Source organism: Streptomyces sp. NPDC045998, assembly GCF_056430285.1.
Map to the genome: position 1 here is coordinate 170,396 of NZ_JBWKLJ010000006.1, position 54,833 is coordinate 225,228.

Genomic DNA, 54,833 nt, shown 5'->3' on the forward strand with positions numbered 1-54,833 from the left:
GCAACCGGCCCTCGTCCTCGTCGACCATGGCGCGCAGCAGCCGGTGCGCGAGGTGCACCGTCCCGCTGATGTTGACGTCGATCACCCGGGCGTGGTCCGCCAGGTCGGTGTCGGTGAACGCCCCGCCCGCGCCGACGCCCGCGTTCAGCGCCGCGGCGGCGACCGGGCGGCGGGTGGCGAGCACCGCGGCGTGCAGTTGCTCGACGCCGTCGTAGGTGGCGAGGTCCGCCCGTACCGCCGTGACGTCGGCGCCGCGGCCCCGCAGCTCGTCGGCGACGGCGCCCACCGCCGCGTCCTCGGCGCAGAGCACCAGGTCGAAGCCGTGTGCGGCGAACGTACGGGCCAGCTCGCGGCCGATGCCGCTGGAGGCGCCGGTCACCACGGCCAGAGGTCTCACGGTGTCCATGACCGCCGGGGTACCCGCTCGCCCGGCGTGCAGGCCCGTTTCGCTGGATTGATCATGGGGTACACGCGTCGCGCCACGACACCCCGGAGGTGACCCATGAGCGAGCTCGGTCAGTCGACGAACGGGACCGTCACCACGCAGGTCCCCGCCAGATTGGACCGGCTGCCGTGGTCCCGGTGGCACTGGATGATCGTGATCGGCCTGGGCACCGTCTGGATCCTCGACGGCCTCGAGGTCACCATCGTGGGCAGCATGGCCAGCCGCCTCTCGGAGGAGGGCAGTGGCCTCGCCATCAGCAGCGCCCAGGTCACCGGTGTCGCCGCCGCCCTGTACGTCGCCGGCGCCTGCTCCGGCGCGCTGTTCTTCGGCTGGCTGACCGACCGCTTCGGCCGCAAGAAGCTGTTCCTGATCACCCTCGCCGTCTACCTGGCCGCGACGGCGCTGACCGCGCTGTCGTACTCGTCCTGGTGGTTCTTCCTCTTCCGCTTCCTCACGGGCTTCGGCATCGGCGGGGAGTACGCGGCCATCAACTCCGCCATCGACGAGCTGATTCCCAGCAAGTACCGCGGCCGGGTGGACCTGATCATCAACGGCAGCTTCTGGCTCGGCGCCATGGGCGGCGCCCTGCTGTCCGTCGTGTTCCTGGACACCGCGATCTTCCCGAAGGACCTCGGCTGGCGGATCTCCTTCGGCCTCGGCGTCGTGCTCGGCCTGGTCATCCTGCTGGTACGCCGGCACGTGCCGGAATCGCCCCGCTGGATGTTCATCCACGGCCGCGCCGAGGGCGCCGAACAGCTCGTCTCCGACGTCGAGCGCGAGATCGAGCGCGAGAGGGGCGCGCCGCTGCCCGAGCCCGCCGGCGCGATCACCATCAAGCAGCGGCACAGCGTCGGATTCGTGCAGATCGCCCGCACCCTGCTCCGGGCCTACCCCCGGCGGGCGGTGCTGGGTCTGGCGCTCTTCATCGGGCAGGCGTTCCTCTACAACGCCATCACCTTCGGCTTCGGCGCCATCCTGGTGACCTTCTACGACGTGCCGAGCGGCTCCACCGGCTACTTCTTCGCGGTCATCGCCGCCGGGAACTTCCTCGGGCCGCTGCTGCTCGGGCACCTCTTCGACACCTGGGGGCGCCGCCCCATGATCGCCGGTACGTACCTGCTCTCGGGCGTCCTGCTCTTCGCCACCGCCTGGCTCTTCGGCGACGGCAGGCTCACGGCGACGACCCTGACGGCCTGCTGGTGCGTGGTCCTCTTCTTCGCCTCGGCGGGCGCGAGCTCGGCGTACCTCACCGTGAGCGAGATCTTCCCGATGGAGACGCGCGCCATGGCCATCGCCTTCTTCTACGCCATCGGCACCGCCGCCGGCGGGATCTCGGGGCCGCTGATCTTCGCGGGCCTCACGGAGAGCGGCGTTCCGGCCGACACCGTGCTGGCCTTCTGCATCGGCGCCACCGTGATGGTCCTGGGTGGTCTGGTGGCCCTCTTCCTGGCCGTCCCGGCGGAGCGCAGGTCGCTGGAGGACATCGCCACGCCGCTCTCGGCGCAGGCGGCGGCCACCGCGACGGCCGCCCCGGGCCGTACGGCTCCGCAGTCGGCGCTGTGAGGACCGGGACGGCGGAAGTCCTGCCGGAGGCCGATTGGCATCCTTCCGCAGGAATGGTTTATCGTTCATGCAGTCGGTTGTGAAGACGCCTTCACAACCGCCCCCCTTGACTGCCCCGGCTGGTTCCCCCGTCCAGCCGGGGCTCTCTTTTGCCCGCTTCGGCCCCGCCCCGCTTCAGCCGCCGCCCGCCGGGAACCCGTCCTGGGAACGACCGACCCCGAGCCGAGGACGGTATACAGCGATGACCGAGTACGAACGCTCCCGCACCATGCCCGCGCTGCCCGAGCACGTCTTCGACCAGGCGGCCAACATCGACCAGATGGACACCTGGCTCCCGGCGGAGCTGCACGTGCACGCCCAGGACCTGCCCGCCGTCACCGTCCACGAGGACCGCACCGACGAGGACACGGCCGCCCTGCTGCGCGCCGAGCGGGACCAGATGCGGCTCGAATGGGGCACCCGGGAACAAGGCAGTTACACCGGCTGGCTCCAGGTCGCCGGCATCGACACCGGCACCAGCGAGGTGACCGTGCACCTGTCCTTCTTCGACGAGAGCCACGACCCGGGCGACAAGGCCGTCTCCGACGCCCTCGACCGCAGCCTGGAGCGGCTGGAGCAGCAGGTCCGGCTGCGCGTCGACAACGCCGCCGGCTGACCGCCCATGGCCCCGCGCGCCAAGCGGTACGCGGTCGCCGCCTCGGGTCAGTGGACCGACGAGGACGGCGGCCGCCGCCGGCTGCCCGCGGGCGAGGTCCACGCCTGGGAACCGGGCCTCAACCAGACGGTCTGCGGCCTCTCCCTCAGCCGCTCCGAACTGGCCCGCTTCCCCCACGTCACCTGGACCGACACCTTCCCGGAGTCGGGTGGCGCCGCCGACCGCGTCCAGCGGCTCTGCCCGCGCTGCGCCTCCGTCGCCGGCCGCCGCGGCCCCGACGCCCGCCCGCGCTGGCAGCGCACCAACCCGCGGCCCTGAGCACGGGCGCGTGCCCCGGACGGTCCCGTTTCCTGGCCGGGCGCGGGGGCACCCGCGACTACATGGATCACTCGAAGGCACCCGTACTCGACGCCCTGCGGGCGTACCACGCCGAGAACCAGACCCCCTTCACCCCACCCGGGCACAAACAAGGGCGCGGGGCCGATCCGCGCGTGCGCGCGGTGCTCGGCGACGCCGTGTTCCTCTCCGACGTCCTGGCCACCAGCGGCCTCGACGACCGGATGTCGTCGAAGGGCATCGTCGAGCACGCCCAGGAGCTGATGGCCGACGCGGTGGGCGCGGAGCACACCTTCTTCTCCACCTGCGGCAGCTCCCTGTCCGTGAAGGCGGCGATGCTGTCGGTCGCGGGCCCGCACGAGAAGCTGCTCGTGGGGCGCGACGCGCACAAAGCGGTGGTCTCCGGCCTGGTCCTGGCCGGCATCGTGCCCATCTGGGTCGACCCCCAGTGGGACGCCGAACGCCACCTCGCCCACCCGCCGTCCGCCGACGCCTTCCGCGCCGCGTTCGCCGAACACCCCGACGCGCGGGGCGCGCTGGTGACGACGCCGACGCCGTACGGCACCTGTTCCGACCTGCCCGGCATCGCGCGCGTCTGCCACGAGCACGGCGTGCCCCTCATCGTCGACGAGGCGTGGGGCGCCCATCTGCCCTTCCACCCCGACCTGCCGACCTGGGCCATGGACGCCGGGGCGGACGTGTGCGTCACCTCCGTCCACAAGATGGGCTCCGGACTGGAACAGAGCTCGGTCTTCCACCTCCAGGGCGACCTCATCAAGCCCGAGGTCCTCAAGAGCCGCGAAGACCTCCTCGGCACCACCAGCCCCTCGGTACTCGTCTACGCGGCCCTCGACGGCTGGCGCCGCCAGATGGTCGAACACGGCCACGCCCTCTACGACGACGCGCTCGCCCTCGCCAAGTCCGTACGGGCGCGGATCGCCGACATCGACGGCCTGCACGTGCACGGCCGCGACGACTTCTGCGGGCCCGGCCGCGCCTTCGACATGGACCCGCTCCAGGTCATCGTCGACATCACCGCCCTCGGTACGACCGGCTACCGCGTCGCCGACCGGCTGCGCGAGAAGCACCACATCAACCTGCACCTCTCCGACCACCGCCGCAGCAGCGCCCAGCTCACCCACGCGGACGACGAGGCGAGCGCGGACGCCCTCGTCACCGCCCTGGCGGAAGCGGCCGCCCACGCCGACGAGATGCGCCCCGCCCCCGAGGTCGAGGTGCCCGACCCGGCCGAGCTGCGGCTGGAGCAGGTGATGCTGCCGCGGGACGCGTTCTTCGGCCGGACCGAGCAGGTTCCGTGGGAGAAGGCCGTCGGCCGGGTCACCGCCGAGATGCTCACCCCGTACCCGCCCGGCATCCCGGCGGCCCTGCCCGGCGAACGCCTCAACGCCGAGGTCCTGCGCTACCTGCGCAGCGGCGTCGACGCGGGCATGGTCGTGCCCGACGCGGCGGACACGGAGGTCAAGAGCATCCGGGTGTCCATCGAGGACTGAGGACGCCGACGACGCCGACGACCCCCGCGAAGCCTGCGACCCCCGCGAAGCCCACGGCGCCCGGACCGGGCCACCGGCGGCGGACGGGACCACCGGTGCCGGCCCCGCGTCACAGCCCGGCCGCGGCCTTGTCCCGCAGGCAGGCCCACGCCCGCTCCCGCACCTCCGCACGCAGCAGGACGTCCGCCGCCGTACAGGCGAGAGCCTCGGCCGCCGCGAGCATGGCCCGCCGCGCACGCGGGGAGGCGGCCGCGGCCGCGAACCGCGGGGTGTGGTCCGCGCCGTCCTCCGGGTCCATGATCGAGACCCAGGGGTGGATCGCGGGCACCCGGTTGCTGACGTTGCCGATGTCGGACGAGCCGAGGTAGATGCCCGGCACCGGCTCCGAGAGCCGCAGCCCCGCCCGCTCGATGTGGTCCGCGAACCGGCCGGACAGCACGTCGTTGTCGCGGAAGTGCTCGTATCCCTCGCCCACCCGCTCCACGTCCACCGTCGTACGGGTGGCGAGGGCGATGCCCTGGGCGCAGGAGCGCAGCTCCGCCTCCAGCTCCTCCCGGGCCGCCGTGGTGCCGCCGCGCAGCCCGAAGAGGCCCTCGGCGTAGTCCGGGACGATGTTCGTGGCACGGCCGCCGTCCGAGATGATGCCCTGGACGTGGGAGCCGGGCGGCAGCCTCCTGCTCAGCACGGGCAGCGTGTTGAACAGCTGGATGAGGGCGCCGAGCGCGTCGATGCCCTCCCTCGGGTTGCCCGTGGGGTGCGCGGCGCGGCCGTGGAAGCCGACCCGCAGCTGCGCGCTCGCCGTCAGCGGGGCCCACGTCCAGTCGTACACGCCCGGATGCACCATCAGCGCGGCGTCCACCTCGTCGAAGAGCCCGGCCTCCACCTCGACGACCTTGCCGCCGCCGTGCTCCTCGGCCGGGGTGCCGACGGCCAGCAGCGAGCCCTCGACCCGGCCGAGCGCCGCCCCCGCGGCGAGCGCCGCGCCCAGACCGGCCGCCGCGATCACGTTGTGGCCGCAGGCGTGGCCGAGGCCGGGCAGCGCGTCGTACTCCAGCAGCAGCGCCACGCGGGGCCGCCCGCCGCCACCGGTCCGGCCGGCGAACGCCGTCGGCAGGCCGGCGACGCCCCGCTCCACCTCGAACCCGGCGGCCTCCAGCTCACCGGAGAGCAGCCGCGCCGCCCGGTGCTCCTCGAAGGCGGTCTCCGGGTCGCGGTGCAGCGCGAGGGCGACCTCCCACAACCGGTCGGCGCGCGCGGCGACCTCCTGGCGGACGCGGGCGTACACGGGCTCGAGGGCGTCGGACACGTCGGGGCCTCCTCGGGACGGCGGTCGGGCCGGCCGGCGCTCTCGCACGGCCTGGCGGACGTGTTCCACGCCTCCGCCGCACGATGCCCCCGGAGCCGTACGCGTCGGGTCAGAACGCGTACCGCACGCGCAGCCAGGGCGCGTGGGTGCCGATCAGCGCCGTGAGGCGCGCGACCGACTCACGCTTGACCTCGTTGCGGTAGCGGACGTTGCGGGCGCCGTTCTGCGAGCGCTTGGCCTGCTGCAGGGCGGGCTGCCACAGGACGTCCTCGGCGCGCGGGTGCCAGGTCCGGTTCACCTCGTGCAGCTCGCGGTTGTGGGTGAGCATGATGACCTCGGCCGCCGCCTGCGCCTTGACGGCGGGAGGCAGGACGTCGTCCATGTGGCGCAGCAGGTCGGCCCAGTCGGCTTCCCAGCCGGGCCGGACCACGACGGGGGAGAGGTTGAAGTGCACCTCGTACCCGGCGGCGAGGAAGTCGCCCGCCGCCGCGATCCGGTCCGCCACCGGGCTCGTACGGATGTCCAGGAGCCGCGAGTCGGCCGGTGGCATGACGGAGAAGCGGATACGGGTGGCGCCGCGCGGGTCGAGGCCGAGGAGCTCGCGGTTGACGTACTTGGTGGCGAAGGACGCCTTGGCGGTGGGCCGGCGCCGGAAGGCGTGGACGAGTGCGGCGGTGCCGTCGCCGATCAGCGCGTCCACCGAGCAGTCGCCGTTCTCACCGATGTCGTACACCCACCGGTCGGGGTCGCACTGGTTGGGCTCCGGCTTGGGCCCCAGCCCGTCGATGTGGCGGTCCAGGGCCCCGATGATCTCCTCCACGTTCGTGAAGAGGGTGATCGGGTTGGCGTAGCCCTTCCGCCGGGGCACATAGCAGTACGCGCACGCCATGGCGCACCCGTTGGAGGCGCCGGGGGCGATCCAGTCGGCGGAGCGGCCGTTCGGGCGGACGTCGAACGACTTGCGGACGCCCAGCACGAGCGTCTGCCGCTTCACGCGCACCCAGCGGTCCGCGTTGCCCTCGTTGCCGTGCAGGTGCGGGATGTTCCAGTGGGAGCCCACCTCGATGAGGCGCGCGCCGGGGAACCGGCCGATGATGGCGCGTCCGCGCGGGGACAGCGCGGCGGCCGGCTCGGCGTGGATCTCGGTCACGTCGAGGAGGTCGTGACCTCCCGGTTCCGGCCGGGGCTCCGGCTCCTCGGTGGCGCCCAGCAGCTCCTGGAGGCCGAAGAGGGCGTCCGGGCCATCGGGCGGCGGGGGTGGGGGCGGGGGCGGGCGGTGCATCGGTTCTCCACGGGGCGGCGGCACTCCCTCCAGCGTGCCACCCCCCTCTGACAGCGGCCGCGCCGAAGGCCCTCCGCCGCGGTCCCCGGGGCCTCCGCCGCCCCGCCGGCCCGCCGGCCCCAGGCCCTACGCCTCCACCCGGGGGCGGCGCTCCGCGCGGCGGCTGCGCAGCCGGCGGCCCAGGGCGAGGAACCGCGGGTGCCGTTCGCCCAGCTCGGCCGAGCGGCGGTCCAGCTCCTCCATGAGGCGCTCGCTGCGCTTGTCGAGGTCCAGCTCGTCGAGGATGCGGTCGATCTCGGCGAGCAGCGCCCCGTGCAGCTGCCACTGCCGGGGGTGTTCCTGTACGTCCTCCAGGAGCATGTCGGCGACCCGGTCGCGGGTGGCCCGGCTCGCGGCGAGCGCCTCGGTCAGCTGCTCCTCGGCGCGCTCGGCGTTGGCCGCCACCTGGGTGGTGATCAGCCGGGCGAAGCTCTCGATGGCGTCGGCCATCTGCCCGAACAGCTCCTTGAGCCCGTCGGCCACGTCCGGTGGGAACAGCGACTCCTCGGTGCGGAACTTCGCCAGGTCGGTCAGGCTGCGGGTCAGCACCCGCAGCACCACGGCGCAGATCTCCAGCGTGTCCAGGCCGGTGCGCAGCACGATCCGCGACAGCAGCCCCTCCCGTACCCGCGGGTTGAACATGAGGCTCTCCTCCGCCTGCCGCAGCGAGGCGTCGACCTCCACGATGTCGTGGTCCAGCCGCCGCGCCTCGTGCAGCCGGGCCGCCGCGTGCGCGAACGGGATGTGCCCCGCGCCGATCTCGTCGCCCATGGTCCGGAACATCCGGCCCATCCCGCGCGCCAGGCCGTCGATGGATGCCCCGGCGCTCTGCACCCACACGGGCGGCGCGAACAGCAGGTTGAACAGCAGGCCGACCCCGGCGCCGATCAGCGTCTCCAGCACCCGGTGCCAGGCCATGGAGGCGATCTGCGACACGCCGAGGACCAGCATGGCGCTGATCGCCACCTCCGGTACGAACTCGTCCACCCGTACCAGCCGTCCGATGATCAGCGAGGTGAAGATCGTCAGGCCGAGGCTCCACCAGGTCAGTCCGACCAGCGCCGAGAAGCCGATGGCGATGAGGACGCCGACCACGACCGAGTTCACCCGGCGGATGCCGGTGGTCAGGGTCGAGTAGAGCGTGACCTGCACGACCAGCAGCGCCGTGAGCGGCGCCGTCAGGGGAGAGGGCTGGTCGGGCAGGACGGCCAGGGCGACGACGAACGAGATGACGGCCGCGGCGGTCGAGCGAATGGTCTGAGCTGCGACAGGTTCGGTCGTCCGCCGCACCAGTTTGATCACAGGAGCTGATACTTCTGGCATTTCATTCCCCTGCCCGATCATGAGTCACTCAGTACACACGCGTCCCGGTAACCGCCCGGACGCCCGTGTTTGCCGCCCGGGTGACGTGGTACCGCCAAAGCCCTGACCACCGTCACGTGGCCACCGTCACGTGGCCACGGTCGAGTGACCACCGTCGAGGAGGAGCGATGCACTCACCCGCCCGCGACCGCGCCCACACCCCCGTCGCCGTCGTCACCGGGTCCGACTCGGGCATCGGCCGCGCCACCGCCGTGCGGCTCGCCGCCGAGGGCATGGACATCGGCATCACCTGGCACACCGACGAGGAGGGCGCCCGGCGGACCGCCGAGGAGGTACGGGCACACGGGCGCCGGGCCGCCGTCACCCACATGGACCTGACCAAACTGCCGGACGCCGCGGGCGCGGTGGACCGGCTCGCCGAGGAACTCGGCCGCATCGACGTCCTGGTCAACAACGCCGGCACCGGCACGGCCACGCCCTTCCTGGACATGGCGTACGAGACCGTACGCGGCGTCCTCGACGTCGACCTGATCGGGCCGTTCCTCTGCGGCCAGATCGCCGCACGCCGCATGATCGGCCAGGGCGGCGGCGGCCGGATCGTCAACGTCACCTCGGTGCACGAGCACCAGCCGCGGGTCGGCGCCGCGCCCTACTGCGCGGCCAAGGGCGGCCTCGGGCTGCTCACCCAGGTGATGGCGTTGGAGCTGGCCGAGCACGGCATCACCGTGAACGCGGTCGCGCCCGGCGAGATCGCCACGCCCATGACGGGCCAGGAGGACGAGGACGTGACACGGAAGTCCCGGCCGGGCGTACCGCTGGGCCGGCCGGGCGACGCGCGCGAGGTCGCCTCGGTCATCGCGTTCCTCGCGGGGGAGGAGTCCTCGTACGTCACCGGCGCGTCCTGGGTCGTGGACGGCGGGATGCTCCGGATGGGCCCGCAGGCCGGGTCCCACCTGGAGAGCGACGCCTGGCGCCGCCCCTGAGCCCGCGCCCCGTGAACCCGAAACCCCGCGCCGCCCCTGAGCCCTGAGCGCGGCACACGACGAGGGCCCGCCCGGCTGTTCCGGGCGGGCCCTGCGCCGTGCGCCGTCAGCGGGTCAGCGCGTCACCACATGCCGCTCGTCCGGCACGCAGTGCGTCATCGTCAGGCCCTCGACGTCCCGGGGCGGGTTCTCCCCGAGGTTCGCCAGCCGCTTGCGGTCCTCCTCGGTGAGGTCCTGGCTCGCGAGCGGTTCGAGGTGGGCGACGTCCTGCGGGCTGATGCCCAGGCCCTCGCCGACCCGGAGCCCGAGGTCGTTCTCGACCAGCAGGAAGTGCCAGACCATCCGCTCCTGCACGGGGCGGTCGCACTGCTTCAGCGCGTTGACGAAGTTGTGCACCAGGTCGTCGCGCTCCCACTGCTCCATCAGCAGGTACCGCTGCCCGGCCTGCAGGTAGTCGTTGGTGCGCGGGATCCGCTTGCGGGTGAGCCGGCCCCGGATCTCCGGGCCCTGCTCGTCGTGCGTGGGGTACTGGCCCTCGCGCAGCCCGCCCCTGATCGACGGCTCGTAGTTGACGTCGGGGTTCTCGCCGTGGCCGTCCTGGCGGTACGTCATGAAGCCGTCGCGCTGGTTGGTGCGCACGTCGGCGTTCTTGGCCTGGTTGACCGGCAGCTGGAGGTAGTTCGGGCCGACCCGGTAGCGCTGGGTGTCGCTGTACGAGAAGGTCCGGCCGACCAGCATCTTGTCGTCGGAGAAGTCCAGCCCGTCCACGAGGACGCCGGTGCCGAAGGAGATCTGCTCGTTCTCGGCGAAGAAGTTCTCCGGCATCCGGTTGAGCACCATCTTGCCCACCGGCTTCGGCGGGAAGTCCTGCTCCGGCCAGGTCTTGGTGTCGTCCAGCGGGTCGAAGTCCAGCTCCGGGTGGTCGTGGTCCTCCATCATCTGGACCAGCAGTTCCCACTCGGGGTAGTCGCCGCGCCCGACCGCGTCGTACAGGTCCTTGGTGGCGTGCCCGAGGTTCTCGGCCTGGACGTTGGCCGCGTCCTCCTCGGTCATGCTGCGCACGCCCTGCTTGGGCATCCAGTGGTACTTGACCAGGACCGTGTTGCCCTGTTCGTTGACCCACTTGTACGTGTTGACACCGAAGCCCTGCATGTGGCGGTAGTCGGCGGGGATGCCCCGGGGGCTGAAGAGGTTCACCAGCATGTGCATGGACTCCGGGGTCTGCGACATGAAGTCGAAGATCCGGCGCGGCTGCTGCTGGAAGGTGACCGGGTCGGGCTTGAGCGAGTGGATCACGTCCGGGAACTTGATCGCGTCCCGGATGAAGAACACGCCCAGGTTGTTGCCGACCAGGTCCCAGTTGCCGTCCTCGGTGTAGAACTTCACCGCGAACCCGCGCGGGTCGCGGGCGGCCTCCGAGGAGTCGCGGCCGCCGATCACCGTCGAGAAGCGGACGGCCAGGTCGGTGCGCTTGCCGCGCTCCTGGAAGATCTTGGCGCGGGTGTAGCGGCTGATCGGTTCGTCGCCCCAGGCGCCGTACGCCTCGAAGTAGCCGTACGCGGTGACGCCGCGGGCGTGCACGACACGCTCGGGGATGCGTTCCCGGTCGAAGTGGCTGATCTTCTCCAGGAACTGGTAGTTCTCCAGCGTCGCCGGGCCGCGGGCGCCGACGGTGCGCTGGTTCTGGTTGTCGTAGACCGGGTGCCCCTGGCGGTTGGTGAGCACCTTCCGGTCGTCGCCGGGCGCGGGACCCCGGCTCGATACGTCCGTCACGATCCTCGGCTCCTTTTGATGCCATCTCTACGGTTTGGTCCGATGTGTCGCAGTATCCTCCGTTACCCCCGCTTCGTGGAGGACTAACGCGAGCGCTGCGCCACTGCCGCGACTACCGCACCGCCCCCGCCCGCTCCCGCGTCCGCGTGCCCTCCCCGTCCCCGGACGCCGTGTGCACCGGCAGGTGGTAGATGGCGAAGGCCCGGCCGATCACCGGCTGGGCGACGTTGCGCACCCGGATCCCCTCGCTGGTCATGCCGTGTTCGACGCCCATGTGCGCGTGACCGTGTACGGCCAGGTCCGCGCCCGCCTCGTCCACCGCCTCGGCGAGCAGGTAGCTGCCCAGGAACGGGTAGATCTCCAGCGGCTCGCCCGCCAGCGTGTCCGCCACGGGGGAGTAGTGCGTCAGGGCGATCCGCACCGCGCAGCCCGCCTCGTCCAGGGTCTCCAGCGACCCTCGCAGGGCGTCCGCGCAGCGCCGGGTGTAGCGGATGAACGACTTCATCTCCGGCTCGCCGAACTCACCGCCGCTGCGCCCGGCGAAACCGCCGCAGAACCCCTTGGTCCCGGCGACGCCGACCCGTACCCCGTCGATGGAGAGCACGGTGCCCTGGCCCTCCAGCACCGTCACACCGACGGCGTCCAGCGCCGCCGTCACCTCCGTCTCCTGATCGCTCTGGTAGTCGTGGTTGCCCAGGACCGCCACGACCGGCACACCGAGACCGGCCACCTCCCCGGCGACCACCTCCGCCTCCCGGGCCGTGCCGTGCCGCGTCAGGTCGCCCGCCAGGAGCAGCACGTCCGCGCACTCGCGGAGGGTCTCGAAGGCGGGCCGCAGCGTTCCGGCGCTGTCCGGTCCCAGATGGATGTCGCCGACGGCTGCTACTCGGATCACGACAGCTCCTCGGAGTGGTCGGGCGGGTTCGCGGAGGCCACGACCAGGTCTTCGCGCAGCGGGAGCCCGGCCAGTTCCTCCTCGGCGATCCGCAGGATCTCGGTGCGGCAGGCGGTGCTGGAGACGGTGCCGTACAGCATCACGCTCGTTCCCCGCTGCTCGATGCGTACGCCCAGCTCGGCGATGTCCTCGCTGGCCAGCCGGTCCCGCAAGTGGGCGATGCGGTACTCGGCGGTGTCGGCCGCGCTCATGACGGTCCCTCCCGTCGTTCGGTGACCGGTTCGATCACGTTCAGGCGCTCCAGCAGGAACAGGAACGCCTCGGGCATCGCGGACCCCCGGCTCTCGCGCCGCAGCAGCTCCCAGTCGATCTTCTCCCGCAGCGTCCGGGCGATCGGCAGGACGGCCCCGAAGTCGCAGTGGTGCTCGGAGAAGGCCGCCAGCAGGCTGCCCACGAGGTCCGTCGGCGCGAGCACCGGCATCCGCACCGAGTCGACCGGCAGGACGTCCGCGCGCTCCAGCAGGTCGGGCGTCACCGGGTGCCGGGCCAGCTCGAAGATCAGGTCGATGTTCTCGCCGTGGGCCGTCGCCTTGATCAGCCAGTCCTCCGGCGGCTTGCGCACCGGGATCCCGGCGCCCTCCAGCACCCGGGCCACCTCCTCCGCGTCCTCGCGCAGGATCGCGAAGTCGGTGTCGTGCTGGAGGTTGCCCGGCACGCCGTGCGCGTACGCCGCGACGCTGCCCGCCAGGGCGAACCGGAGCCCGGCACCCTTGAGCAGCCCCGCCACCTGCTTGGTGGCCTCCAGGATGGCCTGCATCCTGTCCCGTGGCAGCCAGGCTTCCCCGGCCGCCCCTCCGCCGCCCATGGCGACGTCCAACGGCACGGCGGTGGGGTCGCCCTCCACCGCTCTGCCCCCGGCCAGCCGCAGCCCGGCCGGTTCCTCCGGCCCCTCGGGCCGGATGGCGTCGTGCGAATGATGTGTCACGGTGCTCCGTCCTCCCCTCCTCGGCTGCAGGAGGGGGTTCGGGTACCCGCAATGCGCGAAACGACCCCCCATCCGAGGGGATCATTGGAAGGACACACCCGGATGGTCCATGCGGGCCGTCTCGAACGACGGCACCAGCCCCCGTGCGCGCGCCGGCGCGACGGCGGCCGGGTTCGTCTCGTGGCGAGGAAGGCGTACCGGTCGTCGTACCGGACGACCGAGACGGCCGACACCGGGGCCGGGTCCCGTCGAGCCGGCCCACGAAGAACCCGTCGGGGTCCTGTACGAAGAAGCACGGCCCGTAGGACAGGCCGGGGTTCCACCCCTCCGCCACGGCCCACGCGTGCACGGTCGACCAGTCCGCCGGTGTCGCGCGCGACACCTGAAGCCCCGCCTTGGGTTCTCCTCCGGGCCGTTGATCGGTTGCCCCCGTACGCTACCCACCATGTGCTGGAGCGCCACGGCCGATCTGGCGGCGGGCACGGTCGTCGCCGCGATCGGCGTGGCCTGTACGGCGCGGGTGCGCCGGGCCCGGGAACTGCCGCTCGCCGCACTGCCGTTGCTCCTCGGCGCGCACCAGATCGTGGAGGCCGCCGTGTGGCGGGCGGGCGGCGGCAGCGGCCCGGCCACCCTCGCCTGGGCGGTGATCGCGCTGCCGCTGCTGCCGGTGTGGGTGCCGCTCGGAGTGCTGGCCGCCGCGCCGCCGGGCGGCCGGCGGCGCCTCGCCGCCCCCGCCGCCACCGGAGCCGTGACGGCCGCCGCCCTGGCGTACTGCCTCGCGACCCGGCCTGTCACCGCCGAGATCCGCGGCCGCACCGTCGGGTACGTCCTCGACCTGCCGTACGCGCCGCTGCTGATCGCCGGCTACCTCGTGGCGACGGTCGGCGCGCTGCTGCTGGCGCGGGACGGGCTCCTGCGGCTGCTCGGCGCGGTCGTCGCGGCGGGCGCGGTGGTGTGCCTCCTGCTGTGGCGGCTGGAGTTCGTCTCCACCTGGTGCGCCTTCGCCGCCGTCGCGTCGGCCCTCCTGCTGGTCCGGGCCGCCCGAACCGACGCCGTCCGCACCCCCTAGGACCTCTCCTCGGGGCCGGGGGCCGCGGCCGGGTCCAGGATGCGGGTGAGGAAGTGGCGGGTGCGCTCATGGCGCGGATCGCCGACCACCTGCGCGGCCGGGCCCTCCTCGACGATCACGCCGCCGTCCATGAACACCACCCGGTCGGCGACCTCCCGGGCGAAGCTCATCTCGTGCGTGACGACCATCATCGTCATGCCCTCCGCCGCCAGCATCCGCATGACCGACAGCACGTCGCCCACCAGCTCCGGGTCGAGCGCCGACGTCGGCTCGTCGAAGAGCATCACCTCCGGGCCCATCGCCAGCGCCCGGGCGATCGCCACCCGCTGCTGCTGCCCGCCGGACAGCTGCGCCGGATAGGCGTCCGCCTTGTCGGCGAGGCCGACGCGCGCCAGGTTCTCGCGGGCGACCTTCGCCGCGTGCTCCTTGCCGCGTCCCAGCACCCGCCGCTGCGGCAGCGTCAGGTTCTCGGTCACCGTGACGTGCGGGAAGAGGTTGAACTGCTGGAACACCATGCCGATCCGGCGGCGTACGGCGTCGATGTCCACGTCCAGGTCCGTGACCTCCGTACCGCCGACGAACACCGTGCCCCTGGTCGGCTCCTCCAGCAGGTTCACGCAGCGCAGCAGCGTCGACTTGCCGGAGCCGGACGGCCCGATGACGCACACCACCTCACCGGCGGCCACGTCCAGGTCGATGCCGCGCAGCACCTCGTTGGCACCGAAGGACTTGTACAGCCCCCGGATCTCGATCTCGTTCTCTGGCATCGGCGTCGTCCCTCACTTCGCCCTGGCGGCACGGGCCTCGAGGCGCCGGGCCAGGAAGCTCAGCGGAATCGTCACCAGCAGGTAGCACAGCCCGGCGACGAGGATGGGCGTGGAGTTGGCGGTCTGGCTGGCCAGGTCCCGCCCGAACTTGGTCAGCTCCCGCTCCTGCAGCGTCACCCCGAGGAACAGCACCAGCGAGGAGTCCTTGAACAGCAGCACCAGCTGGTTGGTCAGCGGGGGGATGATGATCCGGTACGCCTGCGGGAGGATCACCGACACCATGGCGCGGGCGTGCGAGAAGCCCAGCGAGCGCGCCGCCTCCATCTGGCCCTTCGGCACGGCCTGGATGCCCGCCCGGATCGTTTCCGCCATGTACGCCGCGGCCACCAGCCCGAGACCGAGGGCGACGTTGCCGTACGTACCGCCGGGGATCTCCGTACCGGGGAACGCCAGCGGTACGGCGACCCCCACGAAGATGAAGATCAGCAGGGCGGGCAGACCCCGGAAGATCTCGATGTAGACGCCCGCGGCCCACCGGTACGGCGCCACCGACGACAGCCGCATCAGGGCGATGAGCAGGCCCAGGACGAGACCGAAGACGAACCCGGAGACGGTGTACACCACCGTGTTGCGCAGCGCCGTGGTGATGATGTCGGGGAAGAGCCGGGTGGCCAGGTCCGCCTGCGCGAACTGGTTCTGCAGGCGGTCCCAGTCCGCCAGGACGCCGAGCAGGACGAGGGCGGCGACGAAGACCGCGTACTGCACCCCCTGCGAGATCCGCCGCCGCTGGCGCCGCGTCAGGCGTGAGGTCACGACACGCCCTTGGGCATCGGGCCGATCCACTCCTCGTACACCTTCTTGTACGTGCCGTCGGCCTTGGCGTCGGTGATCGCCTTGTCGATCGCGGCGCGGAGCTTGTCGTTGCCCTTCTTCACCGAGAAGCCGTACTGCTCACCGGTCTCGATGTTCTGCCCGAGCGCGAACGCGTCGGCGGTGGCCTTCTCCTTCAGCCAGCCCTGCACGACCGGGTAGTCGATGACGACCGCGTCGACCTGACCGGTGCGCAGCCCGTTGAGGACGGCGTCGGAGCTCTCGAACGCCACCGGGTCGAAGCCCTGGCTCGTGGCGTAGCTCTCGCCGGTGGTCTCCGCCTGCGCGCCCAGCTTCAGCTTCTTCGCCTTGACGTCCGCGAGGGTGGTGGCGCCGCTCTTCTTGCTCGCCAGGAGGGCCTGGGTGGCGTCGAAGTAGGGGACGGAGAAGTCGACGTTCTTCTTGCGCTCGTCGGTGATCGTCATGCCGGCGGCGGCGAGGTCGCACTTGCCGGAGTTGAGGAACGCGCCCGTCTTGAAGTTCTCGAACGGCGTGTCGAGGATCTTCTGTTCGACCTTGAGGTTCTTCGCCACGAGGTCGACCAGCGCCACGTCGAAGCCGACGATCTCGCCGTTCCGCTCGAACTGGAAGGGCGGGTACGGCAGATGGGTGCAGACGGTGAGCTTGCCCTTCTCGACGACGGGCACTCCGCCCGCGGCCTCACCGGGTCCCTCGTCGCCGTTGCCGCACCCGGCGACCAGCACCAGGCCGGCCACGGTGGCGCAGGCGGTGAGGACGGTACGGGGACGAGGGGCGCGCTTGCCGACGGTTGTCCTGAGCACGGTTGACCTCCATGACCGGGGGAGCGGCGGACGGTACCGGGTGAGGCGACCGCCGACCATGATCGTATGCCACCCCGGCCGGGACGTCGCGGCGTTTGCGTACGCCTGTGCGGACGCCGGTCCGGTCGCGGGTCCGGCCGCTGGTACGGACGCCGGTGGGTACGGCAGCGCGGGGCCCGCGCCCCAGGGCGTCACGGGCGGCCTGTCCCGGGACCCCCGGGTCGGGACAGGGGCCGCATGGGGGCCGGCGCCTCATGCCGCCGGGACGCCGGGCGGCGGAGCTTGAAGGGGCGACATTCCGAACCCCACGTGATGAGTGAGCCCCCCATGATGCGCACCACTTCCGCAGCGTCCATCGACCGCGCCATGCTCGCCGGCAACGTCCACTACCCCGTCCTCGTACGGAGCGGTGACACCGGCCGCGACGAGCTCACCCGGCGCGCCGCCGGACTCGCACCGGACGCGTTCTGGCTCGTCTCGCGTGCGGGTCTGCCCGAGGCGCACACCGCCTGGGCGGAGCGCCTGCTCGGCCCGGTCGCCCCCGTGCGGCGGCTGACGGCGCCGGACACCCCCGACACCCCCGGCAGCCCCGACGCGTCCTGGGCCGTGCGCCCCGCGCCCGGCTCCGTGGTCGTCGCGCTCGGCGGCACCGGCGTCCTCGACGCCGCGGCCCGCCTGGCCGTCCGCGCCGCCGACACCGCCCGGGGCGACCCCACCGGGCGCGGACCGCGGCTGATCCTCCTGCCCACCACCCCCCGGGCCATGACCGACACGGCCTTCACCCTGGAGCGCTCCGGCGCCCCGGGCACGGCGCCCGCGCTGGTCTGGGCCCAGCTGGACCTGCTGAGCACCCTTCCGCCCAGCGCGCTGCGCTCCGGCCTGGCCGCCCTCGTCCGGAACGTCCTGGCGGTCAGCCCGGCGTTCTACGACTCGGTCGGCGCCCTGCTCAGGCCGGACCTCACGGGTTACGACGCGCTGCCGCTGGCACGCGCCGTCGCCCTGAGCGCCGAGATCCGCGCCACGCTCATGTGCTACGACCCGCGCGAACAGGGCCCGGCCACGGCGTTCCGCTACGGCCACACCGTCGCCGACGCCCTGCTGTCCCTGCGGACCGGGCTGAGCCACGGTGACGCCCTCGCGCTGGGCATGCTCGTCGCCGCCCGGATCGCCGTCCTCGCCGAACTGCTCGGCCCGGCCGCCGAGCGGGCCCACCACGAGCTGCTGGACCGCTGGGGAGCCCCCCGCGAGCTGCCCGCCCCGCTCACCGCCGCCGACGTGGCGACCGCGCTGCGACGCGGCCCCACGGCGGGCCCCGTGCCCGCCCCGTACTCCGGACCGGCCCGCATGGTGCTGCTCGACGCGCTCGGACAGCCCCACGTGGCGCGCGGCCGGCTGCTCACCGAGGTCGACGACGACCTGGTGACCCAGGCACTCGGCGCGATCGCGCCGACCGCCACCCCCACCCCCACGCCCACTCCCACACCCGCCCCTCGCGCACGCGAACTGACCTTCCACTGACACCGAGGAGAACCCCGTGCCCCTCCCGCACACCCACACCCACACCCACGGCCTGTTCACCACCGACGGCCCCGCCCCCGGCTGGACCGTCGCCACCGCCAAGCCGGTCACCTACCGCGTGGGCTTCGCGCCGGACGTGTTCGCGCCGGACAACCCGGCGCTCGCGGCCGCCGGAGCCGCCGACGGCGCGCCGGCCCCCTCCCGGCGGCTGCTGGTCGTCGAGGAGCGCGTCGACATGCTCTACGGCGACGCGATCCGCGCCTACTGCGACGCCCGGGGCCACGACGCGTACGAGATCCACGTCCTGCCGGCCCACGAGCGGCTGAAGACCATGGAGTCGGTGTACTCCGTGGTGGAGGCCATGGACCGGTTCGGCGTGGACCGCCGCCGGGAGCCGGTCGTCGCCATCGGCGGCGGCGTCCTGCTCGACGTCGTCGGCCTCGCCTGCAGCCTGTACCGCCGCTCCACGCCGTACGTCCGCGTGCCCACCACCCTCATCGGCCTGGTGGACGCCGGCGTCGGCGCCAAGACCGGCGTCAACTTCAACACCGGCAAGAACCGGCTCGGCACCTACCACCCGGCCACCGAGACCCTGCTGGATCCGGCGCTCCTCGCCACCCTCGACCGGCGCCACCTCGGCAACGGCATGGCCGAGATCCTCAAGATCGCGCTCATCAAGGACGCCGAGCTGTTCGAACTTCTCGACCGCCACGGGGCGAGCCTGGTCGCCGAGCGCTTCCAGGGCGCCGGCCCGCTGCGGGCGGCCGGCGACGAGGTCCTCGCCCGGGCGGTCCACGGCATGCTCGAAGAACTCCACGACAACCTCTGGGAGCACCGGCTGGAGCGCGTCGTCGACTACGGGCACTCCTTCAGCCCCACGATCGAGATGCGCGCCCTGCCCGCGCTGCTGCACGGCGAGGCCGTCAACCTCGACATGGCGCTGACCACCGTCATCGCCTGGCGCCGCGGCCTGGTCACCGCCGTCCAACGGGACCGCGTCCTCGGCGTGATGCGCGCCCTCGGCCTCCCGGTGCACCACCCCCTGATGGAGCCCGGCGTGCTCAAGGACGCGCTCGCCGACACCGTCCGCCACCGCGACGGCAAGCAGCGCCTGCCGCTGCCCGTCGGCATCGGCGGCTCCGTCTTCGTCAACAACCTCACCGCCCGCGAACTGGACCGCGCCGCCGACGACCTGGCCGCGGTGGCGGGCGACCTCAAGGAGGTGGGCTCGCATGCGTGAAGCCGTCGTCATCGCCGACGTCCACGCCCCCGCCGACGTCCACGGCGTCCACGACGCCGACGGGCACTCCCGCTGGTCCTGCCTGGCCCGCCGCACCGGGCTGCACGGCGGCTGGGAGGCCGTCGAGTGGGCCTGGCTGCCGCCGGGCGGCGTCAGCGGCGAGCACCTGCACTCCCGCACCGAGGAGCTGTACTTCCTGCTCTCCGGGCGCGGCGAGATCAGCCTCGACGGCCGGCCCCACCCGGTCAGGGCGGGCGACACCGTCCTGACCGGGCTCGGCGCCCGCCACGCCCTGCGCAACACCGGACGCCGGCCCCTGGCCTGGCTCGTCGTCGAAGTCCCCGCCCCCGTACACGCACAGAAGGAGCACCCCATGGGCGACACCCCCCGCAGCGCCGTCGTCCGCGACCTGCGCGGTCACGGCCCGCTGGACGCGTCCACCGTCCTCACCGGGCCCCTGCGCACCGTGCGGCTGAACCGGCTGCCGGCCGGCGGCAGCGCCGCCCTCGACGCCCACGGCGAGGAGCACACCGTGTTCATCACCGGCGGCACCGGAACCGCCCGCACCACCGGCCGGCACGTGTCGGTGGCCCGGGGCACCGCGCTGACGCTGCCGCTCGGCACCTCCGCCTGGCTGACGGCGGACGCCGACGGCCTGGAGTACTTCCACGCCGTGCTCGCGGTGGACGGAGCGGGGGAGGGCAAGCCGTGATCGTCCACTCCGGTCACCGGGCCACCCTCCTCCTCGGCCCCGGCACCGAACGCACCACCATCCGCTGCCTCGCCCGGCGCGGCATGCTGCACAGCGAGTGCGAGGCGTTCGACCACGTCCACCTCGACCCCGGCACCCACCTGGACCTCGCCGGCCGGGACGGCACCGAAGCCGCCTGGTACGTCCTGGCCGGCTCGGTCCTCGCCGACGACCGGCTCCCGCTCGGCGAGCGCGCCCTCGTCCTGGCCCGCCACGGGGAGGGCGTACGCCTCACCGCCGGCCCGTACGGCGCCGACCTGCTGTGCCTGACCCTCACCCCGCCGGCCGTCACCCGCACCCTGCCGCCCCGCACCCCCAGCACCACACGTGAGGAGACCTCCGCATGACACCCCCCGCCCTCTCCGTGCCCGGCGCCACCGCCGTCCACCACATCGCCTACACCGTGCCCGACCTCGACGAGGCGGTCGGCTTCTTCACCGGTGTCCTCGGCGCCGAACTCGCCTACCGCACCGGCCCGATTGCCGACCCCGACGGCTCCTGGATGTCACGCCAGCTCGGCGTCCACCCCGACGCCGTCGCGCACATCGCCATGCTGCGCCTCGGGCCGGTCACCAACGTCGAGCTGTTCCAGTACGAAGCGCCCGGCCAGCGCCGCGCGTACCCCCACAACAGCGACTGGGGCGGGCACCACCTCGCCCTGTGGACCGACGACCTCGACGCGTCGCTGCGCCACCTCACGTCCCACGTCGGCGTCGAGGCGCTCGGCGAGCCGCAGACCGTCGGCGAGGGACCCATCGCGGGCACGCGCTTCGTCTATCTGCGCACGCCCTTCGGCCTGCACCTGGAGCTCGTCCACGCGCCCGGCCGCCCGCCCTTCCACGACACGACCGCAGTCCGCCTCTTCCAGCCGGAAGGAACCCCGTCATGACCGACCCGACCGACCTCTTCGGCCCCGGCACCCCACCGGTCGTACGCCGCGAACAGGACGTCTACGAGGCCGATGTGGCGATCATCGGCTCGGGCGCCGGCGGCTCCACCACGGCCTGGGCGCTGGCCTCCACCGGCGCCCGCGTCCTGGTCGTCGAGCGCGGCGGCTTCCTGCCGCGCGAGGACGCCAACTGGTCACCCGAGGCCGTCTTCGAGGAGGGCCGCTACCACAACGCCGGCACCTGGCGCACCGCCGACGGGCGGTCCTTCTCCCCGGCCGTCCGCTACTACGTCGGCGGGACGACCAAGGTCTACGGCGCCGCCCTGCCCCGCCTGCGCGAGAGCGACTTCACGGCCACCGAGCACCTGGACGGCACCTCACCCGCCTGGCCGTTCGGCTACGCCGACCTGGAGCCGTACTACGCCGAGGCCGAGCGCCTCTACCGGGTGCACGGCCAGGACGGCACCGATCCGACCGGGCCGCCGCGCTCGGAGCCGTACCCCTACCCGGCCGTCGCGCACGAACCGTTCATCGGCGAGCTGGCGGGCAGGCTGCGGGAGCAGGGCCTCAACCCGTACCCCGTCGAACTCGGCGTCGACCTGCGGCCGGACGGTGCCTGCCTGCGCTGCGGCACCTGCGACGCCTTCCCCTGCCGCGTGGAGGCCAAGAGCGACGCCGAAACCCGCGCGCTGCGCCCCGCCCTGCGGACCGGGTCGGTGCGGCTGCTCACCCACACGCGGGCGCTGCGGCTGCACACCCACCCCTCGGGCCGCGTGGTCACGGCCGTGGACGCGGAGCGCGGCGGCCGTACCGTACGCATCCGGGCCGGGACGGTCGTGGTCTCCTGCGGAGCGGTGAACTCCGCGGCGCTGCTGCTGCGTTCCGGGGGTGCCGCGCACCCGCGCGGGCTGGCCAACGGCAGCGGGCTCGTCGGCCGCAACCTGATGATGCACAACAACAGCATGCTCGTGGCCGTCGACCCGCGCCGCCGCAACCCGGTGACGTTCCAGAAGACCCTCGCCGTCCACGACTTCTACCTGCCGGGACCGCACACCGAGCACCCGCTCGGCGCGATCCAGCTCATGGGCAAGGTGCACACGGCGGCGCTCGCCGCGGCCCACCCGCGCCTGCCGCGCCGGCTCCTCGGCGCGCTGGCGTCCCGCAGCGTCGACTGGTGGCTGATGTCGGAGGACCTGCCCGACCCGGCCAACCGCGTCCTGCCCGCCCCCGACGGCGGTGTGACCGTGCGCTGGGAGCCCACCAACACCCGCGCCCACCGCCGCCTGGTGCGCGGCGCGGCCCGCATGATGCGCCGCGCCGGCCATCCCCTGGTCTTCAGCCGCTCGATGGGCGCGGAGGCCGGGCACCACTGCGGCACCACGGTCGCCGGGACGGACGCGGCGCGCTCGGTCCTCGACCCGTACTGCCGCAGCCACGAGGTGCGCAACCTCTTCGTCGTCGACGGCGGCTTCTTCCCGTCCTCCGCCGCCGTCAACCCCACCCTGACCATCGCCGCCCAGGCCCTGCGCACCGCCCGCGAGGGCGGCGTCCTGCCCTGAGCGGTGGAACCCCTTCGCAAGGAGACCCCATGCCCCTCTCCACCGCCGCCGTGATCCGCGCCCGCGGCCATGCCTTCGCCTTCGAGGAGGTACGCGTCGACGCGCCCCGCCCCGACGAGGTCCTCGTGCGCGTCCGCGCCGCCGGCATCTGCCACACCGACCTGAGCGTCCGCGCCGGTCACACGCCCTTCCCCGTCCCGGCCGTCCTCGGGCACGAGGGCACCGGCACCGTGGAGGCCGTGGGCTCCGCCGTCGCCGCGGTCGCGCCCGGCGACACCGTCGTCATGAGCTTCGCCTCCTGCGGTACGTGCCCGGCCTGCCGTACGGGCCGTCCCGTACGGTGCGACCACTGGCCCGCGCTGAACCTCTTCGGCGGCAGCCGCCTGGACGGCAGCGCGACCGTGCGCGGGACCGGCGCGCACGCGGGCGCCGCGCTGCACGGGCACTTCTTCGGCCAGTCGTCGTTCGCGACGCTCGCCGTGACGGGCGCCCGCAACGTGGTGCCCGTCCCCGCGGACCTGCCCCCGGAGGTGCTCGCGCCCCTCGGCTGCGGCGTCCAGACCGGGGCGGGCGCGGTGCTCAACGTGCTGCGCCCGGAGGCGGGCCAGAGCCTCGCCGTCTTCGGCACTGGCTCGGTGGGCCTGGCGGCGGTGATGGCCGCCCGCCTCACGGCCGCCACCCGTGTGATCGCCGTGGACCCCGACCCGCGGCGGCTCGCCCTGGCCCGCCGCCTCGGCGCCACCGACATCGTCGACCCCCGGGACACCGACGCCGTCGACGCCGTACGGGACCTGACCGGCGGGCGCGGCGCCGACCGGGCGCTGGAGACCAGCGGCCTGCCGAGGGTGCTGCGGCAGGCGGTGGACAGCCTCGCCGTGGGCGGGGTGTGCGGGGTCGTCGGGGCGCCGCCCGCCGGGACCGAGGCGGCCTTCGACGTACCGTCCCTGCTGGACCGGGGGCCGCGGATCGTCGGGGTGAACCAGGGCGACGTGGTGCCGGGCGTCTTCATCCCCGCCCTGGCCGAGCTGCACCGCGCGGGGCGGCTCCCGGTGGACGCGATCGTGGAGACGTACCCCTTCGACGCGATCGAGGAGGCGGCGGGGGCGGCGCTCGACGGCCGGGTGGTCAAGCCGGTCCTGCTCATGCCGTGACGCCGGATGTCAGGCGATGCCCGGAAAATATGCCGCTGTCACAAAGATCACTTAGGGTCGAGATGTGAGTGAAGCTGGCGAACACCGTGACACCGCGGACCGGCACGTCCTGCGGACCCTCATCGTCGAAGACCACCCGCTCTTCCGCAGCGGCCTGAAGACCGCCCTGGAGAGCCTCGGCGAGGTGGCCGTCGTCGGGGAGGCGGAGACCGTCGCCGAGGTGCCCGACGCCGTGGAGAGGTGCCGGCCCGAGGTCGTCATCATGGACCTCGGGCTGCCGGACGGCTCCGGCATCCAGGCGATCCGCACCCTCGCCGCACTCCACCCCGGCCTGCCCGTGCTCACGCTCACCATGTCGGACGACGAGGGCGACCTGCTGGCCGCCCTCCAGGCCGGGGCGCGCGGGTACGTGGTCAAGGGCGCCGGCGCCGAGGAGGTCCTGCACGCCGTCCGGACCGTCGCGGCCGGCGGCGCCGTGTTCGGCGCGGGCGTCGCCGCGCGCCTGACCGGCCTCGTCTCCGGGAGCAGGCGGCGCGACGCGGAACAGCTGTTCCCCGCCCTGACGGCCCGCGAGTGCGAGGTGCTGGACCTGATCGCGCGCGGGTTCGACAACCGGCGCATCGCCCGGGAGCTGGTCCTCTCCGAGAAGACCGTGCGCAACCACATCACGCACATCTTCGAGAAGCTCCACGTGGCCAGCCGCGCCGAGGCCGTCGCCCGCGCCCGCGACGCGGGCCTCGGCGAAGACGCCTGACCGCCGTCGGTCCCGCCGCGACACGGGACCGCGACGGGACACGCGCCTCATGCGGCCGGGACGCCGGGCGGCCGACCCTGGAAGGCCACCCGGCGATGGCGAGGAGCACACGATGCCCCGACCAGGACCACGGACGACCAGAGCACCGGCGCCCGGCGCACCCGCGCCCGGCGACGGACCCACGACCGACGACGCGCGGCGCCCCCGAGCACCCGCCGCCAGGAAGCCCCCCGGCGCGGGCCCGCCGCTGCTCCCGGCGTACGGAGTCTGCGTGGCCACGGCGCTGTCGGGGGTGTTGTGGGTCGTCCTGACCATCAGCCACCTCGGCCACCCGGCCTTCGTGGCGACCGAGCTCCACTACACGGCCATCGGCCTGCTCCTGGGCCTCGGGCTGCCCCTGTCCGGCATGTCGTTCATCGCCCGCGGCTCCGGCAGCGTCTTCGGCTGGCTGCTGCTGTGCGCCGGCGCCGCGGCCGCGGTGGGCGCGGCCCTGTCGACCGCGGCCGCCATCGGACTGGCAGGTCCCGCGGCCGGCCCGGCCGCCGTCGCGGCGGCCGTCGTCGACTACACGCTCTTCGGCGTGGTCATCTACACCCTGCCCCTGTGGCTCCCGGACGGCCGCACCCCGCGCGGCTGGTGGCGGGTGTACGTGATCGCCCTGGCCGTGTGGAGCCTGGCGCAGCAGCTCTTCGAATGGGCGGGGGAGGACTCCTGGTACGAGGTGCGCAACCCGCTCGCCACCGGAGTGTGGGGGCGGGTGCGCGACTGGGCGGCCCCGTTCATGGAGCCCGCCCGCCACTGGGTTCCGCCGATCGTCGTCGGCGTGTGCCTGGTCATCCTGGTGGTGCGGATGGCGCGCTCGGCGGAGTACCGCCGCAGCACCTTCGTCGTCGTGCCGTACGCCGCCTGGGTGACCGTCCTGTACCTGCACAACTACGCCGACATTCCCGAAGGTGTCCGGATCGCCCTGCAGTACCCGGCGGCCCTCGTGTGGCCGCTGGCCCTCGGCTACCTGCACGCCCGACGGCGCACGTGGGTGCTGGACCGGGCCGCGCGCCGCGTCCTGACGGCCATGCTCCTGACCCTCGTCCTGTTCGTGGCGTACGGCATCGGCGGCCTGCTGCTGTGGACCCTCGCGCCCGGCACCGCGGACCCGGCGCGCCTGCTGCCCGCGTGCGCCGTCGCCCTGGTCGTCGGCGTCCTGCTCCGGCCCACGGCCCGGTGGGCCTCCCGCGTGGTCGACCACTACTACTACGGCGAACGCGCCCACCCCTACCAGGTGGTCCGCGACCTCGCCGACCGCCTGAGCCGGGCACCCGACCCGGGAGAGGCGCCCCGGCTGCTGTGCGGCATGGCCGTGCACACGCTGGGCCTGCCCGCGGCGGCCGTCACCGTGCACACCCAGTACGGGCCCCGGGAACTGGCCAGGTCCGGCGAGCCGGACGGCGGCGGCGAGCGCGCCACGGAGAGCTTCCCGCTCCTGTACCGGGGCGAGGAGATCGGACGGCTCGCGGTGGAACCGCGCACCGGCGAGCTGGCGCTCGACCCGCAGGACCGGGAGGCCGTCCAGGTGCTCGCCGAACACGCCGCCCCCGCCCTCGCCTCCCTGCGGCTCCACCAGGACCTCCAGAGCAGCCGGGAACGCATCGTCCTCGCCCGCGAGGAGGAGCGCCGCCGTCTGCGGCACGACCTGCACGACGGGCTCGGCCCCGCCCTGTCCGGCCTGCGCCTCCAGGTCGACGCCGTCCGCCGGAGCGCCGCGCCGGAGGCCGCGCAGCCCCTGAACGCCGTCTCCGACGGCATCGGACAGGCCATCGAGGAGCTGCGCCGCATCACCGACGGCCTCGCACCGGCCGCCCTGGACGGCGCCGACCTGTCCCGCGCGCTGCGGCAGCTCGCCGAGCAGCTCAGCACCCGGACGCTGTCCATCTCGGTGACCGTCGACCCAGATCCGCTGCCCAGGCTCTCCGCCGCCCTCGAAGTGGCCGTGTACCGCATCACCGCGGAAGCGCTCCACAACGCCGTACGCCACTCCCGCGCCGACCACGCCCACGCCACGGTCACCGTCGCGGACGGCACGGTGGCCGTCAGCGTCGCCGACGACGGCGACGGCTTCTCCGCGCACCCGCGCGGCCCCGGGGTGGGGCTGCGCTCCATGGCGGAGCGGTCCGAGGAGCTGGGCGGCCGCTTCACGCTCAGCAGCACCGCGGACGGCACGGTCGTCCAGGCGGCGCTCCCGGCCCGGCCTGGGACCACGACGGGACACCAGCCCCATGCGCCCGGGGCGGGGAGCGAACCAGACTCGTGAGCGTCGGACCACACACCACGAGCGATACGAGGAGTTCCCCATGGCCCGCACCCGAGCCCGCACCGTGGCCGCCGCCGTGGCCGCCGCCACCGCGGCAGCCGCAGCCGCCCACAGCTGGGTGAAGCACCAGCAGGACCAGCCCCGTCAGCGGTACTGGCAGCGCTTCGGCGCCAGAGGCTCGAACAAGACCTGCTGGCCGAAGTGCTGACCCCGAGCGCCGCCTCAGGCGCTGACCCCGAGCGCCGCCTCGGGCGCCATCCCGGGCGCTGACCCCGAGCGCCGACCGAACGGGCCCGGCATCGCCGGGCCCGTTCCTCCGTTCCCCCGTACGCCGGTGACTTCTCTCCCCGGGCCGTACCCCACGGCCGCCCGCGCCTGTAGATTCACGCCGCAGAAGTGGTGTTGGCGTGGAGGTAACGGCTGTGTTGATGGTGGGCAAGATCCTGCGGTTCGACGAGGTCCGCGGTTACGGGTTCATCGTCCCCAGGGAAGGGGGCGAGGACGTGTTCATGCACGCGAACGATCTGGTGGACGACAAGTACCTGTACCGAGCGGGGCGCGAGGTGGAGTTCTACCTGGAGATGGGCGACAAGGGCCCCAAGGCGTCGGAGATCCGCCTCGTCGACCAGCCCGCGCGCCGCCCCGCGGTGCCCGCGCCCGCGCCCGCCCCGGGAGACGACCCGGACGACGACACGCTGGACGTGCTCACCACGGCGGAGTTCCAGGCCGAGCTGACCGAGGCGCTCATCGACGCGGACGGCACCCTGACCGCCGCCCAGCTCAAGCGCGTCCGCGCCAGCGTCACCGAGCTGGCCCGCTCCTACGGCTGGCTCGACGCCTGACCCCCCGCCGCCCCGCCCCGCGCAGGTCGTTCAGCGTTCCTCGTCCGGGTAACCCCACTCGATGACGCCCTTCGCCGCCGGGGCGGCCTCGGTCACGGCGAACGCGAACGCGCTCTCGAACTCCGGCTGCCAGCGGCCGAAGCGGGTGATGCTGAGCGGGAACTGCGTCTCGCCCGACACGAAGTGGACACCGTCGTCGCAGGCCGTGCCGTAGCTGATCTGGTCCTCGATGCCCTCGTCGCGCAGCAGCTCGCCGATCGACGCGGCGACCGCCTCGGCCTGCGCCGCGTCCGTGAGCTCAGAGACGGTGAAGTGGATGTTGATGTTGACCGACATGCCCGCAGGCTACCTCCCGCCGTGGGCGGGGCAGGCCCTGCCCACGGGCGAGACGGCAGGAGGCCGAGGGCGGTCTCGTGGAACCATCGGTCAGTCCCGGTCCGGTGCCGGGGCGGGGGCGCGCAGCGCCGAGGCCAGCCGCAGCAGACGGGTCTCGTTCCCCCGCAGGCCCGCGCGGGCGAGGGCCTCGTCCGCCTCCGCCAGCGACGACTCCAGGTACACCCCGGCCATCGGCGCGAGCTCCGGGTCGCCGAGCACCGCCTGCGCCGCCTCCACGAGTCGTAGGTACGCCTGGGCCGCCGCGCGCTCGCGCATGCCGAAGGTGGTCGTGGTCATCTCTCGCTCCTCGTCGACCGGTTGGGAGTTCCACTCTCCCGCACGGCACTGACAATCAGCGGTCGCGGACGTACCGCTCCAGCCGCTCCAGGAACTCCCGCTGCGCCGACACCAGCCGGGGCGCCGCCTCCTCGGGCGTGCACCACGCGACGCGGTCCACCTCCGGGAACTCCCGTGTCACGCCCGAGCCGCGCGGCCACTCCATGGTGAACGTGCCGGGCACCACCGCCTCCGGGTCGAGGTCGCCCTCCACCGCCCACACCGTGACCACCTTGCCGCCCGCCTGCCGCACCTCGCCCAGCGGCACGGCGTCCCCGTCCGGCACCGGCAGCCCCAGCTCCTCCACGAACTCCCGGCGCGCCGCCGCCTCGGGCGACTCGTCCGCCGCGTACTCGCCCTTCGGCACCGACCAGGCCCCGGCATCGCGCGAGGCCCACAGCGGCCCGCCCATATGGGCGATGAGCACCTCCAGGCGCCCGCCGGAGGTGCGGAACAGCAGCAGACCCGCGCTTCGCTTCACCGTCATACCGAAACGCTACCGTCGGTCCTACAGCTCGAACGGAGGACCGATGCCAGCAGAGCCCAGCTCACCCGACCAGCCGGACTTCCCCGCGTACGAGGCCGCCCGCGCCGCCTCCGTCCCCGGGCTCGACGAGCGCGTCACCCACTGCCGCGCCTGCCCCCGCCTGGTCGCCTGGCGCGAGCAGATCGCCCGCGAGGGCCGCCGCGCCTACGCGGGCTGGGACTACTGGGCCCGGCCCGTCCCCGGCTTCGGCCCCGACGACGCCGCACTGCTCGTCGTCGGCCTCGCCCCCGCCGCCCACGGCGGCAACCGCACCGGCCGCATGTTCACCGGCGACCGCTCCGGTGACGTTCTCTACGCCGCGCTGCACGGCCTCGGACTCGCCAGTCAGGCCGAGGCGACCCACCGCGACGACGGACTGCGCCTGTACGGGGTGCGCGTCACCGCCCCCGTCCACTGCGCCCCGCCCGCCAACAAGCCGACACCCGGCGAGCGCGACACCTGCCGCCCCTGGCTCGCCGGCGAACTGCGGCTGCTGCGCCCCACCGTCCGCGCGCTGGTCGTCCTCGGCGCCTTCGGCTGGCAGGCGGTCCTGCCCGCGCTCTCCGCCGCCGGCTGGGCGGTGCCCCGCCCCCGCCCGGCCTTCGCGCACGGCGCGCACCTCACCCTGCCCGCCACCGGCGGAGGGGAGGACCTGGAGCTCTTCGGCTGCTACCACGTCAGCCAGCGCAACACCTTCACCGGCCGCCTCACGACCGACATGCTGACCGACGTCCTCAGTCGCGCCGCCCACGCCGCGGGACTGCGACCGTGACCCGGACCGGTCCGCCGTCCGGATCGACCCGGCCCGTCCAGCCGCCCGCCAGCAGCACCGAGCGCGACGGCGCGGCCGGGCACCACACCCGCTGCCGGTGCAGCACCGCACCGTCCTGATGGACGGTCACCACCGGAAGCACCAGGCGCTCGCGCGTGCGCAGCAGGAGACCGCCGGCCACCGGCCCGTCGATCCGGTTCGGCACCACCCAGCGCAGCGGCGCGTCCACCACGACGGGAACCGTCCGACCCGGCCAGGGAGCACGCCCGGTTAGGTGGGCCAGGACCGCCCCCGCCACCGCCCGGCCCTCCGCGGCCGCCCTCCCGGCACCCTCCACGGCGTGCAGCAGGTCGCCCACCGCGAACACGCCGGCCTCCGACGTACGGAACGCGCCGTCCACCGCGGGGCCCCGTGTGCCGGGGTCGAGCACGAGGCCGCCGTACCGCGCGAGTTCGTGCTCCGGGATCCAGTCGCCGGCGAAGACCACGGTGTCGCACGCCAGGGTCGCCGTCCGGCCGTCGCGGTGGCGCAGCCGCACGCCCGACAGGCGCCCACGGCCGAGCAGTTCGGTCACCGTCGTCTCGCCGAGCACCGGGGTGCGCCCGTTCCCCGGGCCGAAGGCCGTCGGCATGCCCCGCGGCTCCTCCGTGACCAGCGCGGCGACCTCCGCACCCGCTCGCCGCAGGGCCCGTACCACGTGGCGGGTCACCGGCTCCTCGGCCCCGACGACCAGCGCGCGCCGGCCCCCACCGCACCCGGACGCCGTCCGCAGCACCTCACCCGCCGTCAGCACCCCGGCCGGCCGGGTCCCCGGCACCAGCCGCGCGGCGCGCGGCCGTTCCCGGGCGCCGGTCGCGAGCACCACCGCCCGCGCGGTGATCCGCTCCAAGCCGCCCGGACCCGTCGTGTCCAGGGTGCGCGGGCCCGCCCACCCGGTGGCGGTGACGCCCGTGCGCAGCACCGCGCCTCCCGGCCGGCCCCGCAGGTCGGCGCGGGCCTCGCGCTCCAGCACCTCGACCGTGCCCGCACCCGCCGCGGCCAGCCAAGCGGCCGCCGCGCGCCCCGCCGGTCCCGCCCCGACCACCAGCACGTCGACCGTGCGCGTACGACGGCTCATGGCCGGGCCTCCTCGAACAGCGCGCGCACCGCCGCCCCGCACACGGAGCCCTGGCACCGCCCGGCCCGCGCCCGCGTCCGGCGCCGCAGCCCGTCCAGCGAGGCGGGCGGGATCACAGCGGCCAGCGCGTCGCGGATCTCGCCGCGCGTCACGCGCTCGCAGGGGCAGACGATCGTCCCGTACGCCGGGTCCGCCGCGATCAGTTCGGCGTCGAGGTACGGCCGGGGGAACGCCTCGCCCACGTTCGGCATCCGCACCTCCGGCAGCTCGCGCGCGGCCCCGGTCTCCAGCCCCGCCTCCCTCAGCAGCCCCACCACGTGCGCGCCGATCGCCAGGGACGCGGTCAGCCCGGTCGAGCGGATACCGCCGACGGTCACGTACCGCTGCTCGGCGTGGCACGCGATCCGGTAGTCGTCCTCCTCGGTGGCGGCGCGCAGCCCCGCGTAGACCGCCGTGACCTCCTCGTCCAGCAGCTCCGGCAGGATCCGGCGGCCGTGCTCGCGCAGGAACGCCAGCCCCTCGGCCGTCGTGCCCGTCGCGCCCTTGTCGTCCAGGTCCTCGGCGGTCGGCCCGAGCAGCACCTTGCCGTGCACGGTGGGGGAGACCAGCACGCCCTTGCCGAGCGCGGTGGGCACCGGCAGCAGGATGTGCTGGACCAGTCCGCGCGCGAACGCGTCGAAGACGATGAGCTGCCCGCGCCGCGGCCGTACGGTGAAGTCGCGGTGCCCCAGGTGCCGGTCCAGCTCGTCGGCGTACAGCCCGGCGGCGTTGACCAGGTAGCGGGCCCGCAGCACGCCCCGCCCGGTCACCACCTCGTGCCACGCGTGGTCCGGGCGGGCCGGGCGGACCGCCTCCACCCCGCACCCCAGGTGCAGATCGACCCCGGCGCGTACGGCCTGGGTGGCGTACGCCAGCGTCGTCGTCCACGGGCAGATGACGCTCTCGTCCGGCACGTGGAGCGCGCCGAGCGCGCCGGGGCCCAGACGCGGCTCGCGGGCGTACAGCTCGGCGGCGCCGACGAGCCGCGCCCGGTGGTAGCCGTTCCGCTCCGCCTTCGCCGCGAGCGCGGGCAGCGCGGCGCGCTGCTCCTCGTCCCAGGCGACGAGCAGCGCGCCCAGCCGCTCCACCGGGATGCCGGTCTCGGCGGCGTACGCGGCGAGCCGCCGGTGCCCGTCCCGGACGAGCCGCGCCTCCAGCGACCCCGGTACGGCGTCGAAACCGGTGTGCAGGATGGCGGTGTTCGCCTTCGAGGTGCCCTCGCCGACATCGGCGGCGGCCTCCACGACCGCCGTACGCAGCGGAAAGCGGGCCAGCTCGCGGGCGACCGCGCAGCCCACCACCCCCGCGCCGACGACGATCACGTCGTACGGCTCCGACGGAACCGGCCCACCCCGGGTCACGCTCCCGGTGCCGGTCATCGGGGGCCGTCCACGAGCGCCGCCACCTCAGCCCGGAAGGCGCCCATCCGCTCGGCGGCCTCGCTCGCCGGGATGCGCGGCTCGTAGACGGCGGACGGCTTCCACTCCGGCAGCGCCCCCTCCACGGAGAGCGAGGGGTCCAGGCCCAGCCGCGCCAGCACGGCGGCGCCGAGCGCGGTGGCGTCGGGCAACGCCGAGACCTCGACGGGGCGTTGCAGCAGGTCCGCCTGCGTCTGCATGAGCAGAGCCGACCGGGTCAGCCCGCCGTCGACCCGCAGCACGTCCAGCGGCACGCCCAGCTCGGCGCCCGTCGCGGCCGCCAGCTCCACCACCTGCGCCGCGATGCCCTCGCAGAGCGCCCGCACCAGGTGCCCGGCCGTCGTGTCCAGTCCGAGCCCGGTCACCGACCCGCGCGCGTCGTCCCGCCACCACGGCGCCGCGAGCCCCGCGAGCGCCGGTACGAAGGTGACGCCGCCGGTGTCGGGCACGGAGGAGCCCACCGGGTCGAGGTCGGCCGCGCCGCCGATGACCCCGAGGTCGGTGAGCCAGCGGACCGCCGAGGCGGCCGCGTACACCTGCCCGTCCAGGCAGTAGGAGGTCCGCCCGCGCAGTCGCCAGGCCACGCAGGAGACCAGACCCGAACCGCCGCGCCGGGGCCGGTCGCCGGTCTGCGCGAGCAGGAACGCCCCGGTGCCGTACGTGCACTTCGCCGCGCCGGGGGCCGTCGCGCCCTGGGCGAGGAGCGCCGCCTGCTGGTCGACGAGCAGGCCGGTCACCGGCACCTCCGAGCCCCCGGCACCGCCAAAGCCGCCGAAGAGCGACGTGGTGCCCACCGGCCCCGCCGCGTCCACGAGGGCGGGCAGCCGCTCGTCGGCCAGGCCGAAGACCTCCAGCGCGTACGGCGACCAGTCGACGGTGTCCAGGTCGAGGAGCTGGGTGCGGCCTGCCGTGGCCGCGTCGGTGACGAACGCGCCACCGCCCGTGAGCCGGTGCGTCAGCCAGGCGTCGCTGGTGGTCACCACGCCCTCGCGCGTGAGCCGGCGGCGTATCCAGGCCATCTTCGGCGCGGCGAAGTACGGGTCGAGCGGCAGCCCGGTCGCCGCGCGCAGCGCGTCGCCGTGCGGCGCGAGCTCCGCGCAGACGTCCCGCGCCCGCTTGTCGTGCCAGACGATCGCGTCGGTGAGCGGCTCGCCCGTCCCGGGGTCCCAGGCCAGGACGGTCTCGCCCTGGTTGGCGAGACCCATCGCCACGACCGGCTCGCCGGCCTCGGCCAGCGCCGCGCGCCCGGCGGTGACGACCGAGGCGAGCAGCTCGTGCGGATCGACCTCGGCCCGTCCGCCCGGCAGCCGCCGGGGCCGCACCGGGGCCGTGCCGGAGCCGATCACGCCCCGCTCGGGGCAGACCACCAGCGCCTTGGTGCCCGACGTGCCCTGGTCGACAGCGAGTACGGGGCCCGTCATCGCCCCTCCTCTCCGGTCGTCACGTGCGCCCTCGCGGGGCCGGTAACAGGCATCGGGCTCCTCCGACTTCTGGCTGACTGCTCGGTGACTTCTCGCCAAGTTCCGTGTGTGGCCGAATGGTTACGACCTTTGTCAAAAGTGGATCGCAATCGTCCAGCACACTCTATAGTGATCGCCGATCAACGCCGCGTAATCGGCCGCCAGTTCGCTCGTCCGTTCCGTGTTCCATCTGCCACCCCCCGCTCAGAGGATCCATGACCAGCACAGCCCCACCGGCCGCTCGCCCGGCCTGTCCGCCCTCGGGGACGAGGTGATGCCCGGCCACGACTTCCGGCCGGTGTACCACCCCGCGGGACACGACACCGCCTTGCGCGCGGTGGTACAGGACCTCCGGACCGGGCGCTGGCTCTCCATGGCCCAGCTCCTCGCCGACACCACCGACTGGTCGCTGTGGACCCAGCGCACCCAGGTGCTCGCGGCCGTCGCCGCGGGCTCCGACGTCGTACAGGCCTGGCGGTCGGAGGACCCGTACAGCGTCGCCGCCACCGTGATGCACGCCCGGGTCGCGGCCGAGCGCGCCGTACGCGCCCACCGCGAGCGGCACCCGCGCACCCAGGAACTCTGGCAGCTCGCCTGGCAGGCCTGCCACACCGCCGCCCGGGTCTCCCCGGCGGACCCCGTGCCCTGGGTGTGCCTGCTGGCGCTCGCCGTCCTGGACGAGGGCCAGCGCATGGAGGAGCACCGCCTGCGCCCGCCCGGCCCGATGCTGCCACCCGGCCCGTGGGGTCTGCTCGCGGAGGCCGACAAGCGCGACCCGCACAACCGCGAGGCGTACCACCGGATGCTGCAGTTCCTCTACGCCCGGCGCCCCGAGCCCACGTCCGGGTCGCTGTCCGAGGCCGTGAACTTCGTCCAGTGGGCGGCCGGTTCCGCCCCGCCCGGATCGGCCCTGCACGTCCTGCCGCTGTACGTACGGGTCGAGCGCTACCGCCGCGAACGCGGCCAGGAGAAGGCGCTCGACCTGCACTGGGTCGCCGAGGACGCCACCCGCGACGCGCTGCGCGCCCTGCTCGCCTGGTTCGACCACGCCGTCCCCGCCACCGCGTCGCTACTCGACCTCAACCACCTGGCGCACGCCCTGTGGGGGGCGCTCCGGTTCACCGAGGCCGCCCCCGTCTTCGAGGCGCTCGGTCCGTACTACACGCCGCAGCCGTGGGCGTACCGCACGGACGACCCGGGTGACCGGGCGCTCGCCGAGGAGGTGTTCCGGCGCGCCCGCACCCGCTGCCTCGGCGCGGCCCGCGACGGCTGAAGCGGCTCCCGCGACAGCCGGACCGGCGCCCCCGTGACGGCTGCAGCGGCTCCGCGACGGCCGAAACGGCACCCCGCGACGGGTGAACCGCCCTTCCGGGACGGCCGGACCGCCTTTCCGTGGCGGCCCCACCACTTCCCGCGGCGGCCGAAGACCGCACGGCGCCCCGCCCCTACCGCCACCCCTGACGTCCCCCCTGTCACCACCACTCGGAGGTACCGCCATGTCCCGCACCCTGTGGGCCCGCCCGGAGCGGCAGGCCCCGCCCCTGGACGACGAGCAGCGGCTCAGAGAGCTCGGCTACCAGCCGGTCCTGGCCCGCCGCATGGGCAGCTTCGGCAACTTCGCCATCAGCTTCTCCGTCATCTCCATCCTCTCCGGCTGCATGACCCTGTACGGCTTCGGCCTCGGCACCGGCGGCCCGGCCGTGATGCTCTGGGGCTGGGCGGGCGTCGGCCTGTTCGTGCTGTGCGTCGGCATGGCGCTCGCCGAGGTCACCAGCGCGTACCCCACCTCGGGCGCGCTGTACTACATGGCCGACCGGCTCGGCGGCCGCCGCTGGGGCTGGTACACCGGCTGGCTCAACCTGCTGGGGCTCCTCGGCGCGATCGCCGGTATCGACTACGGCGCCGCCCTGTTCACGGGCGCGTTCCTGAACCTCCAGTTCGGCTTCGTGCCCACCGCCGGCTCCACCTTCGCGATCTTCCTCTGCATCCTGCTGCTGCACGCCGTGCTGAACCTTTTCGGCGTCCGCCTCGTCAGCGTCCTCAACTCCATCAGCGTCTGGTGGCACCTGACCGGCGTCGCCGTCATCGTCGGCGCGCTCGCGCTCGTGCCCGACCGCCACCAGTCGGCCGAGTTCGTCTTCACCGAGTTCGTCAACGACACCGGTTGGGCCAACCCCTTCTACGTGGCGGCCATCGGCCTGCTCCTCGCCCAGTACACCTTCTCCGGCTACGACGCCTCGGCCCACCTCTCCGAGGAGACCTCCAACGCGTCCGTCTCCGCCGCCAAGGGCATCGTCCGGGCCATCTGGGTCTCCTGGATCGCCGGTTTCGCCCTGCTCGCCGGGCTGACCTTCGCCATCCAGGACTACGCGGGCACGCAGAACAGCGCGACCGGCGTACCGCCCGCGCAGATCCTCATCGACGCGCTGGGCACCGCCGGCGCCACGGCCCTGCTCCTGGTGGTCATCGTGGCGCAGCTCTTCTGCGGCAACGCCGAGGTCGCCGCCGCCAGCCGCATGGTGTTCGCCTTCAGCCGGGACAACGCCCTGCCGGGCTCCGCCCTCTGGCGCAAGGTCAGCAGCCGCACCCAGACCCCGGCCAACGCGGTGTGGCTCTCGGTCGCGGTCGCGGCCGTGCTCGCCGTCCCCTCGCTGTACTCGGCGACCGCCTACGGCGCCGTCACCGCCATCAACGTCATCGGCATCACCCCCGCCTACGCCATCCCGATCTACCTGCGGCTGCGCGCGGGGGACCGCTTCCAGCCCGGGCCCTGGTCGCTGGGCCGCTGGTCCAAGCCCATCGGCTGGACGGCCGTCGTCTGGGTCGCCGTCGTCACCGTGCTCTTCTGCCTGCCCCAGAAGGCACCGGTGACCATCGACTCGATGAACTACGCCGTGATCGCGCTCGCCGTGGTGCTGATCCTGGCGAGCGTGTGGTGGTACGTCGCCCGCCGCTCGTACGGCACGCCCGCGCCGTACGGAAACGCCCGCGAACAGGCGGAGATCGCCGAGGGCATCGTCTGACGCCCTCCGTGCCCGGGGCTCAGCTGGTGAACTCGTACGTCCAGGAGGCGGACTCCGGCGCGAAGCGGATGTCCGTCACCTCCAGCACGTGCCCGTGCTGGTCGCTCACCTCGCGGTGCACGGCCAGGCACGCGGAGGCGCCCGGGCCGTGGTCGACGCCGATGGACTCGCGCCGCGTCAGCCGCAGTCCGGCCCGGTGCATCCAGTGGTACAGCAGCCGCAGGTCCGGCCGGCCGGGCAGGGCCTGCGGGCGCCGGTAGCGGGCCAGTTCGGGCACCTCGGCCAGCGCGTACCGGGAGAACCGGGTCACGGCCCGCTGCCGCACGGGCGCGGGGCCCCCGCCGGAGCCGCCGAGGCCACCGGAGCCACCGGCCGGCCCCGCCCCCGGCAGCCGGTGGCGGTGGACCAGCGTCGGCTCGCCCGGCAGCAGCCCCAGCCGCTCGGCGAGCTCCGGCGGCGCGGGCTCCCAGGCGAGGTCCACCTCGGCGAGCGCGTCCGGGGCGCCGGGCCCGCACGGGAACTGCAGCAGCCCGGGCGCGAGGACCGGCTTGGGCGCCTGCGGGGCGCCTCCGGTGGCGGCGAAGGTGCCGCGCCGTTCGGTGACGACGAGGCGTTCGTCGCGCAGCAGCCGCAGGGCGCTGCGTACGGTCTGCCGGTTCACCTGGAAGCGCTGCACCAGGGAGCGCTCGGACGGCAGTCGGGAGCCCGGCGCTATCCGCCGGTGCACGAGCTCGTCGCGCAGCGCGGCGGCGACCTGGAGGTAGAGCGGGAGTGCGGGGGCCTGAGGCTCAGCCATGTTCAACCCTCAATTTCCTTCGCTCAGCGTAGCGGAGCGTGCTGTTTGGGTGAGGAATCCTTATCATTGGTCTAAACCTTCCCGGAAGGGGGGTCCGGTCTTTCCCGCGCACTCTGGCCGAAAACGGATTCACCGGCGACGCGCCCGGGTACCCGGGCCGCACCCCGCAGGAGCCGGTGAAGGGACACGCACGATGAGGGCCGTGACATGGCAGGGCAAGCGCGACGTCCGGGTGGAGACGGTGCCCGATCCGAGGATCCAACGGCCGACGGACGCGGTCATCAAGGTGACCTCCACCGGACTGTGCGGCTCGGACCTGCACCTGTACGAGGTGCTCACGCCGTTCATGACCCCCGGTGACATCCTCGGGCACGAGCCGATGGGCATCGTCGAGGAGGTCGGCGCCGAGGTGCCGGACCTCAAGCCCGGCGACCGGGTGGTCGTCCCCTTCCAGATCGCCTGCGGCCACTGCTGGATGTGCGGCTCGGGCCTGCCGACCCAGTGCGAGACCACCCAGGTGCGGGAGGAGGGCATGGGCGCCGCCCTGTTCGGCTACTCGCGGCTGTACGGCTCCGTGCCCGGCGGCCAGGCCGAGTACCTCCGGGTGCCGCAGGCGCAGTTCGGCCCCATCAAGGTCCCCGAGGGCCCGCCCGACGACCGCTTCCTCTACCTCTCCGACGTCCTGCCGACCGCCTGGCAGGCGGTCCGGTACGCCGACATCCCGCCGGGCGGTTCCGTCGCCGTCCTCGGTCTCGGCCCCATCGGCGACATGTGCTGCCGCATCGCCCTCCACCAGGGTGCCGCCCAGGTCATCGGCGTGGACCTGGTGTGGGACCGCCTCCAGCGCGCGAAGGCGCGCGGCGTCGAGGTGTTCGACCTGACCGGCCACGACAGCCAGGACGAGCTGGTGGACGCGGTCAAGGCCCACACCCGGGGCCGCGGCCCCGACGCCGTCATCGACGCCGTCGGCACCGAGGCCCACGGCAGCCCCCTGGCCCGCACCCAGCAACAGGCCGCCGGGCTGCTGCCCAAGTCCTGGGCGGCCAGGCTCCACCAGAAGGCCGGGGCGGACCGGCTCGCCGCCCTCTACCTCGCCATCGACCTGGTACGGCGTGGCGGCACGATCTCCCTCAGCGGGGTCTACGGCGGCGCCGCCGACCCGCTGCCGATGATGACGCTGTTCGACAAGCAGATCCAACTGCGTATGGGCCAGGCCAACGTCCGCCGCTGGGTGGACGACATCCTGCCCCTGCTCACCGACGAGGACCCGCTCGGCGTGGACGGCTTCGCCACCCACCACCTCCCGCTCGCCGACGCCCCGCACGCGTACCGGATGTTCCAGCACAAGGACGACGGCGCGGTGAAGGTCGTCATGCGCCCCTGACCCCGGGTCAGCCCCCCGTCGACTCCCGCCACATCTGCGGCTCGGTGGGCGCCTGTCGGACCGGCCCGAGCAGCACCGCCCGCGCGATCCGCGGCGCGAACAGCGCGGTCGGCGCCTCCACCAGCGACAGGACCGAGCGGAAGGCCGCGCCCACCTCCGGGTCGCCCACCGCCCGCGCCTGGACCCGCCGGAGGTACCAGGCGACGGCCCGGTCGGCGGCCCGCGCCCGCGCCGCGTCGCCCTGCGCGCCCGGCATGTTCCGGTCCGCGCCCGCCGAGACGTCCCAGGCCTGCCGGGAGGCGTCGAACAGCGCCCGCTGCACCCGCCGGGTCGTCGGCGTACGCCGTGGGTCGGCGAGCGCGTCGCGCAGCGCCACCGCGGAGAGCGCGGCGACGGACATGCCCTGCCCGTAGATCGGGTTGAAGGTGCACAGCGCGTCACCGGTGGCGAGGAACCCGGCCGGGCGGCGGCCCGGACGGTCGTAGCGGCGCCGCACGTTGGCCGTGCGGCGGAAGCCGTGGACCCGCCCGTCGGGCTCGGCCTTGGCCAGCCACTCGCTCACCAGGGGGTGCGGCAAGCGGGCCGCGTACGCCACGAACCCCTCGCTGTCCGTGGGCGGTTCGTCGCCGCGCAGGCCGGAGAGCGTCACCAGATGGCGACCGTCCTCGAGGGGCAGCACCACGGCGCCGCGCGTCTGCTGCGGGTGCGGGACGATGTACTGGCCCAGCCCGTCCGTGCCCTCGCCCGCCGAGCCGGCGCGGTACAGCCGGGTCGCGTACGCCAGGCCCGTGTCCAGCGTCTCCTCGTGCGGCGGCTCGGCGCCGAGCGCCGACAGCCACGCGGCCGCGCGCGAGCCGCGCCCGGACGCGTCCACGACCAGGTCCGCCGCGAGCGACCGTGGGTCCCGCCCGGTGCCCTCGCTCGCACTCGTGTTCCCGTCCTTGCCCGCGCTTGCCCCCGCGCCGGTGCTGGTTTCCGCGCCGGCTCCCGCGCCGCGCTCGCGCAGCAGTACGCCCCGCACGCGCGCGGCGTCGCCGATCAGCCCGACGGCCTCCGTGCCCTCGACGGCCCGGATCCTGGGGTCGGCCAGCACCCGGCGGCGCACCACGTGCTCCAGGTGCGGGCGGGAGCCGGTGAGCAGGTACGCCGTCGCGGGTGTGCGGCGGTACCAGCGCCCGCCCTGCCACTGCACGAGGTCGTCGGGCATGCCGACCCGGGGCGCCCCCTCGGCGCGCAGCTCGTCCACCACGCCGGGCAGCAGCGTGTCCAGGGCCCGCTGACCGCTCTCCAGCAGGACATGGATGTGCCGGCCCTGCGGCACGCCCGCACGCGGCTGCGGCCCCTCGGGGAAGCGGTCCCGCTCGATGACGGTCACGCGCTCCGCGTGTTCCGCGAGCACCCGGGCCGCGAGCAGTCCGGCGAGGCTCCCGCCGATGACCACCGCGTGCCGCACGCCGTGCGCCGTCTCCAACTGGTCGGTCATGCCCGCCCCTTCGGGTCGTCCGCCTAGGACTGCCCAGTATCCACGGCGGATTGGGGCAGATCACGCGCGCCGAGCCGAAGGTGCTCGATGTGGTACACGGCCTCGTCGAGGAGCTGGGCCACGTGGTTGTCGTAGAGGCTGTACTCGATCCGGCGTCCCTGGCGGACGCCGGTGACCAACCCCAGCGCCCGCAGCAGGCGCAACTGGTGCGAGACGGCGGACTGCTCCATGGCGACCGACTCGGCGAGCTCGGTCACCCCGCAGGGGCCCTGGCGGAGCCGGGTGAGGATCATCAGCCGGGACGGCGTGGCGAGGGCCTGGAGCGTGGCGGCGATGGTGGCCGCGGACTCCGCGTCGAGGCGGGCTGCGGGGGTCGTCTCACCATGCACTCCGTGTCCCATGCAGGTCATCGTAACCGCGTGTCCGCTCGTACAGATGAAGACCTCTTCATATATTCGGGTATGGTGAGGGCGTTCGCGCCGTCCCCTTCCCCTGGAGAGGTGTGCCCCCGATGGCTTCCCCGGTGCTCGACACCGCCCGGTCCGCTTCCCGGTCCGCGGCCCCGTCCGCCGCCACCGCACCCCCCGCCCGCCGGACCCGGCTCTTCGCCCTGCCCGAAGTCCGCTGGGCGGCCCTGTCCGCCGTCGCCTTCCTGGCGGCGTTCCCGCTCGACCTGGCCGGCGCGCCGGCGTGGGCCTGGGGGCCGCTCTACGCCCTCTGCTACGCCGCCGGCGGCTGGGAGCCGGGCTGGGCCGGGCTCCAGGCACTGCGCGAGAAGTCCCTCGACGTCGACCTGCTCATGGTCGTCGCGGCCATCGGAGCCGCCGCGATCGGTCAGTTCCTCGACGGCGGCCTCCTCATCGTCATCTTCGCCGTCTCCGGCGCACTGGAGGCCCTCGCGACCCGGCGCACCGCCGACTCGGTGCGCGGCCTGCTCGACCTCGCCCCCGCCAAGGCCGTACGGCTCACGGACACCGGCGAGGAGCCGGTCGACGTGGCCGACCTGCGGGTCGGCGACCTCGTCCTCGTACGGCCGGGGGAGCGGCTGCCCGCCGACGGCACGGTCCTCGACGGCGCGAGCGACGTCGACCAGGCGACCATCACCGGCGAACCGCTGCCCGTCGCCAAGGCCCCCGGCGACGAGGTCTTCGCGGGCACCCTCAACGGCACCGGCGCGCTGCGCGTCCGCGTCGACAAGGACGCCTCCGCATCCGTCATCGCCCGGATCGTCGCCATGGTCGAGGAGGCCAGCGCGACGAAGGCCCCCACCCAGCTGTTCATCGAGAAGATCGAACAGCGCTACTCGGTGGGCGTGGTCGTCGCGACCCTCGCGCTGTTCGCCGTGCCCCTCGCCTTCGGCGCGGACTTCACCGGGACCCTGCTGCGGGCCATGACGTTCATGATCGTGGCCTCGCCGTGCGCGGTGGTCCTCGCCACCATGCCGCCGCTGCTGTCCGCCATCGCCAACGCCGGGCGCCACGGCGTCCTCGTCAAGTCGGCCGTGGTGATGGAGCGCCTCGGCCAGGCCGACCGCGTGGCCCTGGACAAGACCGGCACCCTCACCGAGGGCGCGCCCCGTGTCACCGACATCCGGCTGCTCACCGACACCGTCGGCGGCACCGCCCTCACCGAGGCCGAGGTCCTGTCCCTCGCCGCCGCGGCCGAGCTCCCGAGCGAACACCCCCTGGCCCGCGCGGTCGTCGCCGCCGCCCGGGAGCGCGGCCTGCCGGTCCCCGAGGCCACCGGTTTCGCCTCCACCCCGGGCGTGGGCGTGCGGGCCCTCGTCGACGGCCGGGAGGTCACGGTCGGCCGCCCCGACGCCCCGTCCGACACCGTGCGCGAGGTCGAGGCCGAGGGCCGCACCGCCGTCGTGGTCACCGTCGACTCCGTCCCCGTCGCCGTCCTCGGCGTCGCCGACCGCCTCCGCGACGGGGCCCCCGCCGCCGTCGCCGCCCTCGCCCGGCTCAGCGGCACCGCCCCCGTCCTGCTGACCGGCGACAACGAGGCCGCCGCCCGCCGCGCCGCCGCCGAAGCCGGGATCAGCGACGTACGGGCCGGGCTGCTGCCCGAGGACAAGGTGGCGGCCGTCCACGCCTGGGAACGCGCCGGGCAGCGCACCCTCGTCGTCGGCGACGGCGTCAACGACGCCCCCGCCCTCGCGGCCGCGCACAGCGGCATCGCGATGGGCCGCGCCGGCTCCGACCTCGCCCTGGAGACCGCCGACGCCGTCGTCGTACGCGACGAACTGGCCACGGTCCCGGCGGTCGTGGCCCTCTCCCGCCGCGCCCGCACCCTGGTCGTGCAGAACCTCGTCATCGCGGGCGTCTGCATCGGCGCCCTGGTGATCTGGGACCTGGCCGGCCACCTCCCACTGCCGCTCGGCGTCGCCGGCCACGAGGGCTCCACGGTCCTCGTCGGCCTCAACGGCCTGCGGCTGTTGCGCGAGTCGGCGTGGCGGAAGGGGCTCTCCGCATGAGCCGGACCCCGTACCGCCGCTGCCCGGCAGAATGCGGAAACATGACCGACACCGCACCCTCCCGCTTCCTGCGCGTCCTCCTGCGCGCCGACGCCTTCACCACCTCCACGCTCGGCATGATCACGCTGGTCGTGGCCCTGCTCACGCTCGTCCTCACCGACACCGTGGCGGGCTTCGTCGCCGCGTCGGTCCTCTTCGCCGCATGGGTCGCCGTCGGCTGGGCCGGGCGCAGGCATCAGCGGCTGAGCGAGCGGAACGGGGGATGAGGGAGTCTCGGTGACTGCACGTTGCCGCCGTCTTCGTCCGGTCGGCAACGTGATCCACAAGAAGCGGCTGAGTACTCCAGCCGTAGGTCGCGGTCTCGCTGGTGGAGGCCGCCACTGAGACGGGTGCGGCCACCGCTGATCATCGGCGTGTGAAGACTGAAGACATGCGGTAGTCGCAGGCCACAGCGTGGACCCTGTCCGCTGGCGGGAGGCGTTTGAATGCCTGATGGGCCGGATCTCCGGGGCCCGTCCGGGTCGAACCCCGGCGTAGGGTGCGGCGATTGGTTCTTGGGTTGCTGGCGGACCTGCCGCGCAAGAACTGTTGGACGATCGCCGGGCATGTCGGAGACTGGGTCACCCCGGCCCTGCTCGCCCACGCCTTCCTCGCCATCACCGCCGCCCGTGAACGCCGCGACCAGGCTCCGACCGACGACGGGACCAGCCCCGACGGCCTGATCCCGCTCACCTGCAAGGAGAACCAGCGCCTGTTCACCGCGCTGACCGTCCGACAGGCCCGCGACACTCCCCACCGACTGCGCTGGTCCACCTGGCGGCGACGCCACCAAGCCCGCGCCCGCCGCAGTCACTACCGCCGTCAGGCAGCCCTCCGCTTATGAAGATCACGATTCAAAGCGGGAGGGAAGTGCCCGTTCGTTGCTCCCCCATGCGAGGGAGACGGATGGTCCGCGCGGCGGATGTGACCGGTGCGGCGGCAGGAGGAATCTTGAGGTCAATAAAGCGGACCCGGAGGTCACGGTGGCTGTCCTTACGAAATTGCAGACACATACCGGCTCCGGCCCGCCGTTGCAGGACGCGGGGTGGGCGGTGTGGTCGCGGCGCTGGCCCACGTGGGCACCGCATGCCGCTGCGGTGTGGGGGGCCTTGTTCGCCGCAGTCCAGGTCGCGTGGGCTGCATCGGGCGCCACCGTGCCCTGGTCGCCGGATGTCGCGTATGCGCCGACGGTCCAGATCCTGCTGGCGGCCATCGCCGTCCTGGCTGCCGGGGCCTGCCTGGCCACTACCCGGACGCTTGCCAGGCGTGGCCGAGTGATGGTGGCAGCGGCGCTGATCCTGGCGGTCCCGGTTTCTGTGATGGGGATGGCCAGTCTGCCGGCGTACTTCGTGATGCTGGCGTCGTTCTCCGGGGTGGACAGCGTCACCGGCCTGGCACATGTCCTGTTGAGCGCGGTGGGCGCCGCTCTTCTCATCCTCGTCGCAATGTCGTACCGCCGACGGCTGCGAGGCAGGTGCCCGCGGTGCGGACAGGACCACGCGGGTGGCTTTGACGGTCCGCTTGCCCACCCTGGCCCCTCCGTGGCGTCGAAGCGAACCCGGGTCGCCGTCTACCTGCTCATGTGCGGGCTTCTGCCGTGGTCTGGGGTCAAGACCATCTGGTCGCTGGGTGGCGATGCGATCGGCGTCACGGCTCAAGGGTGGCGGGAGACGAACGCAGGCGAGTCGGAGCTGGCAAAGGCCCTCGCATCGGTAGGAATCGATGTCACCGTGCTGGCCGCGATGGCTGCGATTTTCCTGCTGCTGGGACTGCTGTACCCGTGGGGGCAAGTGTTCCCCCGATGGACCCTGATCCTCTCCGGTCGGCGAGTGCCACGCCTACTGCCCCTGCTACCAGCGTGGTTGAGCTCCGTCGGCCTGTCGGTATACGGAGTCGCCCTGCTGATCTACGCCCCGCTCAGCGCCACCGGAGTACTGCCGAAGCTGAAACCGTCGGGGGCGTTCACCACCAGTTCCGGGATCACCTGGATGGTCGCCTTCGGAGGTCTGGCCTTCGCCGGCCTGGGCTTCGGCCTCATCGCGGCCGCCCGTTCCTACTCCGCCCGGACCCGCCCCATCTGCGCCAGTACCGCCACCCGCGTACCGGCGCCGTCCGCGCAGCAATAGAGCTCCGCCGGCCCGCTCCAGCGAGATCGCGATCTACGGCTGGACTGCTAGGCGCTCTCCAGGCCGGTGAGGTGGTGCGGAGCCACGTGAGTGCCCCCGATCCAGGCATCACGATGAGTGTTCAGCGGGTGTTTCGAGAGCTTGGAGGATGTGCCGTACTTCCCGGCGCCACTGGTCGGCGTCGGCGCTGTCAACCCAGCCGGTCGCCATCTCCGATCCGTCCTGGAGAACCCGGTCCAGTGCGAGTCTCGCAGACGCGCGAAGCGAGGTCGGCAGTTCGGGCAGCGGTTCCCTGGGGCCGTCATCGGGGTCGATCACGACGGGGCTGTCGGGGAGGGCGCTGGCGACGAGAGCGCCGGCGGCGACGGCTTCGGCCCCGTCTCCGCCATCGACGTGCTCTCCCGAGTCGGTGATGCGCTGGAACGTCCGCTCCAGCACGTCGATGACCTGTTGAGGGGTGAGTCCCTCAAGTTCATCGACGAAGTCTGCGGCGAGGTCGCTGTCGAACGGACCGGTTCCCCACGTTCTCATGCATGGCTCCTGATACGGCTGTCGCGGACGAAGGCATGGTGCCAGGAGCCACTGACATCGGGGACGGGGTGAGGGATGACGCACGGCGGCTGCCGTACCCCGTGCCGGTCCAGGACGCCCCCATGCCGCCGCCGTCCGGGACCCTCACGGGCGGCACTCTCGTGCGCGAGGAGTACGGGAGGGGACCGCGGGTAGGCGCGGCACCCGGTGGAGTGGTGGCACTGGTGGCCGGAGGCCCGGCCGTGGCGCCGGACGCGTCCGCGGTCGAACGCGACCATCGGGTCATCACCCGCCCGAGGACACCGACGTCACCAAGGGCCATGCCGGCGGTGAGACGGGGTGGATGAGCCGAGCCCCAGGGAGGCCGGGATGTTCGAGGGCTTCGAGACAGCGCGGATCGACGTCGGTGAGGCGTCCGTCTTCGTCCGCTTCGGCGGGAGCGGTCCGCCCGTGGTGCTGCTGCACGGTCATCCCCGTACGTCGGCGACGTGGCACCGGGTCGCCCCGCTGCTCGTACGCGCCGGCCACACGGTGGTGTGCCCGGACCTGAGGGGGTACGGGCGCTCCCGGGGGCCGCGCTTCACGGCCGATCACGCCGGTTATTCCAAGCGCGCGGTCGCCGGGGACGTGGTGGCCGTGATGCGCCACCTCGGACACCGCAGGTTCGCGCTCGCCGGGCACGACCGCGGAGGGGCCGTGGCCCTGCGCCTCGCGCTCGACCACCCGGAGGCCGTCTCCCGGGTGGCCTTCGCGGACTGCCTGCCGCTGACGGAGCATCTGTCGCGGATCACCGCCGAGTTCGCCACCCAGTGGTGGCACTGGTTCTTCTTCGCGCAGCCGGACATCCCCGAGCGCGTCATCACCGTCGACCCCGTCGCCTGGTACCACGGCGACCCGGAGGTGATGGGCCAGGAGAACTACGACGAATGGCGGCGCGCCACCTCCGATCCCGAGGTGGTGCGGGCGATGCTCGAGGACTACCGCGCCGGTCTGACCGTCGACCGGCGGCATGAGGAAGCCGACCGCGCCGCCGGTGCCCGCGTCGCCTGCCCGACGCTCGTCCTGTGGTCGCTCCGGGACGACCTGGAAGACCTGTACGGAGATCCCCGCGCCATCTGGCGCGGGTGGGCCACCGACGTCCGGGGCCACGGCATCGACTCGGGTCACCACGTCGCCGAGGAGGCGCCCGAGGAACTGGCCTCCGCGCTCACCGACTTCCTCCGGCCGGACCGGGACGGCCTCGACGAGCGGGCCCGGTGAAGGCCTGTCGGCAGTGGCGCAGCAGCTCGCGTACCGCCGGGTTGTGCGCGCTGCGCCAGACGAGGGCCAGGAGTGCGGGTGTCGTGATGTCGTCGAGGGGGCGGGCGGTGAGGCGGTCGCCGTAGGGCCGGGCCATCGAATCGCTGAGGACGGCGACGCCGAGCCCGCGGGCGGCGAGGTCGGCGATGGCGTCCGGGGCGCTGGCCTCCAGGGCGATCGGCGGCCGGATGCCCTGGGCCGCGCAGGCGTCGTCGAACACCGTGCGCAGGCCGGTGCCGGGGGGCATGCACACCAGCGGGTGGGAGCACGCGTCGCGCAGCGTGACCCGCCGGCGCTTCGCCAGCGGATGCCCGGCCGGGACCGCGACGCAGAGCCGCTCGTCGACGAGGGTCAACGCCTCCAGCCCCTCGGGAACGGCGGCCGCGGCCCCGATCAGGGCCAGGTCGAGGGTGCCCGCGCGCACCGCCTCCGCGAGCCGGTCGGAGCGGTCCTCCAGCAGGGAGATCTCCACCCCGGGATGCGCTCCGCGGAACGAGGCGAGGGCGTCGAACAGCGGCGTGACGGTGCAGCCGCTGACCATCCCGACGGTCACGCGCCCCCGGACGAGGTCCGCCACCTCGCCCACCGCCTGCCCGACCGCCCGGGCGGCGGCGAGAGCGGCGTGGGCCGGTTCGAGGGCCGCCTTGCCCGCGACGGTGAGGGTGACGATCCGTGCGGACCGGTCGAACAGTGCGGCCCCGAGCTCCCGTTCCAGCTGCCGGATCTGCGCACTCACCCCGGACTGGCTGATGCGGACCCGCTCCGCGGCCCGGGTGAAGTTCCGCTCCTCGGCGACGGCGACGAAGTACTCCAGCTGCCTCAGTTCCATGACCGTGGATTCTAGTTTCCACAAGAACCATCTGTTGGACTTCTGATACGAGGGTGACGAGGATCGGAACCGCTGACAGACCGACACCGGATCCGATCCCAGGAGGAATTCATGCCGGAGTACGAGAAGGCCATGCGCCCCGAGGACATCACCCGCTTGTTCGTCGAACGGTCCAACGCCGGTGACGCGGCCGGAGTCGCCGCGCTGTACGAGGAGAACGCCGTGGTGGCGTTTCCCCCCGGCCGGCAGACCGTCGGCCGGGAGGCGATCCGCGCCCTGTGGGAGCAGGTGCTCGCGGGCAGGCCGCGGTTCGAGCCGGAAGCGCCCCTCCCGACGCTGGTCAGCGACGACATCGCCCTCACGTCGACCCCGCCGAGGGACGGTGCCGGTGCTCGCGCGCAGGTGGTCAGGCGCCAGCCGGACGGAAGCTGGCTGCGCCTGCTGGACCAGCCGGAGTTCGTCCCGGTGCCCTGAGCCTCCGGAGGCGCCCGGCCGGACGCCCCGGCCGGGCACCAGGGGCCGGCAGGCCGGCAGGCCGGCGGACGGGCCTGCCGGCCTGCCGGCGGTTACGCCCGGCCCCGGAAGACCTCGACGAGTGCGGCATAGCTCGCACCGGCGTGGCCCGCGCCGATGGCGCGCTCGGTGAGGGCCTGGATGCGGGCCGGCCAGTCGGTGTCGATGCCGACGGCCGCGCTCTCCCGCACCAGGTGCTTCATGGTGGCCAGATGGGTCTCCAGCGCGGCGTCCTCGGCCGGGTAGGCGCCGCGGTCGATCTGGTCGGCGTAGGCGCTGATGAAGCCGGTCACGCTGCCCACCCACTGGTTGGCGAAGGGCGCGAACGCGCTCGCGTCCACCTTGACCGCGCCGAGCAGCGCCGCCCCGTGCAGGAACGCGTTGAGCGTGCCCCACATGACGCCGAGCAGCGCCACGTCGTACAGGGAGGCGAGCCCGGGGTCCTCGCCGAAGAAGGTCGCCTTGCCGAGCCGGCCGAGGGCCTCGCGGTGCCGCTCGAAGGCGTCCGGTGCTCCGCTGAACAACAGGAAGGCGTCCGGGGTGCCGATCACCTCGGGGATGGCCATGATCGCGCCGTCCACGTAGTCGCCGGTCAACTCCGCCAACGCGCGGGCCTCGTCGGACGTCCCGGAGGTCAGGTTGACGAGGGTGCGTCCGGCGAGATCGGCCCGGTGCGGGCCGAGCGCGTCGCGTACCGCGTCGGCGTCGCTGAGGCAGACGACGACCAGGGAGCTCGCTCGCAGGGCCTCGGCCACGGAGGGCGCGAAGGTGGCCCCCCGGGCGACCAGTTCGTCCGCCTTGCCCGCGGAGCGGTTCCACACGGTGGTCGGATGGCCCGCGTCGAGGAAGGCGCCGGCGAGGGCCCTGCCCATCAGGCCCAGGCCGATGACGGTGACGGCCTCGCCACCCGGGGCGGAGTTCGACGCGGCGTCAGAATCGGTGGTGGCAACGGAGTTCGGTGTGTTCGGTGTGTTCGTCATGTCTCGACTGTGCGCGAGCGGGGTTCCGGTCCGTCTCCGGAAACGTTCCGGCGGGGTTACGGGTAACGTGACCGGGTGCGTTTCGGAGTGCTGGGCCCCCTGGAAGTGTGGACGTCGGACGGTCAGCCCGTACGGGTCCACGAGGCGAAGGTCCGTGCCCTCCTGACCGCGCTCCTGGTGCACCGGGGCCGGGCCGTCTCGGTGGACCGGCTCATCGACGCCCTGTGGGGCGACGCGCCCCCGGCGAACGACGTCCGCACCCTGCGCTCCAAGGTCTCGCTGCTGCGCCGCACCCTGGAGGAGGCCGAGCCGGGCGGCCGCGACCTCATCGAGTCCCGGTCGCCGGGCTACCTGCTGCGGGCCGACGACACCGCGGTCGACGCCGGACGCTTCGAGGCGCTGCTGCGCCGCGCGCAGGCGTCCCCCGGCGACCCCCGTGCCAGGGCCCGGCTGCTCCGCGAGGCCGCGGAGCTCTGGCGGGGTGAGGAGGCGTACGCCGACCACGCCGACGCCGCGTTCGTACGCGCCGAAGCCCGGCGGCTGGAGGAGCAGCGGCTGGCCGCGCTCGAGGAACTCGCCGAGGCGCGGCTCGAACTGGGCGAGCACGCGCTGCTCGCGGGCGAGCTGGGCGAACTCGTCACCGCGCACCCGCTGCGCGAGCGGCTGCGGGCCGCCCACGTCCGCGCCCTCTACCTCGCGGGCCGCCAGGACGAAGCGCTGGCGAGCCTGGCCGAACTGCGCGACCGGTTGCGCGACGACCTCGGCCTCGATCCCGGCCGCGAGCTGGCCGCCCTGCACGAGGCGATCCTGCGGCAGGACGCCGGCCTCGCGCCCGCGGCCCCCACGACGGCGGCACAGGGGGCAGGACCGCGCGAGCAAGGACCGTACGAGGCAGGACCGCGCGAGGAAGGACCGTACGGGGCAGGACCGCGCGAGCAAGGACCGTACGAGGCAGGACCGTACGGGGCAGGACCGCGCGAGGAAGGACCGTACGCGGCGGGACCGCGCGGGGAAGGACCGTACGAGGCCGGGCCCCACGGACAAGGACCGTACGCGGCGGGCCCGCGCGGCAACCTCCCCGCACCCCTGACCGACCTGATAGGCCGCACCGACGACGTACGGCGGATCCAGGCGCTGCTGACGCGCGAGCGGCTGGTGACGCTCACCGGCGCGGGCGGGGTCGGCAAGACACGGCTCGCCCTGGAGGCGGCCGCGTACCACGCCCGCGAACTCCCGGACGGCGCCTGGCTGGTGGAGCTCGCCCCGGCACGCACCGCCGCGGAGGTGCACGAGGCCGTCGCCGCGGTGCTCGGCCTGCGGGACGACCCGCGCGTGCCGGCGCGGCCCGTGGCCGGCCGGCTCGCCGATGCCCTCAGGGGCCGCGACACGCTGCTGGTACTGGACAACTGCGAGCACGTCGTCGAACCGGTCGCCGAGCTGACCGCACACCTGCTGCGCGCCGCGCCCGCCCTGCGGGTCCTGGCCACCAGCCAGGAGCCGCTGGCGGTCGTCGGCGAACGCCTGTGGCCCGTACCGCCCCTGGACCTCCCCGGCGCCGACGCGTACGGCGTCGACCTGGACGCGCCGGACGCCGACGGGACCGAGGGCCCCGACCCGGACCGGTTGCTGCGCTCCAGCGCGGTACGGCTCTTCGTCTCGCGCGCCACCGCCGCCGATCCCGGCTTCCGGCTCGACGCGGGCAACGCGCGGGCCGTCGCCACCATCTGCCGCCGCCTGGACGGCATCCCGCTCGCGCTGGAGATGGCCGCCGCCCGAGTGCGCCTCATGCCCGTGGCCGAACTCGCCGCCCGGCTCGACGACCGCTTCCGGGTGCTCACCGCCACCCTGCGCTCCACCCCGACGCGGCAGCGGACCCTGCGCGCCACCCTCGACTGGAGCTGGGGCCTGCTCGGCGAGCGGGAGCGGATCGTGCTGCGCCGTCTGGCGGTCTGCGCCGACGGCTGCACGCTGGAGGCCGCCGAAGCGGTGTGCGCCGACGACCGGATACGCCGCGCCGACGTCCTCGACCTGCTGGGCCGACTGGTCGACCGGTCGCTGGTCGGGCAGCACGACGGACGGTACCGGCTGCTGGAATCGGTCGCCGCCTACTGCGCGGAGCGGCTGGCCGAGGCGGGGGACGAGGAGCTCCGGGGCGCGCGCGACCGCCACCTCGCCCACTACACCGACTTCGCCGTGCACGCCGACGCCCGCCTCCGGGGCCACGAGCAGCACCGGTGGCTGCGACGGCTGGAGGCCGAGACCGCCAACGTCCGGGCCGCCCTCGCCCACGCGGTGCGCCACGGTGTCGGGGACGCGGCCCTGCGGCTGGTCAACGCGATGGCGTGGTACTGGTTCCTGCGCGGCCGGTTCGCCGAGGCCCGGCGCTCCTTCGACCTCGCGCTGTCGGGCGACGGCGCCCCCGAACGGAAGGCGGCCGCCCGGGCATGGCGCGCGGGAATGTCGCTGCTCCTGCTCGACACGCGGTACGACACCGATACCGACACCCAGGCCGCGGTGGCGGCGTACGACACCGTCGACGACCCGGCGGGCCGGGCCCGCGCGCGGTGGTTCCTCGCCTTGAGCAGGACCGGGTTCGGTGATGCGGCGGTCACCTGCCACCTCGCCGAACGGGCGCATGCCGGGTTCGAGGAGCTGGGCGACCGCTGGGGTGCCGCCGCTGCGCTGGCGGTCCGCGCCGAAGTCCTCGTCCACCAGGGCAGGCTGGACGAGGCGCGGGCGGACGCCCGGCGGGCGCGGGCGGCCTTCGAGGAGCTCGGCGACGGATGGGGCCGGCTCCATGCCGCGTACACCCTCGGGGACCTGGCCGAGATGGCGGGCGACTACGGCGCGGCGGAGCAGCTGCGCGAGGAGGGCCATCGGCTCGCGAGCGCGCTCGACCTGTGGAACGACGCCTCCAGGATGCTGGCCCGGCTCGGCCGTACCGCCGTGCTCACCGGTGACCTCGACCGTGCCCGGGACCTCCACGAACGCGCCAGGCGACTGGCCGCCGCACACGCCTACCAGCGCGGCGAGGAGTTCGCCGAAGTGGGGCTCGGGATCGTGGCGCGGCGCCAGGGCAGGCTCGACGACGCCGCGGCCCACTTCCACGCCTGGCTCGACTGGTGCCGCCGGTGGGAAGGGGACCACGGAGTGGCGTTCATCCTCGCCGAGCTCGGGTTCATCGCCGAACAGCGCGGTGACGCCGCCACCGCCCGGGAGCTCCACCGGGAAGGCCTCGACCACGCGCGCCGCACCGGCGACCCCCGCGCCCTCGCCCTCGCCTTCGAGGGCCTCGCCGGAGCGGAGGCCCTGGCCGGCGACCTCGAGCGTGCCGCCCGCCTGCTCGGCGCCGCGGCCGGCGCCCGCGCCGCGGTCGGCACGCCGCTGCCCAAGGCGGAGCGCGGCGACGTCGACCGCATCACCGACTCCGTCCGCGCGGGCCTGACCCCGGAGGCGTACGAGCACGCCTTCACGCAGGGGGCGGCGGACTTCCCCGCGCTCGCGGGCCCGGAAAGCCCCTAGCGGCCCAGGCGCGGATGCGCGTGTTCCGGGCTCCCGTCCAGGTCGCAGGCGTCGTCGGGCCCGTGGACGTCCCACGCCGGGAACGGGTCGTCCCACGGCCCGCTCTCGCGCTCCGCCACCAGACAGGTCTCCAGAGCGGTGTGCAGCGCGTCGGCGCGCAGTCCCGTCCCGATGAAGACCAGTTCCTGGCAGCCCCGGCCGCCGCCCTCGTCGCCGTCCTCGCGGGCGCCGGACGGCTCGAAGCGGGCGACGGCGCCGGCCTGGGACCACAGCCCGGTCACGTGGTCGCGGCCGGCGAGCCGGAAGAAGCCCTTGGAGCGCAGGATCCGTCCGTACGCCCCGCTGTCCATGCCCTCGGTGACGAACCGCCACAGCCGCTCGGGGTGGAAGGCGCGGTCCGCCCGGAAGACCGTGGAGGAGATGCCGTACTCCTCGGTCTCGGGGATGTGGTCGCCGTTGAGCTCCATGACCCAGCCGGGCGCCTGCTGGGCGCGCTCCAGGTCGAACAGGCCGGTGCCGAGGACGTCCTGGGGGGCCACCCGGCCGCGCTCGGCGGTCAGGATGCGGGCGGCCGGGTTGAGCCGGGTGAGCGCGGCCGCCAGCAGGGCCGCGTCCGCCTCCGTGACGAGGTCCAGCTTGTTGAGGACGATGACGTCCGCGAACTCGATCTGGTCCATCAGCAGGTCGCTGACCGTGCGCTCGTCGTCCTCGTACTGGTCGAGGCCCCGTTCGGCGAGTCCGTCGCCGCCCGCCAGTTCGGGCAGGAAGTTGGCCGCGTCGACGACCGTGACCATGGTGTCGAGGCGGGCCAGGTCGCCCAGCGTGGCACCGTCGTCGCGCGGGAAGGCGAACGTCGCGGCGACGGGCATCGGCTCCGAGATGCCGCTGGACTCGATGAGGAGGTAGTCGAAGCGGCCCTCGCGGGCCAGCCGGTCGACCTCCTCCAGGAGGTCGTCGCGCAGGGTGCAGCAGATGCACCCGTTGGTCATCTCGACCAGCCGCTCCTCGGTGCGGGAGAGGGCCGCCTCGCCGCCGCGCACCAGGGCGGCGTCGATGTTGACCTCGCTCATGTCGTTGACGATCACGGCGACCCGCAGGCCCTCCCGGTTGCCCAGGACGTGGTTGAGCAGCGTCGTCTTGCCCGCGCCGAGGAAGCCCGAGAGGACCGTGACGGGCAGACGCGGGTCGAGCGGGTCGCGCGGGTCGCGTCGCGCGTCGCGCGCGTCGCGCGGGTCGCGCGGGTCGCGGATCGCCGTGGCCGTCGTCATCGCGCTCAGCCCTCCGGCTGGATCAGGCCGCGCTCGTACGCCTTCACCAGGCGCTGTGGCACCTGGTAGACGGAGCCGTCGACCGTCACGGGCACCAGCTGGGGCGTGGACGCCTTCCACTGGGCGCGGCGGTGGCGGGTGTTGGAGCGGGACATCTTCCGCTTGGGTACGGCCATGACTGCGAGACCTCCATCGTCGGTACGGTGGGGTCACGCTACCTGAAAATGATTACCGTTAACAATTCCCTTCAGACCACGGCGAGCCGGTCCACCAGCAGCTTCACCCGCGACTCGGTGTGCTCCGGCGGCAGCCGCCCCGCTCGGACCAGGGTGGCCAGCCCGTGCAGGGCCGCCCAGAACACCTCGGTGAACAGTCCCGGGTGGACGCCCTCCCCGGCGACCTCGCCGAGGCTTTCCAGTAGGGCGGCGAACGCGTCCTTGAGGGGTTGCGGGGTGTCCTCGACCGCGAACGCCAGACCGCCGTCGAGCTGGAACATGGCGTCGTAGACCGCCGGGTTGCGTGCGGCGAATTCGAGGTAGGCGCGCGCGAGGGCGGTGACCCGCTCGCGCGGGCCGTTCGCGCGGGAGGTGGCGGCGCGCACCGCCACGGCCAACTCGGCCGCGCCCTCGAGGGCGACGGCGCCGATGATCTCCCGTTTGCCGCGGAAGTGGCTGTAGAGGACGGGCTGGCTGTACTCGATGCGCTCGGCGAGCCGGCGGGTGGTGACCGCGTCCCAGCCCTGCTGCTCGGCGATGTCGCGGGCCGTCGCCACGATGAGGCGTTCGCGCTCGGCCCGCTCGCGCTGCTTGCGTTCCTGTACCGACATGATTCGATCCTAGCACCGCTAGACAATCGAGCGGCAGTAGGTCTAGCGTTGCCTCATCAGCTAGCAACGCTAGATCCCAGGAGGGTCATCATGCTCAAC

At 73.9% G+C, this 54,833-nt stretch carries 54 protein-coding genes and 2 pseudogenes (2 of these 56 running past the window's edge); 30 read left to right on the forward strand and 26 right to left on the reverse strand.

Translation table 11 applies throughout. The features are described from left to right. A protein-coding gene (locus tag AC07FJ_RS19455) for an SDR family NAD(P)-dependent oxidoreductase (RefSeq protein WP_479050459.1) crosses the window boundary here: on the reverse strand, positions 1-406 show its 5' portion. Its footprint begins 449 nt before the window's first position; 406 of the gene's 855 nt are visible here — the first part of the coding sequence; it begins with the start codon at positions 404-406; its stop codon lies off the left edge, out of view. A 96-nt stretch (positions 407-502) separates the two neighbouring features. Here AC07FJ_RS19455 and AC07FJ_RS19460 point away from each other — a divergent pair, with 96 nt between their 5' ends. The 4 genes from AC07FJ_RS19460 to AC07FJ_RS19475 all read left to right on the forward strand — a co-directional run bounded on the left by AC07FJ_RS19460 (position 503) and on the right by AC07FJ_RS19475 (position 4,510). Next, positions 503-2,008: an MFS transporter gene (locus tag AC07FJ_RS19460; RefSeq protein WP_479050461.1), complete on the forward strand. Its 1,506-nt coding sequence runs from the start codon at positions 503-505 to the stop codon at positions 2,006-2,008. A 241-nt stretch (positions 2,009-2,249) separates the two neighbouring features. Then, on the forward strand, positions 2,250-2,663 hold the full coding sequence (locus AC07FJ_RS19465) for an SRPBCC family protein (RefSeq protein ID WP_361423639.1): 414 nt from the start codon (positions 2,250-2,252) through the stop codon (positions 2,661-2,663). A 6-nt stretch (positions 2,664-2,669) separates the two neighbouring features. After that, entirely contained in the window at positions 2,670-2,981 is a 312-nt protein-coding gene (locus AC07FJ_RS19470) for a hypothetical protein (protein ID WP_479050463.1), read from the forward strand. 62 nt (positions 2,982-3,043) lie between these two features. Next, complete coding sequence (locus AC07FJ_RS19475) at positions 3,044-4,510, forward strand: aminotransferase class I/II-fold pyridoxal phosphate-dependent enzyme (RefSeq protein ID WP_479050465.1); 1,467 nt, start codon at positions 3,044-3,046, stop codon at positions 4,508-4,510. A 109-nt stretch (positions 4,511-4,619) separates the two neighbouring features. On the opposite strand, the gene AC07FJ_RS19480 is transcribed toward AC07FJ_RS19475, so the two are convergent. The 3 genes from AC07FJ_RS19480 to AC07FJ_RS19490 form a co-directional block, all read right to left on the reverse strand. Then, positions 4,620-5,816 (reverse strand): amidohydrolase, encoded by a 1,197-nt coding sequence (locus AC07FJ_RS19480; RefSeq protein WP_479050467.1) that lies wholly within the window; start codon positions 5,814-5,816, stop codon positions 4,620-4,622. 109 nt (positions 5,817-5,925) lie between these two features. Next, the gene (locus tag AC07FJ_RS19485; protein ID WP_479050469.1) at positions 5,926-7,098 is read right to left on the reverse strand and encodes a spore photoproduct lyase family protein; all 1,173 of its coding nucleotides are present in this window, start codon (positions 7,096-7,098) and stop codon (positions 5,926-5,928) included. Positions 7,099-7,224: 126 nt separating this feature from the next. Next, positions 7,225-8,460 (reverse strand): FUSC family protein, encoded by a 1,236-nt coding sequence (locus AC07FJ_RS19490; RefSeq protein WP_479050471.1) that lies wholly within the window; start codon positions 8,458-8,460, stop codon positions 7,225-7,227. Between the two features lie 167 nt (positions 8,461-8,627). Here AC07FJ_RS19490 and AC07FJ_RS19495 point away from each other — a divergent pair, with 167 nt between their 5' ends. Next, a complete protein-coding gene (locus AC07FJ_RS19495) occupies positions 8,628-9,443 on the forward strand; it encodes an SDR family oxidoreductase (RefSeq protein WP_361423657.1) in 816 nt (271 codons plus the stop codon). 114 nt (positions 9,444-9,557) lie between these two features. On the opposite strand, the gene AC07FJ_RS19500 is transcribed toward AC07FJ_RS19495, so the two are convergent. The 4 genes from AC07FJ_RS19500 to AC07FJ_RS19515 all read right to left on the reverse strand — a co-directional run bounded on the left by AC07FJ_RS19500 (position 9,558) and on the right by AC07FJ_RS19515 (position 13,096). Next, the gene (locus AC07FJ_RS19500) at positions 9,558-11,216 is read right to left on the reverse strand and encodes a catalase (RefSeq protein WP_479050473.1); all 1,659 of its coding nucleotides are present in this window, start codon (positions 11,214-11,216) and stop codon (positions 9,558-9,560) included. Between the two features lie 112 nt (positions 11,217-11,328). Beyond that, positions 11,329-12,111 carry a metallophosphoesterase family protein gene (locus AC07FJ_RS19505; RefSeq protein ID WP_479050475.1) on the reverse strand — a complete coding sequence of 261 codons (783 nt, stop codon included), beginning with the start codon at positions 12,109-12,111 and terminating at the stop codon, positions 11,329-11,331. Then, complete coding sequence (locus tag AC07FJ_RS19510) at positions 12,108-12,362, reverse strand: hypothetical protein (RefSeq protein WP_479050476.1); 255 nt, start codon at positions 12,360-12,362, stop codon at positions 12,108-12,110. The genes AC07FJ_RS19505 and AC07FJ_RS19510 overlap by 4 nt, the downstream gene beginning before the upstream one ends. Continuing rightward, entirely contained in the window at positions 12,359-13,096 is a 738-nt protein-coding gene (locus tag AC07FJ_RS19515; protein WP_479050478.1) for a nucleotidyltransferase family protein, read from the reverse strand. The genes AC07FJ_RS19510 and AC07FJ_RS19515 overlap by 4 nt, the downstream gene beginning before the upstream one ends. Positions 13,097-13,541: 445 nt before the next feature. On the opposite strand from AC07FJ_RS19515, the gene AC07FJ_RS19520 reads away from it, so the two are divergent. Then, positions 13,542-14,165, forward strand: a complete 624-nt coding sequence (locus tag AC07FJ_RS19520) for a DUF6629 family protein (protein WP_479050480.1) — start codon at positions 13,542-13,544, stop codon at positions 14,163-14,165. On the opposite strand, the gene AC07FJ_RS19525 is transcribed toward AC07FJ_RS19520, so the two are convergent. Genes AC07FJ_RS19525 through AC07FJ_RS19535 form a run of 3 tightly spaced genes read right to left on the reverse strand, consistent with a single transcriptional unit; the run spans position 14,162 to position 16,584 of the window. Beyond that, a complete protein-coding gene (locus AC07FJ_RS19525; protein WP_479050482.1) occupies positions 14,162-14,932 on the reverse strand; it encodes an amino acid ABC transporter ATP-binding protein in 771 nt (256 codons plus the stop codon). The two genes, AC07FJ_RS19520 and AC07FJ_RS19525, sit on opposite strands and share 4 nt — an antisense overlap. A 12-nt stretch (positions 14,933-14,944) precedes the next feature. Then, positions 14,945-15,745 (reverse strand): amino acid ABC transporter permease, encoded by an 801-nt coding sequence (locus AC07FJ_RS19530; protein WP_361423672.1) that lies wholly within the window; start codon positions 15,743-15,745, stop codon positions 14,945-14,947. Beyond that, the gene (locus AC07FJ_RS19535) at positions 15,742-16,584 is read right to left on the reverse strand and encodes an ABC transporter substrate-binding protein (RefSeq protein ID WP_479050484.1); all 843 of its coding nucleotides are present in this window, start codon (positions 16,582-16,584) and stop codon (positions 15,742-15,744) included. The genes AC07FJ_RS19530 and AC07FJ_RS19535 overlap by 4 nt, the downstream gene beginning before the upstream one ends. Before the next feature lie 327 nt (positions 16,585-16,911). On the opposite strand from AC07FJ_RS19535, the gene AC07FJ_RS19540 reads away from it, so the two are divergent. From AC07FJ_RS19540 to AC07FJ_RS19590, 11 genes are all read left to right on the forward strand, one after another. Then, complete coding sequence (locus tag AC07FJ_RS19540) at positions 16,912-18,102, forward strand: 3-dehydroquinate synthase family protein (RefSeq protein ID WP_479050486.1); 1,191 nt, start codon at positions 16,912-16,914, stop codon at positions 18,100-18,102. A 16-nt stretch (positions 18,103-18,118) separates the two neighbouring features. Then, positions 18,119-19,342 (forward strand): sedoheptulose 7-phosphate cyclase, encoded by a 1,224-nt coding sequence (locus AC07FJ_RS19545; RefSeq protein ID WP_479050487.1) that lies wholly within the window; start codon positions 18,119-18,121, stop codon positions 19,340-19,342. After that, positions 19,335-20,054, forward strand: coding sequence for a cupin domain-containing protein (locus AC07FJ_RS19550; RefSeq protein ID WP_479050489.1), 720 nt, complete (start codon positions 19,335-19,337; stop codon positions 20,052-20,054). The genes AC07FJ_RS19545 and AC07FJ_RS19550 overlap by 8 nt, the downstream gene beginning before the upstream one ends. Next, complete coding sequence (locus AC07FJ_RS19555) at positions 20,051-20,440, forward strand: hypothetical protein (protein ID WP_479050491.1); 390 nt, start codon at positions 20,051-20,053, stop codon at positions 20,438-20,440. Before AC07FJ_RS19550 ends, AC07FJ_RS19555 begins: the two co-directional genes overlap by 4 nt. Beyond that, positions 20,437-20,982 (forward strand): VOC family protein, encoded by a 546-nt coding sequence (locus AC07FJ_RS19560; protein ID WP_479050493.1) that lies wholly within the window; start codon positions 20,437-20,439, stop codon positions 20,980-20,982. Before AC07FJ_RS19555 ends, AC07FJ_RS19560 begins: the two co-directional genes overlap by 4 nt. Then, entirely contained in the window at positions 20,979-22,541 is a 1,563-nt protein-coding gene (locus AC07FJ_RS19565) for an FAD-dependent oxidoreductase (protein ID WP_479050495.1), read from the forward strand. The genes AC07FJ_RS19560 and AC07FJ_RS19565 overlap by 4 nt, the downstream gene beginning before the upstream one ends. Before the next feature lie 29 nt (positions 22,542-22,570). Beyond that, positions 22,571-23,692 (forward strand): NAD(P)-dependent alcohol dehydrogenase, encoded by a 1,122-nt coding sequence (locus tag AC07FJ_RS19570; protein ID WP_479050497.1) that lies wholly within the window; start codon positions 22,571-22,573, stop codon positions 23,690-23,692. Between the two features lie 64 nt (positions 23,693-23,756). Beyond that, complete coding sequence (locus AC07FJ_RS19575; RefSeq protein WP_479050499.1) at positions 23,757-24,446, forward strand: response regulator transcription factor; 690 nt, start codon at positions 23,757-23,759, stop codon at positions 24,444-24,446. A 271-nt stretch (positions 24,447-24,717) separates the two neighbouring features. Further along, positions 24,718-26,754: a sensor histidine kinase gene (locus tag AC07FJ_RS19580; RefSeq protein WP_479050501.1), complete on the forward strand. Its 2,037-nt coding sequence runs from the start codon at positions 24,718-24,720 to the stop codon at positions 26,752-26,754. A 40-nt stretch (positions 26,755-26,794) separates the two neighbouring features. Beyond that, positions 26,795-26,962 (forward strand): hypothetical protein, encoded by a 168-nt coding sequence (locus AC07FJ_RS19585; protein ID WP_479050503.1) that lies wholly within the window; start codon positions 26,795-26,797, stop codon positions 26,960-26,962. Positions 26,963-27,176: 214 nt separating this feature from the next. Continuing rightward, positions 27,177-27,596 (forward strand): cold-shock protein, encoded by a 420-nt coding sequence (locus AC07FJ_RS19590; protein ID WP_479050852.1) that lies wholly within the window; start codon positions 27,177-27,179, stop codon positions 27,594-27,596. A 30-nt stretch (positions 27,597-27,626) separates the two neighbouring features. Here the strand turns inward: AC07FJ_RS19590 and AC07FJ_RS19595 are convergent, their stop codons facing one another. The 3 genes from AC07FJ_RS19595 to AC07FJ_RS19605 all read right to left on the reverse strand — a co-directional run bounded on the left by AC07FJ_RS19595 (position 27,627) and on the right by AC07FJ_RS19605 (position 28,794). Beyond that, positions 27,627-27,932, reverse strand: coding sequence for a hypothetical protein (locus AC07FJ_RS19595; protein ID WP_479050505.1), 306 nt, complete (start codon positions 27,930-27,932; stop codon positions 27,627-27,629). Positions 27,933-28,022: 90 nt separating this feature from the next. Continuing rightward, positions 28,023-28,268, reverse strand: a complete 246-nt coding sequence (locus AC07FJ_RS19600) for a hypothetical protein (protein WP_479050507.1) — start codon at positions 28,266-28,268, stop codon at positions 28,023-28,025. A 55-nt stretch (positions 28,269-28,323) separates the two neighbouring features. Beyond that, entirely contained in the window at positions 28,324-28,794 is a 471-nt protein-coding gene (locus AC07FJ_RS19605; RefSeq protein ID WP_479050509.1) for an NUDIX hydrolase, read from the reverse strand. A 43-nt stretch (positions 28,795-28,837) separates the two neighbouring features. Between AC07FJ_RS19605 and AC07FJ_RS19610 the strand changes: the two genes are divergently transcribed. Next, the gene (locus AC07FJ_RS19610) at positions 28,838-29,605 is read left to right on the forward strand and encodes a uracil-DNA glycosylase (RefSeq protein ID WP_479050511.1); all 768 of its coding nucleotides are present in this window, start codon (positions 28,838-28,840) and stop codon (positions 29,603-29,605) included. Here the strand turns inward: AC07FJ_RS19610 and AC07FJ_RS19615 are convergent. Genes AC07FJ_RS19615 through AC07FJ_RS19625 form a run of 3 tightly spaced genes read right to left on the reverse strand, consistent with a single transcriptional unit; the run spans position 29,568 to position 33,600 of the window. Further along, positions 29,568-30,722, reverse strand: coding sequence for an FAD-dependent oxidoreductase (locus AC07FJ_RS19615; protein ID WP_479050513.1), 1,155 nt, complete (start codon positions 30,720-30,722; stop codon positions 29,568-29,570). The two genes, AC07FJ_RS19610 and AC07FJ_RS19615, sit on opposite strands and share 38 nt — an antisense overlap. Next, positions 30,719-32,140: an FAD-dependent oxidoreductase gene (locus tag AC07FJ_RS19620; RefSeq protein WP_479050515.1), complete on the reverse strand. Its 1,422-nt coding sequence runs from the start codon at positions 32,138-32,140 to the stop codon at positions 30,719-30,721. Before AC07FJ_RS19620 ends, AC07FJ_RS19615 begins: the two co-directional genes overlap by 4 nt. Then, positions 32,137-33,600: an FGGY family carbohydrate kinase gene (locus AC07FJ_RS19625; protein WP_479050517.1), complete on the reverse strand. Its 1,464-nt coding sequence runs from the start codon at positions 33,598-33,600 to the stop codon at positions 32,137-32,139. The genes AC07FJ_RS19620 and AC07FJ_RS19625 overlap by 4 nt, the downstream gene beginning before the upstream one ends. A gap of 313 nt (positions 33,601-33,913) precedes the next feature. Between AC07FJ_RS19625 and AC07FJ_RS19630 the strand changes: the two genes are divergently transcribed. Together AC07FJ_RS19630 and AC07FJ_RS19635 are read left to right on the forward strand one after the other, a co-directional pair. Further along, the gene (locus tag AC07FJ_RS19630; RefSeq protein WP_479050519.1) at positions 33,914-34,912 is read left to right on the forward strand and encodes a hypothetical protein; all 999 of its coding nucleotides are present in this window, start codon (positions 33,914-33,916) and stop codon (positions 34,910-34,912) included. Between the two features lie 223 nt (positions 34,913-35,135). Next, positions 35,136-36,662 carry an amino acid permease gene (locus AC07FJ_RS19635; protein WP_479050521.1) on the forward strand — a complete coding sequence of 509 codons (1,527 nt, stop codon included), beginning with the start codon at positions 35,136-35,138 and terminating at the stop codon, positions 36,660-36,662. 19 nt (positions 36,663-36,681) lie between these two features. Here AC07FJ_RS19635 and AC07FJ_RS19640 read toward each other — a convergent pair whose 3' ends face one another. Then, a complete protein-coding gene (locus AC07FJ_RS19640; protein ID WP_479050523.1) occupies positions 36,682-37,458 on the reverse strand; it encodes a GntR family transcriptional regulator in 777 nt (258 codons plus the stop codon). Between the two features lie 193 nt (positions 37,459-37,651). Between AC07FJ_RS19640 and AC07FJ_RS19645 the strand changes: the two genes are divergently transcribed. Further along, complete coding sequence (locus AC07FJ_RS19645; RefSeq protein WP_479050525.1) at positions 37,652-38,842, forward strand: zinc-dependent alcohol dehydrogenase; 1,191 nt, start codon at positions 37,652-37,654, stop codon at positions 38,840-38,842. A gap of 7 nt (positions 38,843-38,849) precedes the next feature. On the opposite strand, the gene AC07FJ_RS19650 is transcribed toward AC07FJ_RS19645, so the two are convergent. Next, positions 38,850-40,325 (reverse strand): FAD-dependent oxidoreductase, encoded by a 1,476-nt coding sequence (locus AC07FJ_RS19650; RefSeq protein ID WP_479050527.1) that lies wholly within the window; start codon positions 40,323-40,325, stop codon positions 38,850-38,852. Positions 40,326-40,348: 23 nt separating this feature from the next. Then, positions 40,349-40,726, reverse strand: coding sequence for an ArsR/SmtB family transcription factor (locus tag AC07FJ_RS19655; RefSeq protein WP_355359436.1), 378 nt, complete (start codon positions 40,724-40,726; stop codon positions 40,349-40,351). 110 nt (positions 40,727-40,836) lie between these two features. Here AC07FJ_RS19655 and AC07FJ_RS19660 point away from each other — a divergent pair, with 110 nt between their 5' ends. From AC07FJ_RS19660 to AC07FJ_RS19680, 5 genes and pseudogenes are all read left to right on the forward strand, one after another. Continuing rightward, complete coding sequence (locus AC07FJ_RS19660; RefSeq protein ID WP_479050529.1) at positions 40,837-42,801, forward strand: heavy metal translocating P-type ATPase; 1,965 nt, start codon at positions 40,837-40,839, stop codon at positions 42,799-42,801. 41 nt (positions 42,802-42,842) lie between these two features. Continuing rightward, the gene (locus AC07FJ_RS19665; RefSeq protein ID WP_479050531.1) at positions 42,843-43,067 is read left to right on the forward strand and encodes a hypothetical protein; all 225 of its coding nucleotides are present in this window, start codon (positions 42,843-42,845) and stop codon (positions 43,065-43,067) included. 226 nt (positions 43,068-43,293) lie between these two features. Continuing rightward, positions 43,294-43,417, forward strand: a pseudogene (locus tag AC07FJ_RS19670) (IS701 family transposase); the annotation flags it as partial. Then, positions 43,418-43,684 (forward strand): annotated as a pseudogene (locus tag AC07FJ_RS19675) (IS701 family transposase); the annotation flags it as partial. It abuts the pseudogene before it with no gap. 265 nt (positions 43,685-43,949) lie between these two features. Continuing rightward, positions 43,950-44,966 (forward strand): hypothetical protein, encoded by a 1,017-nt coding sequence (locus AC07FJ_RS19680; protein ID WP_479050533.1) that lies wholly within the window; start codon positions 43,950-43,952, stop codon positions 44,964-44,966. 108 nt (positions 44,967-45,074) lie between these two features. Here AC07FJ_RS19680 and AC07FJ_RS19685 read toward each other — a convergent pair whose 3' ends face one another. Next, positions 45,075-45,497 carry a DUF4259 domain-containing protein gene (locus AC07FJ_RS19685; RefSeq protein WP_479050534.1) on the reverse strand — a complete coding sequence of 141 codons (423 nt, stop codon included), beginning with the start codon at positions 45,495-45,497 and terminating at the stop codon, positions 45,075-45,077. 369 nt (positions 45,498-45,866) lie between these two features. Here AC07FJ_RS19685 and AC07FJ_RS19690 point away from each other — a divergent pair, with 369 nt between their 5' ends. Beyond that, positions 45,867-46,757, forward strand: coding sequence for an alpha/beta fold hydrolase (locus tag AC07FJ_RS19690; protein ID WP_479050536.1), 891 nt, complete (start codon positions 45,867-45,869; stop codon positions 46,755-46,757). Here the strand turns inward: AC07FJ_RS19690 and AC07FJ_RS19695 are convergent. After that, positions 46,705-47,625: a LysR family transcriptional regulator gene (locus tag AC07FJ_RS19695; RefSeq protein ID WP_479050538.1), complete on the reverse strand. Its 921-nt coding sequence runs from the start codon at positions 47,623-47,625 to the stop codon at positions 46,705-46,707. The genes AC07FJ_RS19690 and AC07FJ_RS19695 overlap by 53 nt on opposite strands. A 111-nt stretch (positions 47,626-47,736) precedes the next feature. Here AC07FJ_RS19695 and AC07FJ_RS19700 point away from each other — a divergent pair, with 111 nt between their 5' ends. After that, positions 47,737-48,099: a YybH family protein gene (locus AC07FJ_RS19700; RefSeq protein WP_361423726.1), complete on the forward strand. Its 363-nt coding sequence runs from the start codon at positions 47,737-47,739 to the stop codon at positions 48,097-48,099. Between the two features lie 92 nt (positions 48,100-48,191). Here the strand turns inward: AC07FJ_RS19700 and AC07FJ_RS19705 are convergent, their stop codons facing one another. Beyond that, on the reverse strand, positions 48,192-49,118 hold the full coding sequence (locus AC07FJ_RS19705) for an NAD(P)-dependent oxidoreductase (protein WP_479050540.1): 927 nt from the start codon (positions 49,116-49,118) through the stop codon (positions 48,192-48,194). 75 nt (positions 49,119-49,193) lie between these two features. Between AC07FJ_RS19705 and AC07FJ_RS19710 the strand changes: the two genes are divergently transcribed. Beyond that, the gene (locus tag AC07FJ_RS19710; RefSeq protein ID WP_479050542.1) at positions 49,194-52,640 is read left to right on the forward strand and encodes an AfsR/SARP family transcriptional regulator; all 3,447 of its coding nucleotides are present in this window, start codon (positions 49,194-49,196) and stop codon (positions 52,638-52,640) included. Here the strand turns inward: AC07FJ_RS19710 and AC07FJ_RS19715 are convergent. The 3 genes from AC07FJ_RS19715 to AC07FJ_RS19725 all read right to left on the reverse strand — a co-directional run bounded on the left by AC07FJ_RS19715 (position 52,637) and on the right by AC07FJ_RS19725 (position 54,734). Continuing rightward, entirely contained in the window at positions 52,637-53,908 is a 1,272-nt protein-coding gene (locus AC07FJ_RS19715; RefSeq protein ID WP_479050544.1) for a GTP-binding protein, read from the reverse strand. The genes AC07FJ_RS19710 and AC07FJ_RS19715 overlap by 4 nt on opposite strands. 5 nt (positions 53,909-53,913) lie before the next feature. Then, complete coding sequence (gene rpmF, locus AC07FJ_RS19720; protein WP_355359412.1) at positions 53,914-54,084, reverse strand: 50S ribosomal protein L32; 171 nt, start codon at positions 54,082-54,084, stop codon at positions 53,914-53,916. A gap of 71 nt (positions 54,085-54,155) precedes the next feature. Continuing rightward, complete coding sequence (locus tag AC07FJ_RS19725) at positions 54,156-54,734, reverse strand: TetR/AcrR family transcriptional regulator (RefSeq protein WP_479050546.1); 579 nt, start codon at positions 54,732-54,734, stop codon at positions 54,156-54,158. A gap of 90 nt (positions 54,735-54,824) precedes the next feature. On the opposite strand from AC07FJ_RS19725, the gene AC07FJ_RS19730 reads away from it, so the two are divergent. Next, positions 54,825-54,833 carry the 5' end (the start) of an anthrone oxygenase family protein gene (locus AC07FJ_RS19730; protein ID WP_479050548.1) on the forward strand. It continues 438 nt past the right edge of the window, so 9 of the gene's 447 nt are visible here — the first part of the coding sequence; it begins with the start codon at positions 54,825-54,827; its stop codon lies off the right edge, out of view.

Excerpts from the sequence above, each read along its gene's own strand:
- AC07FJ_RS19460 (WP_479050461.1), top strand. The coding sequence starts at position 503 with ATGAGCGAGCTCGGTCAGTCGACGAACGGGACCGTCACCACGCAGGTC.
- AC07FJ_RS19465 (WP_361423639.1), top strand. The coding sequence starts at position 2,250 with ATGACCGAGTACGAACGCTCCCGCACCATGCCCGCGCTGCCCGAGCAC.
- AC07FJ_RS19470 (WP_479050463.1), top strand. The coding sequence starts at position 2,670 with ATGGCCCCGCGCGCCAAGCGGTACGCGGTCGCCGCCTCGGGTCAGTGG.
- AC07FJ_RS19475 (WP_479050465.1), top strand. The coding sequence starts at position 3,044 with ATGGATCACTCGAAGGCACCCGTACTCGACGCCCTGCGGGCGTACCAC.
- AC07FJ_RS19485 (WP_479050469.1), bottom strand. The coding sequence starts at position 7,098 with ATGCACCGCCCGCCCCCGCCCCCACCCCCGCCGCCCGATGGCCCGGAC.
- AC07FJ_RS19490 (WP_479050471.1), bottom strand. The coding sequence starts at position 8,460 with ATGCCAGAAGTATCAGCTCCTGTGATCAAACTGGTGCGGCGGACGACC.
- AC07FJ_RS19495 (WP_361423657.1), top strand. The coding sequence starts at position 8,628 with ATGCACTCACCCGCCCGCGACCGCGCCCACACCCCCGTCGCCGTCGTC.
- AC07FJ_RS19510 (WP_479050476.1), bottom strand. The coding sequence starts at position 12,362 with ATGAGCGCGGCCGACACCGCCGAGTACCGCATCGCCCACTTGCGGGAC.
- AC07FJ_RS19520 (WP_479050480.1), top strand. The coding sequence starts at position 13,542 with ATGTGCTGGAGCGCCACGGCCGATCTGGCGGCGGGCACGGTCGTCGCC.
- AC07FJ_RS19525 (WP_479050482.1), bottom strand. The coding sequence starts at position 14,932 with ATGCCAGAGAACGAGATCGAGATCCGGGGGCTGTACAAGTCCTTCGGT.
- AC07FJ_RS19540 (WP_479050486.1), top strand. The coding sequence starts at position 16,912 with ATGATGCGCACCACTTCCGCAGCGTCCATCGACCGCGCCATGCTCGCC.
- AC07FJ_RS19550 (WP_479050489.1), top strand. The coding sequence starts at position 19,335 with ATGCGTGAAGCCGTCGTCATCGCCGACGTCCACGCCCCCGCCGACGTC.
- AC07FJ_RS19560 (WP_479050493.1), top strand. The coding sequence starts at position 20,437 with ATGACACCCCCCGCCCTCTCCGTGCCCGGCGCCACCGCCGTCCACCAC.
- AC07FJ_RS19565 (WP_479050495.1), top strand. The coding sequence starts at position 20,979 with ATGACCGACCCGACCGACCTCTTCGGCCCCGGCACCCCACCGGTCGTA.
- AC07FJ_RS19570 (WP_479050497.1), top strand. The coding sequence starts at position 22,571 with ATGCCCCTCTCCACCGCCGCCGTGATCCGCGCCCGCGGCCATGCCTTC.
- AC07FJ_RS19585 (WP_479050503.1), top strand. The coding sequence starts at position 26,795 with ATGGCCCGCACCCGAGCCCGCACCGTGGCCGCCGCCGTGGCCGCCGCC.
- AC07FJ_RS19595 (WP_479050505.1), bottom strand. The coding sequence starts at position 27,932 with ATGTCGGTCAACATCAACATCCACTTCACCGTCTCTGAGCTCACGGAC.
- AC07FJ_RS19600 (WP_479050507.1), bottom strand. The coding sequence starts at position 28,268 with ATGACCACGACCACCTTCGGCATGCGCGAGCGCGCGGCGGCCCAGGCG.
- AC07FJ_RS19605 (WP_479050509.1), bottom strand. The coding sequence starts at position 28,794 with ATGACGGTGAAGCGAAGCGCGGGTCTGCTGCTGTTCCGCACCTCCGGC.
- AC07FJ_RS19610 (WP_479050511.1), top strand. The coding sequence starts at position 28,838 with ATGCCAGCAGAGCCCAGCTCACCCGACCAGCCGGACTTCCCCGCGTAC.
- AC07FJ_RS19615 (WP_479050513.1), bottom strand. The coding sequence starts at position 30,722 with ATGAGCCGTCGTACGCGCACGGTCGACGTGCTGGTGGTCGGGGCGGGA.
- AC07FJ_RS19620 (WP_479050515.1), bottom strand. The coding sequence starts at position 32,140 with ATGACCGGCACCGGGAGCGTGACCCGGGGTGGGCCGGTTCCGTCGGAG.
- AC07FJ_RS19625 (WP_479050517.1), bottom strand. The coding sequence starts at position 33,600 with ATGACGGGCCCCGTACTCGCTGTCGACCAGGGCACGTCGGGCACCAAG.
- AC07FJ_RS19630 (WP_479050519.1), top strand. The coding sequence starts at position 33,914 with ATGCCCGGCCACGACTTCCGGCCGGTGTACCACCCCGCGGGACACGAC.
- AC07FJ_RS19635 (WP_479050521.1), top strand. The coding sequence starts at position 35,136 with ATGTCCCGCACCCTGTGGGCCCGCCCGGAGCGGCAGGCCCCGCCCCTG.
- AC07FJ_RS19640 (WP_479050523.1), bottom strand. The coding sequence starts at position 37,458 with ATGGCTGAGCCTCAGGCCCCCGCACTCCCGCTCTACCTCCAGGTCGCC.
- AC07FJ_RS19645 (WP_479050525.1), top strand. The coding sequence starts at position 37,652 with ATGAGGGCCGTGACATGGCAGGGCAAGCGCGACGTCCGGGTGGAGACG.
- AC07FJ_RS19650 (WP_479050527.1), bottom strand. The coding sequence starts at position 40,325 with ATGACCGACCAGTTGGAGACGGCGCACGGCGTGCGGCACGCGGTGGTC.
- AC07FJ_RS19655 (WP_355359436.1), bottom strand. The coding sequence starts at position 40,726 with ATGGGACACGGAGTGCATGGTGAGACGACCCCCGCAGCCCGCCTCGAC.
- AC07FJ_RS19660 (WP_479050529.1), top strand. The coding sequence starts at position 40,837 with ATGGCTTCCCCGGTGCTCGACACCGCCCGGTCCGCTTCCCGGTCCGCG.
- AC07FJ_RS19665 (WP_479050531.1), top strand. The coding sequence starts at position 42,843 with ATGACCGACACCGCACCCTCCCGCTTCCTGCGCGTCCTCCTGCGCGCC.
- AC07FJ_RS19685 (WP_479050534.1), bottom strand. The coding sequence starts at position 45,497 with ATGAGAACGTGGGGAACCGGTCCGTTCGACAGCGACCTCGCCGCAGAC.
- AC07FJ_RS19690 (WP_479050536.1), top strand. The coding sequence starts at position 45,867 with ATGTTCGAGGGCTTCGAGACAGCGCGGATCGACGTCGGTGAGGCGTCC.
- AC07FJ_RS19695 (WP_479050538.1), bottom strand. The coding sequence starts at position 47,625 with ATGGAACTGAGGCAGCTGGAGTACTTCGTCGCCGTCGCCGAGGAGCGG.
- AC07FJ_RS19700 (WP_361423726.1), top strand. The coding sequence starts at position 47,737 with ATGCCGGAGTACGAGAAGGCCATGCGCCCCGAGGACATCACCCGCTTG.
- AC07FJ_RS19705 (WP_479050540.1), bottom strand. The coding sequence starts at position 49,118 with ATGACGAACACACCGAACACACCGAACTCCGTTGCCACCACCGATTCT.
- AC07FJ_RS19715 (WP_479050544.1), bottom strand. The coding sequence starts at position 53,908 with ATGACGACGGCCACGGCGATCCGCGACCCGCGCGACCCGCGCGACGCG.
- rpmF (WP_355359412.1), bottom strand. The coding sequence starts at position 54,084 with ATGGCCGTACCCAAGCGGAAGATGTCCCGCTCCAACACCCGCCACCGC.
- AC07FJ_RS19725 (WP_479050546.1), bottom strand. The coding sequence starts at position 54,734 with ATGTCGGTACAGGAACGCAAGCAGCGCGAGCGGGCCGAGCGCGAACGC.